This is a genomic window from Paraburkholderia sp. EB58 (genome assembly GCF_050436665.1).
Taxonomy (GTDB): Bacteria; Pseudomonadota; Gammaproteobacteria; order Burkholderiales; family Burkholderiaceae; genus Paraburkholderia.
On sequence record NZ_JBNDMQ010000006.1, the window covers coordinates 115,344 to 171,746 of the forward strand.

At 61.8% G+C, this 56,403-nt stretch carries 52 protein-coding genes, 1 tRNA gene, 1 pseudogene and 1 riboswitch (1 of these 55 cut by a window edge); of the genes and pseudogenes, 16 read left to right on the plus strand and 38 right to left on the minus strand.

The features are described 5' to 3' along the window. Nucleotides 1–755, minus strand: the 5' end (the start) of a protein-coding gene (gene glyS, locus P3T40_RS11085) for a glycine--tRNA ligase subunit beta (RefSeq protein ID WP_429267737.1). It extends 1,351 nt beyond the left edge of the window; 755 of the gene's 2,106 nt are visible here — the first part of the coding sequence; it begins with the start codon at nt 753–755; its stop codon lies beyond the left edge, outside the window. Nucleotides 756–770: 15 nt separating this feature from the next. Further along, nucleotides 771–1,778 (minus strand): glycine--tRNA ligase subunit alpha, encoded by a 1,008-nt coding sequence (gene glyQ, locus P3T40_RS11090; protein WP_429267927.1) that lies wholly within the window; start codon nt 1,776–1,778, stop codon nt 771–773. A gap of 281 nt (nt 1,779–2,059) precedes the next feature. Here glyQ and P3T40_RS11095 point away from each other — a divergent pair. Next, nucleotides 2,060–2,191: pseudogene (locus P3T40_RS11095) on the plus strand (IS5/IS1182 family transposase); the annotation flags it as partial. Nucleotides 2,192–2,651: 460 nt separating this feature from the next. Here the strand turns inward: P3T40_RS11095 and P3T40_RS11100 are convergent. The 10 genes from P3T40_RS11100 to P3T40_RS11145 all read right to left on the minus strand — a co-directional run bounded on the left by P3T40_RS11100 (nt 2,652) and on the right by P3T40_RS11145 (nt 15,146). After that, entirely contained in the window at nt 2,652–4,604 is a 1,953-nt protein-coding gene (locus P3T40_RS11100; protein ID WP_429267738.1) for a hypothetical protein, read from the minus strand. 827 nt (nt 4,605–5,431) lie between these two features. Continuing rightward, nucleotides 5,432–5,677 carry a SymE family type I addiction module toxin gene (locus tag P3T40_RS11105; protein WP_429267739.1) on the minus strand — a complete coding sequence of 82 codons (246 nt, stop codon included), beginning with the start codon at nt 5,675–5,677 and terminating at the stop codon, nt 5,432–5,434. Between the two features lie 195 nt (nt 5,678–5,872). Further along, on the minus strand, nt 5,873–6,973 hold the full coding sequence (locus P3T40_RS11110) for an asparaginase (protein ID WP_429267928.1): 1,101 nt from the start codon (nt 6,971–6,973) through the stop codon (nt 5,873–5,875). 605 nt (nt 6,974–7,578) lie between these two features. Further along, nucleotides 7,579–9,249, minus strand: coding sequence for an apolipoprotein N-acyltransferase (gene lnt, locus P3T40_RS11115; RefSeq protein ID WP_429267740.1), 1,671 nt, complete (start codon nt 9,247–9,249; stop codon nt 7,579–7,581). A 34-nt stretch (nt 9,250–9,283) separates the two neighbouring features. Further along, the gene (locus tag P3T40_RS11120) at nt 9,284–10,180 is read right to left on the minus strand and encodes an HlyC/CorC family transporter (protein ID WP_429267741.1); all 897 of its coding nucleotides are present in this window, start codon (nt 10,178–10,180) and stop codon (nt 9,284–9,286) included. Between the two features lie 205 nt (nt 10,181–10,385). Next, on the minus strand, nt 10,386–11,057 hold the full coding sequence (locus P3T40_RS11125; protein ID WP_429267742.1) for a gamma-glutamylcyclotransferase: 672 nt from the start codon (nt 11,055–11,057) through the stop codon (nt 10,386–10,388). 13 nt (nt 11,058–11,070) lie between these two features. Then, nucleotides 11,071–11,532 carry an rRNA maturation RNase YbeY gene (ybeY, locus tag P3T40_RS11130; protein WP_429267743.1) on the minus strand — a complete coding sequence of 154 codons (462 nt, stop codon included), beginning with the start codon at nt 11,530–11,532 and terminating at the stop codon, nt 11,071–11,073. Between the two features lie 28 nt (nt 11,533–11,560). After that, nucleotides 11,561–12,622 (minus strand): PhoH family protein, encoded by a 1,062-nt coding sequence (locus tag P3T40_RS11135; protein WP_429267744.1) that lies wholly within the window; start codon nt 12,620–12,622, stop codon nt 11,561–11,563. A 34-nt stretch (nt 12,623–12,656) separates the two neighbouring features. Next, entirely contained in the window at nt 12,657–14,030 is a 1,374-nt protein-coding gene (miaB, locus tag P3T40_RS11140; protein WP_429267745.1) for a tRNA (N6-isopentenyl adenosine(37)-C2)-methylthiotransferase MiaB, read from the minus strand. A 144-nt stretch (nt 14,031–14,174) separates the two neighbouring features. After that, nucleotides 14,175–15,146 (minus strand): LysR family transcriptional regulator, encoded by a 972-nt coding sequence (locus tag P3T40_RS11145; RefSeq protein WP_429267746.1) that lies wholly within the window; start codon nt 15,144–15,146, stop codon nt 14,175–14,177. A 125-nt stretch (nt 15,147–15,271) separates the two neighbouring features. On the opposite strand from P3T40_RS11145, the gene P3T40_RS11150 reads away from it, so the two are divergent. Together P3T40_RS11150 and P3T40_RS11155 are read left to right on the plus strand one after the other, a co-directional pair. Further along, the gene (locus P3T40_RS11150; RefSeq protein WP_429267747.1) at nt 15,272–15,658 is read left to right on the plus strand and encodes a VOC family protein; all 387 of its coding nucleotides are present in this window, start codon (nt 15,272–15,274) and stop codon (nt 15,656–15,658) included. A 16-nt stretch (nt 15,659–15,674) separates the two neighbouring features. Then, complete coding sequence (locus P3T40_RS11155; RefSeq protein WP_429267748.1) at nt 15,675–16,847, plus strand: MFS transporter; 1,173 nt, start codon at nt 15,675–15,677, stop codon at nt 16,845–16,847. A gap of 99 nt (nt 16,848–16,946) precedes the next feature. On the opposite strand, the gene P3T40_RS11160 is transcribed toward P3T40_RS11155, so the two are convergent. Further along, a complete protein-coding gene (locus tag P3T40_RS11160) occupies nt 16,947–18,668 on the minus strand; it encodes a PKD domain-containing protein (protein WP_429267749.1) in 1,722 nt (573 codons plus the stop codon). Nucleotides 18,669–19,184: 516 nt separating this feature from the next. Here P3T40_RS11160 and P3T40_RS11165 point away from each other — a divergent pair. Together P3T40_RS11165 and ribB are read left to right on the plus strand one after the other, a co-directional pair. Further along, nucleotides 19,185–19,868, plus strand: coding sequence for a helix-turn-helix domain-containing protein (locus P3T40_RS11165; protein ID WP_429267750.1), 684 nt, complete (start codon nt 19,185–19,187; stop codon nt 19,866–19,868). 105 nt (nt 19,869–19,973) lie between these two features. Then, a riboswitch (FMN riboswitch) is annotated at nt 19,974–20,153 on the plus strand. Between the two features lie 143 nt (nt 20,154–20,296). Then, nucleotides 20,297–21,016: a 3,4-dihydroxy-2-butanone-4-phosphate synthase gene (gene ribB, locus P3T40_RS11170; RefSeq protein WP_429267751.1), complete on the plus strand. Its 720-nt coding sequence runs from the start codon at nt 20,297–20,299 to the stop codon at nt 21,014–21,016. 141 nt (nt 21,017–21,157) lie between these two features. Here the strand turns inward: ribB and P3T40_RS11175 are convergent, their stop codons facing one another. The 4 genes from P3T40_RS11175 to glpD form a co-directional block, all read right to left on the minus strand. Then, nucleotides 21,158–21,844: an HAD family hydrolase gene (locus P3T40_RS11175; RefSeq protein WP_429267929.1), complete on the minus strand. Its 687-nt coding sequence runs from the start codon at nt 21,842–21,844 to the stop codon at nt 21,158–21,160. Nucleotides 21,845–21,962: 118 nt separating this feature from the next. Then, complete coding sequence (locus P3T40_RS11180) at nt 21,963–22,670, minus strand: MIP/aquaporin family protein (protein ID WP_429267752.1); 708 nt, start codon at nt 22,668–22,670, stop codon at nt 21,963–21,965. 124 nt (nt 22,671–22,794) lie between these two features. After that, on the minus strand, nt 22,795–24,294 hold the full coding sequence (glpK, locus tag P3T40_RS11185; RefSeq protein ID WP_429267753.1) for a glycerol kinase GlpK: 1,500 nt from the start codon (nt 24,292–24,294) through the stop codon (nt 22,795–22,797). Between the two features lie 246 nt (nt 24,295–24,540). Then, complete coding sequence (gene glpD, locus P3T40_RS11190; RefSeq protein WP_429267754.1) at nt 24,541–26,100, minus strand: glycerol-3-phosphate dehydrogenase; 1,560 nt, start codon at nt 26,098–26,100, stop codon at nt 24,541–24,543. A 178-nt stretch (nt 26,101–26,278) separates the two neighbouring features. On the opposite strand from glpD, the gene P3T40_RS11195 reads away from it, so the two are divergent. After that, nucleotides 26,279–26,653 carry a hypothetical protein gene (locus P3T40_RS11195; RefSeq protein WP_429267755.1) on the plus strand — a complete coding sequence of 125 codons (375 nt, stop codon included), beginning with the start codon at nt 26,279–26,281 and terminating at the stop codon, nt 26,651–26,653. A gap of 140 nt (nt 26,654–26,793) precedes the next feature. Here the strand turns inward: P3T40_RS11195 and P3T40_RS11200 are convergent, their stop codons facing one another. From P3T40_RS11200 to P3T40_RS11210, 3 genes are all read right to left on the minus strand, one after another. Next, the gene (locus tag P3T40_RS11200; RefSeq protein ID WP_429267756.1) at nt 26,794–27,444 is read right to left on the minus strand and encodes a TetR/AcrR family transcriptional regulator; all 651 of its coding nucleotides are present in this window, start codon (nt 27,442–27,444) and stop codon (nt 26,794–26,796) included. 196 nt (nt 27,445–27,640) lie between these two features. Continuing rightward, nucleotides 27,641–27,838 (minus strand): hypothetical protein, encoded by a 198-nt coding sequence (locus P3T40_RS11205; protein WP_429267757.1) that lies wholly within the window; start codon nt 27,836–27,838, stop codon nt 27,641–27,643. A 353-nt stretch (nt 27,839–28,191) separates the two neighbouring features. After that, complete coding sequence (locus P3T40_RS11210; RefSeq protein WP_429267758.1) at nt 28,192–28,971, minus strand: DeoR/GlpR family DNA-binding transcription regulator; 780 nt, start codon at nt 28,969–28,971, stop codon at nt 28,192–28,194. Nucleotides 28,972–29,282: 311 nt separating this feature from the next. Here P3T40_RS11210 and ggt point away from each other — a divergent pair, with 311 nt between their 5' ends. From ggt to P3T40_RS11230, 4 genes are all read left to right on the plus strand, one after another. Next, nucleotides 29,283–30,920 (plus strand): gamma-glutamyltransferase, encoded by a 1,638-nt coding sequence (gene ggt / locus P3T40_RS11215; RefSeq protein ID WP_429267759.1) that lies wholly within the window; start codon nt 29,283–29,285, stop codon nt 30,918–30,920. Between the two features lie 193 nt (nt 30,921–31,113). After that, nucleotides 31,114–32,526: an MFS transporter gene (locus tag P3T40_RS11220; protein WP_429267760.1), complete on the plus strand. Its 1,413-nt coding sequence runs from the start codon at nt 31,114–31,116 to the stop codon at nt 32,524–32,526. A 353-nt stretch (nt 32,527–32,879) separates the two neighbouring features. Further along, nucleotides 32,880–33,707 (plus strand): ferritin-like domain-containing protein, encoded by an 828-nt coding sequence (locus P3T40_RS11225; RefSeq protein ID WP_429267761.1) that lies wholly within the window; start codon nt 32,880–32,882, stop codon nt 33,705–33,707. A gap of 155 nt (nt 33,708–33,862) precedes the next feature. Then, nucleotides 33,863–34,387, plus strand: coding sequence for a hypothetical protein (locus P3T40_RS11230; protein WP_429267762.1), 525 nt, complete (start codon nt 33,863–33,865; stop codon nt 34,385–34,387). Between the two features lie 19 nt (nt 34,388–34,406). On the opposite strand, the gene P3T40_RS11235 is transcribed toward P3T40_RS11230, so the two are convergent. The 4 genes from P3T40_RS11235 to P3T40_RS11250 form a co-directional block, all read right to left on the minus strand. Continuing rightward, nucleotides 34,407–36,008 (minus strand): DEAD/DEAH box helicase, encoded by a 1,602-nt coding sequence (locus P3T40_RS11235; protein ID WP_429267763.1) that lies wholly within the window; start codon nt 36,006–36,008, stop codon nt 34,407–34,409. Between the two features lie 184 nt (nt 36,009–36,192). Further along, complete coding sequence (gene trhA, locus P3T40_RS11240) at nt 36,193–36,813, minus strand: PAQR family membrane homeostasis protein TrhA (RefSeq protein ID WP_429267764.1); 621 nt, start codon at nt 36,811–36,813, stop codon at nt 36,193–36,195. A gap of 116 nt (nt 36,814–36,929) precedes the next feature. Further along, nucleotides 36,930–38,228, minus strand: a complete 1,299-nt coding sequence (locus P3T40_RS11245) for a c-type cytochrome (RefSeq protein WP_429267765.1) — start codon at nt 38,226–38,228, stop codon at nt 36,930–36,932. 21 nt (nt 38,229–38,249) lie between these two features. Further along, nucleotides 38,250–38,981: a c-type cytochrome gene (locus P3T40_RS11250; RefSeq protein WP_429267766.1), complete on the minus strand. Its 732-nt coding sequence runs from the start codon at nt 38,979–38,981 to the stop codon at nt 38,250–38,252. Between the two features lie 444 nt (nt 38,982–39,425). Between P3T40_RS11250 and P3T40_RS11255 the strand changes: the two genes are divergently transcribed. Further along, on the plus strand, nt 39,426–40,355 hold the full coding sequence (locus P3T40_RS11255; RefSeq protein ID WP_429267767.1) for a CopD family protein: 930 nt from the start codon (nt 39,426–39,428) through the stop codon (nt 40,353–40,355). 189 nt (nt 40,356–40,544) lie between these two features. Here P3T40_RS11255 and P3T40_RS11260 read toward each other — a convergent pair whose 3' ends face one another. From P3T40_RS11260 to dgoD, 4 genes are all read right to left on the minus strand, one after another. Then, on the minus strand, nt 40,545–40,766 hold the full coding sequence (locus tag P3T40_RS11260) for a YodC family protein (RefSeq protein WP_429267768.1): 222 nt from the start codon (nt 40,764–40,766) through the stop codon (nt 40,545–40,547). Between the two features lie 101 nt (nt 40,767–40,867). Continuing rightward, entirely contained in the window at nt 40,868–41,170 is a 303-nt protein-coding gene (locus P3T40_RS11265; RefSeq protein ID WP_429267930.1) for a hypothetical protein, read from the minus strand. Nucleotides 41,171–41,402: 232 nt separating this feature from the next. Next, nucleotides 41,403–42,635, minus strand: coding sequence for an MFS transporter (locus P3T40_RS11270; RefSeq protein WP_429267931.1), 1,233 nt, complete (start codon nt 42,633–42,635; stop codon nt 41,403–41,405). A 147-nt stretch (nt 42,636–42,782) separates the two neighbouring features. Then, nucleotides 42,783–43,931 carry a galactonate dehydratase gene (gene dgoD / locus P3T40_RS11275; RefSeq protein ID WP_144157645.1) on the minus strand — a complete coding sequence of 383 codons (1,149 nt, stop codon included), beginning with the start codon at nt 43,929–43,931 and terminating at the stop codon, nt 42,783–42,785. 183 nt (nt 43,932–44,114) lie between these two features. Between dgoD and P3T40_RS11280 the strand changes: the two genes are divergently transcribed. Next, nucleotides 44,115–44,855 carry a FadR/GntR family transcriptional regulator gene (locus P3T40_RS11280; RefSeq protein WP_429267769.1) on the plus strand — a complete coding sequence of 247 codons (741 nt, stop codon included), beginning with the start codon at nt 44,115–44,117 and terminating at the stop codon, nt 44,853–44,855. A gap of 26 nt (nt 44,856–44,881) precedes the next feature. Here the strand turns inward: P3T40_RS11280 and P3T40_RS11285 are convergent, their stop codons facing one another. Then, nucleotides 44,882–46,369 (minus strand): DHA2 family efflux MFS transporter permease subunit, encoded by a 1,488-nt coding sequence (locus tag P3T40_RS11285; RefSeq protein WP_429267770.1) that lies wholly within the window; start codon nt 46,367–46,369, stop codon nt 44,882–44,884. 233 nt (nt 46,370–46,602) lie between these two features. Between P3T40_RS11285 and P3T40_RS11290 the strand changes: the two genes are divergently transcribed. Then, a complete protein-coding gene (locus P3T40_RS11290) occupies nt 46,603–47,046 on the plus strand; it encodes a MarR family winged helix-turn-helix transcriptional regulator (protein WP_429267771.1) in 444 nt (147 codons plus the stop codon). A 62-nt stretch (nt 47,047–47,108) separates the two neighbouring features. Here P3T40_RS11290 and P3T40_RS11295 read toward each other — a convergent pair whose 3' ends face one another. The 4 genes from P3T40_RS11295 to P3T40_RS11310 all read right to left on the minus strand — a co-directional run bounded on the left by P3T40_RS11295 (nt 47,109) and on the right by P3T40_RS11310 (nt 48,881). Further along, nucleotides 47,109–47,546, minus strand: a complete 438-nt coding sequence (locus P3T40_RS11295; protein ID WP_429267772.1) for a response regulator — start codon at nt 47,544–47,546, stop codon at nt 47,109–47,111. An 81-nt stretch (nt 47,547–47,627) separates the two neighbouring features. Then, nucleotides 47,628–47,996 carry a response regulator gene (locus P3T40_RS11300; protein ID WP_429267773.1) on the minus strand — a complete coding sequence of 123 codons (369 nt, stop codon included), beginning with the start codon at nt 47,994–47,996 and terminating at the stop codon, nt 47,628–47,630. 30 nt (nt 47,997–48,026) lie between these two features. After that, nucleotides 48,027–48,410, minus strand: a complete 384-nt coding sequence (locus tag P3T40_RS11305) for a response regulator (RefSeq protein WP_429267932.1) — start codon at nt 48,408–48,410, stop codon at nt 48,027–48,029. 120 nt (nt 48,411–48,530) lie between these two features. Further along, complete coding sequence (locus P3T40_RS11310) at nt 48,531–48,881, minus strand: response regulator (protein ID WP_429267774.1); 351 nt, start codon at nt 48,879–48,881, stop codon at nt 48,531–48,533. 296 nt (nt 48,882–49,177) lie between these two features. Here P3T40_RS11310 and P3T40_RS11315 point away from each other — a divergent pair, with 296 nt between their 5' ends. From P3T40_RS11315 to P3T40_RS11325, 3 genes are all read left to right on the plus strand, one after another. After that, nucleotides 49,178–50,395, plus strand: a complete 1,218-nt coding sequence (locus P3T40_RS11315) for a sensor histidine kinase (protein ID WP_429267775.1) — start codon at nt 49,178–49,180, stop codon at nt 50,393–50,395. A 355-nt stretch (nt 50,396–50,750) separates the two neighbouring features. Then, on the plus strand, nt 50,751–51,059 hold the full coding sequence (locus tag P3T40_RS11320) for a DUF2917 domain-containing protein (RefSeq protein WP_429267933.1): 309 nt from the start codon (nt 50,751–50,753) through the stop codon (nt 51,057–51,059). A gap of 57 nt (nt 51,060–51,116) precedes the next feature. Then, a complete protein-coding gene (locus tag P3T40_RS11325) occupies nt 51,117–51,401 on the plus strand; it encodes a hypothetical protein (RefSeq protein ID WP_429267776.1) in 285 nt (94 codons plus the stop codon). Nucleotides 51,402–51,460: 59 nt separating this feature from the next. Here P3T40_RS11325 and P3T40_RS11330 read toward each other — a convergent pair whose 3' ends face one another. The 5 genes from P3T40_RS11330 to P3T40_RS11350 form a co-directional block, all read right to left on the minus strand. Then, complete coding sequence (locus P3T40_RS11330; RefSeq protein WP_429267777.1) at nt 51,461–51,784, minus strand: hypothetical protein; 324 nt, start codon at nt 51,782–51,784, stop codon at nt 51,461–51,463. A 176-nt stretch (nt 51,785–51,960) separates the two neighbouring features. Further along, a tRNA-Met gene (locus P3T40_RS11335) sits at nt 51,961–52,037 on the minus strand. Between the two features lie 110 nt (nt 52,038–52,147). After that, nucleotides 52,148–53,806 (minus strand): MFS transporter, encoded by a 1,659-nt coding sequence (locus P3T40_RS11340; RefSeq protein ID WP_429267778.1) that lies wholly within the window; start codon nt 53,804–53,806, stop codon nt 52,148–52,150. A gap of 227 nt (nt 53,807–54,033) precedes the next feature. Further along, nucleotides 54,034–55,575 (minus strand): sensor histidine kinase N-terminal domain-containing protein, encoded by a 1,542-nt coding sequence (locus P3T40_RS11345; protein WP_429267779.1) that lies wholly within the window; start codon nt 55,573–55,575, stop codon nt 54,034–54,036. Between the two features lie 9 nt (nt 55,576–55,584). Further along, nucleotides 55,585–56,376: a response regulator gene (locus P3T40_RS11350; protein ID WP_429267780.1), complete on the minus strand. Its 792-nt coding sequence runs from the start codon at nt 56,374–56,376 to the stop codon at nt 55,585–55,587. Nucleotides 56,377–56,403 lie beyond the last annotated feature (27 nt).

The window sequence follows — 56,403 nt, forward strand, 5'->3', positions numbered from 1 at the left end:
ACCTGGTCGCCTTCGGCCTGCGCGAGCAGATGGGTGCGGATGGCTTCCTTGCGGTCAGCAAAGCTGGCGACCACGTGGCCTTTGTGACGCAGTGTTTCCGCGTATGCGTCGGCGTGCTGGATCTGCACGAAGCCTTCGGACAGGAAGCGATGGCCGAGCGTGGTGTCGTCCGCATCGATGCCGAGCGCGGTGACCGGAACCACTTGCTCGCCGTGCAATGCGGTGAGGCGCTGCGCTGGGCGCACGAACTGGATATTGGTGCCGTCCGGACGTTGATACGTCATGACCTTCGGAATAGGCAGCTTGGAAACGGTCAGCGTTTCGTCGAGCGCGGCTTGCAGGCCTTCGGCGAGCGTCGCGCCCGGTGCGGCGTAGCGCAGGAAGAAGGCGTCCGCCTTGCCGTCGGAGGCGCGCTCCAGGTCGTCCACCTTGAAGTCAGGGAACCCGAGGGCGGCGAGCTTCTTGGCAAGCGGCGCGGTGGGCTGGCCGTCTTTGTCGAGCGCGACCGAAACCGGCAGCACCTTTTCGCGCACGTGCCTTTCCGGCGCGACGTTGCGCACATTCTTGATCGTGACCGCGAGACGGCGCGGCGTGGCGTAGCGTTCGAACGACAGCTCGCCTTCGATCAGGTCGCGCGCCGCGAGGCGCTGGGCGATACCTTCGGCGAATGCATCGCCGAGGCGTGCGAGCGCCTTGGGCGGCAATTCCTCAGTCAGCAGTTCGACGAGGAGGGTGGCGTGTTGGGGATGAGTCATCTGTTCGTGTTCTCGTCAGTCCGGGTCGATCTTGCGTTCGACTTTGAGCGGCGGCGCCCAGGCGGGCATCGCGGCGTCCTGTGCGTCGGTCGTGAGGCCGGGCACACCGTGCACCGGATTGCCGAGCATCGGGAAGCCGAGCTTCTCGCGCGATTCGTAGTAAGCCTGCGCCACCTGGCGCGACAGATTCCGAATCCGGCCGATGTAGGCCGCACGCTCGGTCACGGAGATCGCGCCGCGTGCGTCGAGCAGGTTGAACGTGTGGCCGGCCTTCAGCACCAGTTCGTAGGCCGGCAGCGCGAGCGGCACTTCCATCATGCGCTTCGCTTCGGCTTCGTAGCTGTTGAACATCGAGAACAGCAGCTCGGTGTTCGCGTACTCGAAGTTATAGGTGGATTGCTCGACTTCGTTCTGGTGATACACGTCGCCGTACGACAGGCGGCGCAGTTCAGGACCGTTAGGGCCTTGCTCCTCCCACTCCGTCCAGACCAGGTCGTAGACGTTCTCGACCTTCTGCAGGTACATGGCGAGACGTTCGAGCCCGTAGGTGATTTCGCCGAGCACCGGCTTGCAGTCCAGACCGCCCACTTGCTGGAAGTAGGTGAACTGGGTCACTTCCATGCCGTTCAGCCAGACTTCCCAGCCGAGGCCCCAGGCGCCCAGCGTGGGGTTTTCCCAGTCGTCTTCCACGAAGCGGACGTCGTTCTGCTTCAGGTCGAAACCGAGCGCCTCGAGTGAGCCGAGGTACAGGTCGAGGATGTTTTCCGGCGCCGGCTTCAACACCACCTGGTACTGGTAGTAGTGCTGCAGGCGGTTCGGGTTCTCGCCGTAACGCCCGTCCTTCGGGCGGCGCGATGGCTGCACGTAGGCGGCGCGCCACGGCTCGGGGCCGACCGCGCGCAGGAACGTGTGGACGTGGGACGTGCCCGCGCCGACTTCCATATCGATCGGCTGGAGCAGCGCGCAACCCTGCTTGTCCCAGTAGGATTGCAGCGTCAGGATGATTTGCTGAAACGTGAGCATGAAGTGCCTTTCGGGCATGGAGGCCGCGCCGCAAGCGCCGGGGCGCGCGAGGTGGCCGTGGAGCAAAGTGCTAAACGGTAGATTTTAACGGAAAGGGGGCGGGGGGAGAATTTTTGGGGGCGGGGTTTCGGGGCGGCCCGGAGGAAAGGGGCGCCAGGTGCCCAACTTGAATACTTGCGGGTATAGATGCGGAAGCAGGGACGCGAGACGGGCGAGCCGAAAGGTGTGTGCCGCGTCGGGAACCGACGGGTATAGAACGGGGTGCTGATGACGCATTAGGTATCGACGACGCGAACGTGTTGCCTGAACTGCTCGGCCAGATTCCCGCCGATATGTCAGCTGGAATTGTTGGCGGCGACGGCGTGTGCGACACGAAGCAGGGCCACGCAATGATCGCGGCGCGCGGTGCCCAACCTCAAATTTTTCAACGTTGAATTTGAGGTGGTACCACGGCGCTCGTCGGAAGGTGCGGCTTTCGCGAGACTGGTGGCTTCGATGTCAATCTGCGCTTCCAAACTCTACACGAGGAAATCCCTAGGGCGCCAAGCAGAGCAAAAATAGCAATTTTGGGGTATTGCATTCCAACTATTCCTTTACCTTTTCGAGATCCACCACAATGCTGTCTTCTCTGGTGGGAGATTGCGCCGGTGTCCCCTGTCTACTGGTTCCGAGTAGCAGCGCTACTTGCTGCGCCTGCAGCCTTTGATGTCGGTGCGCGGATAAATTCGATACTCTTTAATACGTCCGTAAGCCTCGGGAGCAGATTGATCCGGGGATTGTCCAGCGCCATAACTTCCGCGTTTATACAAAGCACCTGCGGACCGTCGCTCTGAACCAAGCAGAAATTAAATGTCCTGAAGATTCTTTGTCGCGTTAACTCCTCGTCATAGGTGTAGCCACGTCCTGTCCAATTTTTTCCTGAGAGCGTGTACGTATTGAAATGTTGCTCGGGCCTAATCCACGGCCTTGCCAAGGTAAATAACGTTGTGGATTCTTCTTATTCTCGCCTTCTGCGAGCGATCCGAACCAAGTCGTTTCCTGCATGGTGTTGGCGTAAAACGCCGCCATGCGGAGCGATGTCACTATTCCATAGCGGCGTGCTGCATTGTTCAAGTCGGTCCGATACTTGTCGACGGTACCCGGAAGAATTGATACCCGTTCAGATACCCACTGATGATGCGCCGCCGCCCGCATGGCCGTCATCGGAAACATCTGGAACATCTCGTTGCAACTCATCCATCCACACTTCCTGAAATGCCGAATAAACGCGAGCGGATGGAAGAACCAGAACTTCTGGCCACCCCCAAGCGGCGTCTGATCCAAGAACTGGAATTTCTTCAGAAAACCCAGGAATTTGTTATACCCATCCGGGTCGGTGTCGGCGCGGCTACCGAAGAATCCATCCGGTTCGTTCAGCCCTTTGTAGCGTGGATCATTGTTAGCCGTATCCCATTCGCTCGGTGCGTGGCACACGAAGCCTTTGAGCCGGGCCCGAACTGCGTCGCTGCCCTGCACATAGTCCGGCAGGTTGTCGTCCAGCCTGAACTCCGGATCGATCTGGCTCGCAGAATACTGATCAGCCGTCGCGTCACCGACCAGCTTTCTAAGTTCATCGAAGCGCCAGAGACCGGCCTCATCGAGCGGCGTGTTGATATCTTCGATCTTCTGCCAGCCCATGAAAAACGGGAAATCCGCATCCGACAGTTTCTGGATGGCATCCTGGCTGATGTCAATATAGCCTTGGGTACCGTTCTCATCGAACGGTACTGCGACCCATGTACCGTGCGCTGAGGCAGGCAAGGTCGGCTGGTCCGTACCCAGGATGCGGCCAAAGCGCAGCAACTCATAACCGTCGCTCGGGCAGGCCGGATAAAGCGCTGTCGCCCGTTCGTACAGTTTGTATTCGTACTCGGCGTAGCGGTCCTTCACCGGCGACGCCGTCAGCGGCGTAATCTTGCCATCGCCCCGGTCGACCCACGAGCGTGTGTAGCGCGCGCCCTTGTGGAAATACACTTCAACGTACAGCGTACTGTGTGCATCCAGCGTACCGGCGGTCAATGCCGGAAAATACGCGGAGTTGTGCTGTCCCGGCGGTACGCTGACGAAAGATTGACCGCCGGGAATCACGAAGTAGCTGTGCCCCCAGTAGTCCTTCGAAGTGAGTGTGACCGGATGTTTCACACCAAGCTGGACCGTATGCCCGGCCTGGGCGAACCACGCCGTGAAATCCGCTGCGGTCATGAAGATTTCGAAATGCAGATGCGGCATGTCATGACAACGGCCCGGGTAACCCAGCATGTCCTTGCGCCAGACCTTCCTTCCGTTGCCGGATTGAACCGTTCCGTCCTTGCCGCCGGCCGTGTCGAGCAGCCACGCGGGCAGGCCGGTAGGTGAACTGCCCGTAGGAGGATCGCTCGGCTGGTGAGCGATGCTGTGCTGGTTGGTCATGTCCAGCAGATGCATGTACAGCGAATAGAAGGTGATGGTGCGCCCGTCGCCCGTATCGGTCAAATGTTTGAGCAGCACGAAGCCGGTATTCGAGTTCAGTGCGGGGCTGCGGGTATCCGGGTCGATATGGCCATCGGTGACCGCATTCTTGCTGACGCGGTACGCGATCACTTCCCCGTCGGCGATGGCCCGCACCGGTTCGGTCTGCTCAGACGGCGCGAGGTGCGAGCCGCAATGCCAGCGGCGGTCAAAGGCAATCGGATAGACCCCTTCATGGGGCAGTTCAAAACTTTCCACTGCGGCCATCATCGGATCGGTTTCCGACGGGACACTGGAGTTCAGGCCGGCAGCCGGCAGGAATGGTGGGCTAATAATCATGGGTTAGCGCGACGAGAGGTACTGGTCCGTCAGTTTCAATTTGCTTTTGGGCATCACAGGCAAAGGCGGATTCAGGCTAGCCGGCCCTTCGAATGTGAACGATGCCGCCTTGATCCGGAACTCGCCCGGACAATGGAACACCACGCTGCCGTTCTCGATCGTCAGCGCCGCGCTGTCGATTGTCTGATTGGCCGAGCTAAGGGTAATGTCCGCGCAGCGGGTTTCGTTTAACTCCTGATCTAGCCGGAACTCAAGAACGTCGAGCTGCGAGTTGACGATTCCGATCGATAAAGACAGGTGCTGCTTGAGTCCGGCACTCGGGTGCTGCAGAACGTCCTTGATCGTACTCGTGACAGCAGTGCTCTCCGTTTCCCGTTGATCGACAATTGCGCATCTTCGTGCAGACGTTTGCCATTGGGGTCATACGCTAACTCATCAGCTCAACGAATTTCTATGAGACAAGGCAAATAGTCACAATTTTTTGCAATGCTAATTTTTTGAGATAAAGATGAAGATGATTTGGAAGGTGAAACTCCTGTGAGCTTCATGGGTCTCCATTGCAGTTGGGCAATTCACTGCCGCATAGGACGAATACGACGCCTACGCAGGCAACGTCTGCGCACTCATTGAGGAAAGAAGAGCCGTCGAAGAAATGATCGAGTATTTGTTTTATGTAGAACTCGACCGGAGGAGGTTTGAAGCGAATACGGACCGAGACGCGAGCTCTGGCTGGGAAGCTTGCCCAACGTGGTTGATAATTACCCTCGGCTCGACAGTCTGACGCAGTATTTCAACCCTAAGGGCCGCATCTGCGGCCCTTCATTTTCCTAGCCGCAATCAGGCATGATGGTCAGCCTCGCGTATTCGTAATCGACCGAAATGCAAACCCTCTGACCTGCTTCAAAACCCGCGGCCTGGAGCCACAAATCCGCGACTTTCATCCACGGGATGAAGGGCTGTTCCTTCCGGTGTTCTTCTACGTTCTGCCAGTCAGGCGAATCCAATAAGGTCGTCTGAATGGCTACCGGATATTCCTTACGACGTGGTCGTGCTTTATGATTGGCGTTAGCCATGATCAACTCCTCCTATGAGTTGTTTGTGGTCAGCGGGGGTTGAGTGTTGGTAGCACTCAACCCCCGCGCTTTCTTTGCTGCTCCCGCTCGTACAACAAACGCAGTGAGGCAGTCATTAATATAGCATTGCTAATCAATAATGTGATTTATGGGATCCGATAATTTCCGCCATGGCAACCTCGGACCCCCTCTCCCTCACCACGTCGCAACAAACGCCTTCTGCACCTGCGCAGCGGACGTAATCCCATTCGCTATCAGCAACTGGAGCAGAATGCGCGACTTCTGTGGATTGAGATCGAGCGAAGCGACAAAGCCGTTCGTATCGTCGTTCACCTCAACGTTGCGATTGACGAAACCAGAACCGACACGCGTAGACCGTACGACAACGATGCCCTTTTGCGCGGCCTTGTGAAGCGCCGCGATCGCCTCCTTCGAAGTGTTTCCATCGCCCACGCCCGCCAGCACAATGCCTTTCGCCTTGTTGGCGATCGCGTTGTCAATCTGCACGGCGTCCATATTGCTGTGCGCGTAGATAATCTCGACGCGAGGAAGCTGATCCCCGGAAGGCAGTGCAAGCCTTGCCGGTTGTTGTGCTGGCGGCGGCGCCGTGAAACGAACGCTGGCTGGATCAACATAACCAATCGGTCCAGTGTTCGGTGAGTGGAACGTTTCGACGCTTGTGGTATTCGTCTTGGTGACCGTGCGTGCCGCTTCGATCTTGTCGTCCAGCACGACCAGCACACCGCGTCCGCGCGCCTGGCTATCTGCCGCCACTTCGACGGCTTCGTAAAGGTTGCTGGGACCGTCAGCGCTGATCGCCGTGGACGGACGCATCGAGCCCACCAGTACGACGGGCTTGTCCGTATGCAACACGTTATCCAGAAAGAAGGCGGTTTCCTCGAGAGTATCGGTGCCATGCGTGATTACGACCGCGTCCGCTTCGTTTTTGTCGAAGATTTCCTGAATGCGGTGCGCTAGTTGAAACCAGGCCTTGTCGTTCATATCCTGCGAGCCGATTGATGCGACCTGTTCGGAACTCAGGTGGGCTAATTTTTCAATGCCGGGTACGGCCTGAATCAATTGCTGAGCGCTGACGGCGCCGGCGTTGTACGCATTGGCGGCGCGTGGATCGGCTTGGCCGGCGATCGTCCCGCCGGTCGCAAGAACGATCACACGCGGCAAATTGGCTGTGGCCTCGCTGGATGAGTGCGCCGCTTCGGTTGTTGTCGCTGCAGGTTCGGCAGCAGTGGCACGTAATCCATACAGCGAGCCAGCCACCGCAAGACCGGCGCTCATCAGGAGGGTTGCTCCCCAGCGTTGCATGAGCGGGAATTGGGCAGCGCTGATATTTCGCATAATCGGATTCCTCGGCAAGTGACGCAAACGGTGAATCTGCAGTGAATCGCTATCGAATCTGATTCATATCACCTCGCCGTCGCTGCATTTTGCAATTGTTATGCCGGCAGATCTGGCATTGCGTCGATTTATGGAATGATATTGAGTCATGCTGTGCGTCGCAGTCGCTGTGTCTGCACGTTTAAATACTATGAATGATCTGGTGTAAATGCAATGGCGTTGCGCGGCTCAGGCGAGGAATGTTCGCAGGAAAGCCATTTGCATGTTGGCTTGTCGACCCATCATGCAATTCTGGTTATGCGGGTGGGATGAATTTGGATCGTATCGAAAATGAAAATGGTTGAATTGATAATTCCAGTATTTTGATTGTATTGGTTGTTCTTTTTAATTTTGTGAAAATGCGTTTTTGTAATTTACAAAAAATTGGCAACTCCAACGGTCGGGCCGCATTGTGCGATTCGCAATGTCGAACCGATCCGTTTGTTGAAATGAGGTGAGAAAGAAGACGCGAGGAAAGCCCCCGTGCGGCACGGGCGCGAACCTGATTAACCTTCGCCGTTCTTTCTTCGTATGCCCGGCCCAAACGCAAACCCAAACGCCAACAAGAACAACGACACCGCCAGCACAGTGTTATTCCCACTCGTCACATACGGCGTGTTCCCCGACGTCCCTTGCACCGTGACGTCAATCGAACCCACCGTATAAGGCGCAAGCCGTGCTAACACCTTCCCATGCGCATCAATAGCAGCCGTAGTGCCCGTATTAGTCGCCCGCAGCATCGGCCGTCCCGTCTCCAGCGAGCGCATCCGCGCAATCTGCAGATGCTGATCCAGCGCAATCGTGTCACCGAACCACGCCAGATTGGTGGAGTTGACCAACACCCCCGCCGGCGTATCACTCTCACGAATCGACCGCGCAATCTCCTCGCCGAAAATATCCTCATAGCAGATATCGACGGCAACCGGCTGGTTATGCACAAGGAACGGCTTCTGCACCGGAGCCCCCCGCGCGAAGTCGCCGAGCGGAATATTCATCATGGCCACAAACCAGCGGAAGCCCCACGGAATGAATTCACCGAACGGCACCAGATGGTGCTTGTCGTAGCGGTAGAGCTCACGCGAACCCGGAGTGATGCCGAACAGGCTATTCGTATAGTCGACCACCCGACCTTCCGGCGTGATGGTGCCGCCAATCGCGCCAAACAGGATCGACGATCCGGTCGTATCCGAGAACTGGCGCACGGCTTGGGCAAACGGTACCGGCAACTCTTGGATCAGCACGGGAATCGCCGTCTCGGGTGTCACAACCAGATCCGCCGGCTTCGCCGTAATCATCTGCTGATATTCGTTGATGGCGGCGACCATGCCGGCCTCTTCGAATTTCATCTCCTGCTTCACGTTACCCTGCAGCAGACGCACGTTAAGCGGCGCATTAGCCGGTATCGTCCACGTGACCAACGGCAGCAGCATTCCGGCCGCGATCAACGCCACCGCGACAACAGCCGCAGGCGCAACCCGAGCCACGCGCGAGGCGCCCTTACGCGCTTCTGCAGGCTCACGCACACGCACCACAGCCTGCACGATCAACGCCGCGACCAGCGCCAGCATCCAGCCCACGCCATACACACCGGCAACCGGCGCAAACCCGGCGAGCGGCCCATCTACTTGCGCATAACCGCTGGCGAGCCACGGAAACCCGGTAAACACATAACCCCGCAGCCATTCACTAACGGCCCACGCGCTGGCGAACGCAAACGCACCGTGCCACGTTGGCGAAAACGGCTTGTCGTCGAGCGCGCCGTTGCGTGCGTGTCCGGCGCAGAAAGACCACACCCCCGAAGCCAGCGCCGGATACACCGCGAGATACAACGTGAACAGCACCACTGCCGCACCCGCCAGCGGCGCCGCCATCCCCCCGTAGTAGTGCATGCTGACGTAAAGCCACCACACACCCGTGACGAAGTTGCCGAAGCCGAACGCGCCGCCCGTCAACGCGGCGCTTTTCCAGCCGGTCGTGCGCGTGAGCCACGCAAAGAAAAACGCGAAGATGACCAGTTCAAGCCAGCCGCCATGCGGCGTCGGCGCGAACGAGAGCGTATTCGCCGCGCCGGCGGCGAGTGCGACGAGGTAATGCCACCGCGGCAACGTCCGGCCCGACGCTTGCGCGACGGCGGACGTCACGCCACGGCGCAGACGGGAAGTGATCGGGTCGGCCATTATTGCGCGGTCGGTTTTAAAGAAAGGGGAGAGCTCAGGTCTGCACGTGCTGCGCTTCGCGCTCGCGCTGGCCCGCGAGCGGGTCGCGGCGCACCAGCAGCATGTGGATCTGCCGCGCGTCGCCGCGCAGGATCTCGAAGATCAGGTCGTCGATACGAACCTTCTCGCCGCGATGCGGCACGCGCCCGAAATGATGCGTGACGAGCCCGCCGATCGTGTCGACTCCCTCGTCCGAATAGTGCGTGCCGAATGCTTCGTTGAACTGCTCGATCTCGGTCAGCGCACGCACGCGGTAGCGGCCGTCCGGCGAGGCGATGATGTTGCCGCTTTCCTCGTCGAAATCGTATTCGTCTTCGATGTCGCCGACGATCTGCTCCAGCACGTCTTCAATCGTGATCAGACCGGCGACGCCGCCGTATTCGTCCACGACGATCGCAATGTGATTGTGGTTCACGCGGAAGTCATGCAGCAGCACGTTCAGGCGCTTGGACTCCGGAATGAACACGGCGGGGCGCAGCATGCCGCGCACGTCGAATTCCTCTTCTGCGTAGTAGCGCAGCAGGTCTTTGGCGAGCAGCACGCCAATGATGTTGTCGCGATTGCCTTCGTACACCGGATAGCGCGAGTGCGCTTTCTCCAGCACATAAGGAATGAACTCCGCGGGCGTTTCCGCGATGTTGATCGCGTCCATCTGGGCGCGCGGGATCATGATGTCGCGCGCGCAGAGTTCGGAGACCTGGAAAACCCCTTCGATCATCGACAGCGAATCCGCGTCGATCAGGTTGCGCTCGTGCGCGTCCTGCAGGATTTCCAGTAGTTCGCCGCGGGATTCGGGCTCGGGCGAGATGAAATCGGTCAGACGCTCAAGCAGGGAGCGTTTTTCCTGTGGTTTGTCGCTAGTTCGGTGTCGACTGGGATACGTGTCGTTCATGGTGGTGCGCCCGGCAAGACTGGGCGCGCTGTTGCAGAGCGTTAAGGATACACCACGCACATGGCAGGACCGTGTCCCGTCGGGGTTGCTGACGGGGCAGACGGCTGCACCGCGTGGTCGGGGGCTTGGGTCAATCCTAACGGATAAAGACGGCCGATGCGCGTTGGAGCAAAAATCGACGGCGGAAAGCGGTGCGTAAGGCTGTTCAACCGCCGTCACTGCCGGCTTCGCGACAACGCGCCAGCAGCGCTTCGAGCGCGCGGTCTGGCATGCCGCTTTCGCGCAGCGCCGCGACGGTGCGGCTTACGTAGTCGAGCGTCGTGCCATAGCGGCCGCAGGCACGGCCGAATACCGTTTGCACGATGTCGTCCGCTAGCTTGCCGGTGTAGCTCGGCACGTCACGGCGCATCACGAAGGCGAGGGCGTCGACGCGCCGGCCGTCGGCGAGATTGCACGGCAGCCAGGCCGGCCGGTACGAACCCATCGCCATCTCGCGGCGCCACAACGCTTCCAGATGCGGCATCGCGCCATCCGCCGCGAGCCGGAATGCAATGCCGGTGCACGAGCCGCCGCGGTCGAGCGCCAGCACGAGGCCGGGCTGCTCCGGTGTGCCGCGGTTCACGCGCGACCACAGGTACAGTCCACGGTGATAGCCATGCACCTTGGAGCGCGTGGCTTCGACCGTCGGCATGCCTGGGTTCCAGATCAGCGATCCATAGCCGAACAGCCACAGGTCGCTTTTTTGGTCCCAGTCGCGCAGCGTGCATGCCAACGAGGCGCGCAGTTCCTCATCCGTCAGCAACCGCGATTCGCCGAGCGCCGGCGGATAGCCGGGGCAGGGCGGGCGGTCGTCGGATTCGGGGTAAATGGCGCTCACGTTTGTTCAGACGTTATTGATAAGGATCGGGGAAGCCGAGTTTGGCGAGGATCTCGGTTTCGATGGCTTCCATTTCCTGCGCTTCTTCTTCGACCTCGTGATCGTAGCCTTGCGCGTGCAGCGTGCCGTGCACCAAAAGATGCGCGTAGTGCTCGACGAGCGGCTTGCCCTGCTCGGCCGCTTCCTTCTCAACCACCGGACAGCATAGGATCAGATCGCCCGTCACCGGATCGTCTTCCGATTCGGCGTAGGCAAACGTGAGCACGTTGGTCGAGTAGTCTTTGCCGCGATAGGTGCGGTTCAGCGTGCGTCCTTCGTCCGCGTCGACGAGGCGCACGGTCAGTTCCGCGTCGGCAAAGAGCGCCGCCTTGATCCAGCCGGCCACGGTGGCGCGCGGCAGGAGCGCCTTGTGTTCCGGCCAGGCCCTGGCGGCGGGGAATTGCAGGTTCAGCGTCAGTTTCGGGGTGCGGCTCATGCGTCCTGGTGTCGTAGTTCTTTGCGGTTCAACGCGCATCGCCCGGGTTGGCGTTCTTCTGCGAGTGCGCGTCGTAAGCCTCCACGATGCGAGCCACCAGCGGATGCCGCACCACGTCGGCGCTGGTAAAGCGCGTGAGCGCAATCCCACGCACATCCGACAGCACCTGCTGCGCTTCGATCAACCCGCTCTTGTGGCCGCGCGGCAAGTCGACCTGAGTCGTGTCGCCGGTGACCACGGCCTTGGAGCCGAAGCCGATCCGCGTCAGGAACATTTTCATCTGCTCGGGCGTGGTGTTCTGCGCCTCGTCCAGAATGATAAACGCGTGATTCAGCGTGCGTCCGCGCATGTAGGCGAGCGGCGCGATTTCGATCATCTGCCGTTCGAACATTTTCGCGGTCTTGTCGAAGCCGAGCAGGTCGTACAGCGCGTCGTACAACGGCCGCAGATACGGGTCGACCTTCTGCGCGAGATCGCCCGGCAGAAAGCCGAGCCGCTCGCCGGCTTCCACCGCCGGACGGGTCAGCACGATGCGCTTGACCTGATCGCGCTCCAGCGCATCCACCGCGCACGCCACCGCCAGATACGTCTTGCCCGTACCCGCCGGTCCGATGCCGAAGGTCACATCGTGCGCGATGATCTGCTTCAGATACTCACGCTGCGCCGGCGTGCGGCCGCGCAGATCGGCGCGGCGCGTGTACAGCTTGGGACCGAGTGCTTCGAGGTCTTCGTCGCCGCTATCGGCCGGTTCGTCGAACGGATGATCCGGGTCGTGGCGAAAGCGCGCGTCCGGGCTCTCCGAGCCGTTGGTGCGGCCGCGTGCCGGATGACGCGCTTCGACCAGCGCGAGCTGGATGTCGTCGACCGACAACGGATCGCGCGCGCTGTTATAGAAGTTTTCGAGGGCGGTGAGCGCCAGCTTGGCGCCCCGGCCGCGGATCGAGATGCGGTGACCACGTCGTTGCAGCGTGACATCGAGCGCCTGCTCGATCTGCCGCAAGTTTTCGTCGAGCGGTCCGCAGAGGTTGGCGAGCCGCGCGTTGTCTTCGCGCGGTGCGGTGAATTCCAGATGCTGCTGAGTGGTCTTCAAGGCGGTGGATCGATCCTGTCGGTAGTCAGTACGCTTAATGGGTCGTGGCGTTCGCGTCGTCGTGCACCAGCACGAGTTCGCCACGTAGCGAATGTGGGTACGCCTGCACGATTTTCACGTCCACCATTTGTCCGATCAATCGCGCGTGCGATGCCGCCGGCACCGGAAAATTCACCACGCGGTTGTTTTCGGTGCGGCCGGCGAGTTCGTTGGGGTCCTTGCGCGCCGGCCGTTCGACCAGAATACGCTCGACCTTGCCGACCATCGATTCGCTGATACGCGCGACGTTTTCTTCGATCGTAGCCTGCAGATGTTGCAGACGTTTGAGCTTCACTTCGCGCGGCGTGTCGTCGTGCAGATTCGCGGCCGGCGTGCCGGGACGCGGGCTGTAGATGAACGAGAAGCTGGTGTCGTACTTCATCTCGTGAATCAGCGCCATCATCTTGTCGAAGTCTTCCTCGGTCTCGCCAGGGAAGCCGACGATCATATCCGTGGACAGCGACAGGTCCGGGCGGATTGCGCGCAGCTTGCGGATGACCGACTTGTATTCGAGCACGGTGTAGCCGCGCTTCATGGCCATCAGGATGCGGTCGGAGCCGTGCTGCACCGGCAGGTGCAGGTGGCTCACGAGCTTCGGCACCTTGGCGTACGTATCGATCAGGCGCTGCGTAAATTCCTTCGGATGCGACGTGGTGTAGCGAATGCGTTCGATGCCGGGGATATCCGCGACGTATTCGATCAGCGTCGCAAAGTCGGCGATCTCGGACGAGCCGAGCGTGAGGCCGCCGCGATAAGCGTTCACGTTCTGGCCGAGCAGCGTGACTTCGCGCACACCCTGGTCGGCGAGGCCGGCGATTTCGGTCAGCACGTCGTCAAGCGGGCGCGACACTTCTTCGCCGCGCGTGTACGGCACGACGCAGTAGCTGCAGTACTTGCTGCAGCCTTCCATGATCGACACGAACGCGGTCGGGCCGTCGACACGCGCCGGCGGCAGGTGGTCGAACTTTTCGATTTCCGGGAACGAAATATCGACCTGGGCGCGGCCGCTTTCACGGCGCTTGTCGATCATCTGCGGCAGACGGTGGAGGGTCTGCGGGCCGAACACCACATCCACATACGGCGCACGGGCGATGATCGACGCGCCTTCCTGGCTCGCCACGCAGCCGCCCACGCCGATGATCAGGTTCGGATTCGCTTCTTTCAGCTCGCGCGCGCGGCCCAGTTCGGAGAAGACTTTTTCCTGCGCTTTTTCGCGCACCGAGCAGGTATTGAAGAGAATGATGTCCGCGTCTTCCGGGGTGTCGGTCTTGACGAGGCCTTCAGCCGCGCCGAGTACGTCGACCATTTTGTCGGAGTCGTACTCGTTCATCTGGCAGCCGTGGGTCTTTACATAAACTTTCTTGGTCATCGAATTTCGCCGGTCGCAGTGGTTTATCTGGGGGCGTCGTTAAAGAGTGAAGAGAGGCGAAAACGTCCGCGGGCCAGGGCGCGGCGCGAGGCCGGAGGCGGCTGTGGCACGGTATTAGCGGCACGTTTACAGCGTAGGCCAATATTATAGCCCTTCGCTGCGCGCGGATTTATTGAGCGGCCGCGTCGCCCGCAGGCCGAGCAGGCCCTCCAGTTCGTCGGACACCTGGGCGAAACGATCTGCGAGGAAGTCCAGCAGCGCCCGCACGCGCGGCGCCATGAAGCGGTTGCGGTGGTACAGCGCGTGCAGCGGCGCATCCGGATAACGCCAGTCGGGCAGCAGGACCTTCAGGCCGTCCGAGCGCAGATCCGCCTCCACGTCCCACATGGACTTCACTACGATCCCGTAGCCGCGCAGCGCCCATTCGCGGGCCACCGCGCCGTCGTTGGTCTCACGGGCCGTCTCGAGCGGCACTGTGTAGCGCTGGATTTCGTCGCCGCGTGTGAAGCGCCATTCGTTGACGGGGCCGGATGCGGTGCCGAGGACGATGCAGTCAAAACGGGCCAGATCGAGCGGATCCTCGGGCTCCCCGCGCCGCGCGATGTACTCCGGCGAGGCGCACAGCACGCGCCGGTTGGGCGCCAGCGGCCGGGCGATCAGCGAACTGTCCTGCGGCACGCCAAAGCGGATTGCCAGATCAATGTCCTCCTGCACCAGGTTCGACAGCGAATCCGAAAGCGTCAGCGCAAACGTCACCTCGGGGTACAGCAGGTTGAACTCGTCAAGCCAGTGCATCAGCAGGTTGCGCCCGAAGTCCGAGGTGGCCGAAATGCGCACCTTGCCGCGCACCACGTTCTGACCTGCCTGCAGCAAGGCCTCGGCGTCGTCGAGCGCCTGCAGCGCCTGGCGGCAGCAGTTCAGGTACAGGCGGCCTTCGTCGGTAAGGCGCAACTGGCGGGTAGTGCGCTCGAACAGGCGCGACTTCAGGCCAGCTTCGAGCTTCGTCAGACGGGCGCTGGCCGCGGCCGGCGTGAGACCCAGCTTGCGGCCGGCCGCCGACAGGCTACCCAACTGCGCCGCTTCGACGAAAAGGCGGATGTCGCCAAGGTTGTCCATCGATTATTCAAAACAATTTGAAAATGATTCAAATGCTACGCCAATTCTCAAATGGACGCGTAGCCGGGACAATGCGCGTACTGAAAATTCCCGGCCGGCCTCAAAGCCGGTTTGTTGGCTCCGCCATGAATCTCGATCACGCAACGATTGTCACCGCCGATCTCGACGCCGCCCACCGCTTTTTCGTGGACGTGGTGGGGCTGGTGGACGGCGACCGCCCGCCGTTCGGGATCCACGGTTACTGGCTGTATGCAGCGGGGCGGCCCGTGGTCCATCTGGTCGACGCGACCGTGCCGGCCTATGCCGGCCGCGCGGCGCCCCGCATCGACCACATCGCCTTCCGGCTCGAGAGCGCCGCCGAATGGCAGGCGCTTCTCCAGCGGCTGCGTGTGGCTGAGGTGGACTATCAGCTGGCCGAAGTGCCGCTGGCCGGGGAACTGCAACTGTTTGTCGCGCTTGCGCCGGGCGTGGTCGTCGAATTCGTGATGGCCCTGCGCCACGTCCATTATTGAAAACTGGAGTTTTGCGATGCCTATTCCACTTCTTGCGCTAGCGATTAGCGCCTTTGCCATCGGCACCACCGAGTTCGTGATCATGGGCTTGCTGCCTGAGGTCGCGCGTGACCTGGCGGTGTCGATTCCTTCGGCGGGTTTACTGGTGAGCGGCTATGCACTGGGCGTCGCGGTCGGCGCGCCGCTGCTCGCCGTAGTGACGAGCAAGATGCCGCGCAAACTGGCGCTGCAGTTGCTAATGGGCGTGTTTATCGTCGGCAACGTGCTGTGCGCGGTGGCGTCGGACTATTCGGTTCTGATGATTGCGCGGGTGGTGACGTCGTTTGCACACGGCTCGTTCTTCGGCATCGGCGCGGTGGTTGCTGCGTCGCTGGTGCCGCAGGAAAAGCGTGCTAGCGCGATTGCGCTGATGTTCACTGGGCTCACGCTCGCCAACGTGCTCGGTGTGCCGTTTGGGACCTTCATTGGCCAGGAATTCGGCTGGCGTACGGCGTTCTGGGTCGTCGCCGCGCTTGGCGTGCTCTCGCTGGCGGGCATCGCGGCGCTGGTGCCGAACAAACACGATACGGGACCCGCCGGACTCGGTCGCGAAGTGCGCGTGCTGAAAGATCCGCAGGTATGGATGGCGCTGGCTATGACCGTTGTGGGCTTCGGCGGTGTATTTGTCGTGTTCACCTACATCGCGCCGATTCTCGAACAGGTGAGCGGCTTCTCGCCGCGCGGTGTGACGCTGATTCTCGTGCTGTTCGGCGTGGGTCTGACGATCGGCAACACGGTGGGCGGCAAGCTCGCGGATCGCGCGCTGATGCCCTCGCTGATGGGGATTCTGCTGGCGCTCGCCGTGGTGATGGCAATCTTCACGCGCACCAGCCATTCGCAGGTGGCCGCGGCGGTGACGATTTTCGTCTGGGGAATCGCCGCCTTTGCGACGGTGCCGCCCTTACAGATGCGCGTGGTGGAAAAGGCGACGGCGGCGCCGAACCTGGCTTCGACGCTGAATATTGGCGCTTTCAACCTCGGTAATGCCGGTGGCGCCTGGCTCGGCGGGCTGGCGATCGGTCATGGGATGGGGCTCGACGCGCTGCCGTGGGTGGCCGCGGTGGTGTCCATCGCGGCGCTGCTGCTGACGTGGATGGCGGCGCGGATGGATGCGCCGGCCGGTAAGCGGGCTTCTAGCGTAGCAATATGAAGTATCCCGGACGCATCGACATCTACATACATAGTTCGGTGGAGTCTACGGAGCCGAGGTCCGCCGCCGGGCAGTTGCCCAGTGGCGGACTGCGCAAAGTTACGGCAGTGTTACCTTGAAGATGCCACCCTCGCTAAGTGCGGTAACCGCCCAAACGGTATTTTGCGGTCGCAACGCAAATGAAGTCAGGGCCGAGGCGCCTGGCGGACTGGACAACACGGGTTCCCAGTTCATCCCTCCGTCCGTTGTCTTGTAGAGAGGCCCTAACTCATCCAGAGCATATCCGGTGGACGCGTCCACGAACTGGAGCTCCTTTGTCTGGGATCCCTTTGGGATCTTGAGTAATGTCCACATAAGACCACCGTCAATTGTCTTGTAGACGGCATAGGTCGAGTCATACATTGTGTAGCCGGAGAGGTAGCCTGTGCGTTGGTCGACGAACCAGAGACTTCGTAACCCCCCGGGCGAAATACCTATCGGCGGGCTGGGTTGTGATAACTCCGAGCTCGGCACAGCAGGGACCGATGCGAACTGCCAGGTCATACCGCCGTCCGTGGTGCGCGCCACCGAGTCCGATGAGCCTGTATGGCTCGCGCCAACAATCCAGCCGTGCTGGCTGTCGACGAACTGCATCCGGCCTACGCGCATGCCCGATTCGGACAACCGGTTCCACGTATCGCCGCCGTCGTTGCTTCCGAAGACTGTTCCTGCATCATCCACAATCCAGCCCTTCTGGCCGACGAATTCAACCGCTAACAAACACGCCGGGTCACTGACGACGCCCGCGATGGGAATCGCATTCCAGGTCTTTCCGCCATCCGTCGTGTGCAAGGCTCTACCCCCGTTAAAGTAGAGATTCATGCCATTGGATGCGTCTTCAATGTACTTGTCCCCGCATCCGACGATCATGCCCTTGAGCTTGTTCGCGAATGCGACACCGTAGAACCCGCTTGTACTGTCAATTCCCTTCCTGGGCAGCGTTACTACCTGCCAGGTAGCCCCGTTGTCGGTCGTGTGTCGCGCTTCCGCCTTGCTGAATGAGACGGTCCATCCCGCTCCATCCTCGAAAAAGCGGATCTTCGATTGTGCTGGCGCGTCGTAAGCCTTTTGCCAGGTGGGACGGACGGGCGGCGTCGTAGGGTCTGGTAGTACGGCTACGTTAGTTGTGAGCGTGTCCGTGCCACCGCGGCCATCGCTTACCGTTACCCTGACAACGTGTGTACCACTCGTCGAAAACGAATAGGTCAGGTTGCCGTCGGTATTGTCCTCCGCGACCATAACGCCATCGACGCGCCATGTGTATGCCAGAGAATCGCCATCGGGATCGGTTGCCTGCACGAATAGCGCGACGGATTGTCCGGCTACTGGCGAGCTGTTTCCGTACGAAATGGAGGCAATCTTCGGAGGCTTGTTCGGCTCAATCGTGACGCGCTGCGTCAGCGAATTCGTGTGTCCGGTTTGATCAGTTGCAGTCAACCTGACGGAATAGGTGCCTGCAGTCGCGTAGACGTGCGCGGGTGTCAGATTGTTATCCGCCTTCGACCCGTCGCCAAAGTCCCAGACATACGTCGTCCCATTAGGAAATTTGCCGGCCGGCGTGAATTTCACAGCACCGCCCGGCCGTGGGCGAGCAGGGGTCGCCGCGATTCCTGTGAGTTCAACCCGATCAGTCACCGGAATGGTGCTGCCAGGTTGGCTGGAATTATTGTTGACTGCTCCGCTCGCTGCCTCGCTACTCGGATTGCCGCCTCCGCCGCAAGCAGCCAGTACAAGGGCACAACAGGTGGCGCCAAGCAGCCGTGGAAATCGCCAATCCACCATTCACAATCTCCCCTTTTTTGAGGGAGGCCACCCAATCGGCCTGTCGGCGGTATCAAAGAACGCTCATGGGCGCGTCTTGAGTACACCGAACGGACGATACCGTTTCCGCGAGAGTGTTCTTCCGATTGATCCGAAGTTCGGTTGTGGGCCGGTTCAATCGGTGACTCTCGCTTGGCGGGTGGCGCTCCCACTAATATTACTAAATGAAAGGTGGATGCAATAATCGTACGTCTGGATGGGTAGAAGAGGTAATCGCGACATCCGTGAGGGTTGCTGCAAAAAAGGGTTTTCTTACTGCGAGCAGCGCAGGATCTTACGCCGAGCAGATTCGCAAGACAGCCTGTTTTCCTGCGGGCGACACAAGATAGGCAAACTCCTCACACACTCCATCAGAACTTTCCTCCGCAATACTGATAACAGTGTGAAGATAACTTCGTTGGGCGTAACGAATCGCGGTGCTATCTTGCCTCCACTAACCCCTTGCCCCGCCATGTGGCGGCGCTACTGGAGGCACTCATGCATTCCCCGCTTGCGCTGGTTCGCGATCCCGCGATTGACGCTCTCGAAGGGCCGCGGGCCGCGGAACCCTTCGATGCATTGGAACATCTGGTCGGCGTCAATCTCGCCCGTTTGCGGGCTGAACGGCAACTTTCACTCGACGCGCTGGCTCGCGCCTCGGGCGTGTCACGCGCAATGCTGGCGCAGATCGAGTCGGCGCGCAGCGTGCCGTCGATCAAGGTGTTGTGTAAGGTCGCGGCGGCGCTGAAGGTATCGGTGTCCGCGTTCCTGCGCCGTCACGCCACCAACGGTTTTGAACATCTGCCCGCTGACCGGGCGACGCGCCTCGTCAGTTCGAACGGCCGCTATTCCGCGCGGCCGCTGTATCCCGATGCGGAGCCGGCAGTCGCCGAATTTCATGAACTACGCATCGCGCCGTTGCATACCGAGCCGGGTATCCGCCGCGCGCCTGGCACGACGGTCAATCTGGTGGTGAGCGAGGGCACGCTGGAGGTCAGCGTTCACGATCAGCGTCAGTTGCTGGCAACGGGTGACGCGATCGTCTTCGACGCCGACCAGCCGCATAGCCTGCGCAACCCCGGCGACACCGAGGCTCGCGCTTTTCGCGTCACGCTGAATGCGGAAACGCCCCCGCGCTGGGACGTGCCGCACGATGCAGCACGGCACGCCACCCCGCTTTGATGGCGCTAGCGCCTGTACGAGGGGCGTCTTTCTAATCCGTATCCGCTGCGCTGCAGACCTGGCGCGGCTGTTGTATGCTTCACCTGCCGGAAATTCCGGCAATCAGTGCGTCTTCAGGGCGGGGTGAAATTCCCCACCGGCGGTATGCCGGCAGCGCAATCGCGCTTGCCAGCGAGCCCGCGAGCGCCCGCGTCGTCAATGCCTTCGAAGGATTGGGACACGGGGTCAGCAGATCTGGTGCGATGCCAGAGCCGACGGTCATAGTCCGGATGGAAGAAGATGTGCAGATAGTCATGTCGGTCCCCGTTGCGCTGCCCGCATCACTGGGCAGGGCGTGGGCGTTCTGTTGGAGCGTCCACCGGGGCGAGTGCTGCCTGTTTGCAATGCCCTGAAACGTTTTTCGCCCAACTTTTGCGAGAGCGTTTCACATGTCCTTTGCTACTTTTCCTGCGCCTACGACGATCGCCGAAGATGCGTTCGCCGATCTCCCCCAACTCGCCAACGAACCGGTTCCGCCCCGGATCGCCGCTGCCTTGCAAGCCATGCGCGATGGCCGCGCGGTGGTGCTGCAAGATGACCACGACCGCGAGAACGAAGCCGATCTGATCGTCTCCGCCGAGCGTCTTACCAACGAGACGATGGCGCTGCTGATCCGCGAGTGCAGCGGCATCGTCTGCCTGTGCCTGCCCGACGACAAGATCCGCGCGCTCCAGTTGCCGCCGATGGCCGTCAACAACGAGAGCCGCCACGGCACGGCGTTCACGGTTTCGATCGAAGCGCGTGAAGGCGTGACGACCGGCGTCTCCGCGGCGGACCGCGTGACGACGATTCGTGCCGCGATTGCCGAGAAGGCCAAGCCCACGGATATCGTCAGTCCTGGCCACGTGTTCCCGCTGCGCGCGTCTCCCGGAGGCGTGCTGGCGCGGCGCGGCCACACGGAAGGCACGGTCGATCTGGCGATCCTCGCCGGCCTCAAACCCGCTGGCGTGCTATGCGAATTGATGAACGCAGACGGCACGATGACGCGCGGCGCGGATGTGGAGCGCTTCGCAGCGCAACACAATCTGCCCATGCTGACGATTGCCGAACTGGTGGAATTCCGCAAGGCGCTGGCGGCCGCGCGTGAGTACTGCGTAGACGAGGTGTGATGGTGGGCAGAACCCGCGCACTATCAGCGCGGGTTCTGCTTGCAAGTGAGGCCGTGATGCAGGCCAGGGTCCGGGCGCCGTCAGCGCAGGCCCGGTTTGCGACTTGGCGAGGCGTAAGGGCAGCGCGAGTCCAGCAATCCCTTAAGACTGCACTTCCCCGAACTCGCCGCGCACACCCGCTTCGACGAGCGCCGGCAGTTCATCCATATGCTCCATGATGCGTGTCATGCCCATCTTGCGCAGCGCATCCGCATAGCCGTCCGGAATATGACTCGCGCCAACGAACGCGATCGTCTTCATGCCGGCCGCACGCGCGGCGTTCAATCCAGCGACGCTGTCCTCAACCACCAGACATTTCGCCGGCTCCACGCCCAACTGCTGCGCAGCGAACAGATACACGTCAGGGTAGGGCTTGGGTCGGGCCACTTGCTCGGCGCTGAAGACGCGTTCGCCGAACACCTGCTGTAGCCCCGCGCGCCGCACCGAAGCCTGTACACGCTTCATACGGCTATTCGATACGACTGCAGCCGGCAGCGCCACCTGTTGCAATGCGTCGCGTACGCCACCCACCGCAGTGAGTTTGGAACCGAGCGCGAGTTCGACGTTGTGCTCGACCGTCTCGAGAAAATCCGCAGGAAGTTTGATGTCGAACGACGTCTCGATGCCTTCGAGAAAGCGTGAGGTCTGCTGACCGAACGCTGTTTTCACGGCGCCGGTGAAATCGAGGCCCGGGAAAGTTGCCGAAAGCGTTTCGAGGAGTACATGGTCAGCGATAACTTCGCTGTCGACGAGAACGCCGTCGCAGTCACAGATGAGATGATCGATCATGCCGGAACAGGGAGCGAGAGGCGCCTGGGCCGTCAGGCCCGCGCGCAAACTTGAAAGCATCATGATACGTGCTTTGTTGGAGTCTGCGCGGCCGTTTCGCTCCCGGCCGGCATCCGTCTCAATGCACGTGCAGGTAGATCCATGCGGCAGCCGCACCGCCGGCGAGCGGGCCCATCACCGGAACCCATGCATAGCGCCAGTCGCTGTCGCGCTTGCCGGGAATCGGCAGCAGCGCGTGCATTAGACGCGGCGACAGGTCGCGCGCCGGACTCATGGCATAGCCCGTCGGGCCGCCGAGCGAAATGCCGATGCCGAGTACCAGCAGGCCGACCGGCAGCGCATCCAGCGCACCGAGGCCGACTTGCGGCGAGGCCAGATAGAGCACGCCGAGAATCAGCACGAAGGTGCAGATCATTTCGGTCAGGAAGTTATGCGGGGCGCTGCGAATCGCGGGGGCCGTGCAGAACACGCCGAGTTTGACGTCGGCGTCCGTTTCCTTCTCGAAGTGCTGGCGGTAAGCCATCCACACGAGGCCCGCGCCCGCCATGCCGCCGAGCATCTGCGCCGCGATATAGCCGCCCACCTTGCTCCACGCGAACTTGCCGGCCAGCGCGAGGCTGATCGTCACGACCGGGTTCAGATGCGCACCGCTAAACGACGCCGTCATGAAGACCGCGATGAAGACCGCCATGGCCCAACCCATCACGATAACGATCAGGTCGGCGCCTTTGCCCTTGGTGCGGGCGAGTAATACGTTGGCGACGGCCCCGTTGCCCAACAGGACAAGCATCGCTGTGCCGATGAACTCGGCTATGTAAGGTGACATGATATGCACTCCAGAATATATTTATTAGGGAAGCCGCCTCGGACGCGGCTTCATGGCCTCAATGTTGCGTCAATGGATACACGCCGTTCGGCGTGTATCGGGGCTGTCCAGACTATCTGGGCTATCAGGGCGTATCGGCCCAGGCCTTGGCCGCACGGATCGCGCGTTGCCAGCCGGCCAGATTGGTCTTGACCTCGCCCGGCTCCATATCCGGCGTGAAGCGTCGATCGAGCGCCCACTGGCTCTGCAACTCGTTCACGTCCTTCCAGTAGCCCACTGCGAGACCGGCTAGATAGGCGGCACCCAGCGCGGTCGTTTCGCTGACCTTCGGACGGACCGCGTCGACGCCGAGAATGTCGGCCTGGAACTGCATCAACAGATTGTTCGCGCAGGCGCCGCCGTCGACGCGCAACTCGCCGATGCGGATACCCGAGTCGGCTTCCATCGCCTTCAGTACGTCGAGCGACTGGTAAGCGATCGAATCGAGCGCGGCACGGGCGATATGCGCCGAGGTCGTGCCGCGCGTGACGCCGAACAGCGTGCCGCGTGCGCGCGCATTCCAGTGCGGCGCGCCGAGGCCTGCAAAAGCCGGCACGAGGTACACACCGTCACCGTGCGGCACGGTGCGTGCGAGTGCTTCGATGTCCGAAGCGCTCTTGATGATGCCCAGTCCATCGCGCAGCCACTGCACTACGGCGCCGGCGATAAATATGCTGCCTTCGAGCGCATAGTTGATCTGATCGCCGATCTGCCAGGCGATCGTCGTGACCAGGTTGTTCTTCGATTCGATCGGCTTGTCGCCGGTGTTCATCACAAGGAAGCAACCCGTGCCGTAGGTGTTCTTCACCATGCCCGATTGCGTGCACATCTGGCCGAACAGTGCGGCGTGCTGGTCGCCTGCGATGCCGGCAAGCGGGATCTTCGAGGCGAACACCGTGGTCTTGGTCGGACCGTAGACTTCCGACGATGGGCGCACTTCGGGCAGCATGCTGCGCGGAATATCGAGCGCCTGAAGCAGTTCGTCGTCCCACTGCAGCGTGTGGATGTTGAAGAGCATCGTGCGCGACGCATTGGTGACGTCGGTCACATGCAGGCCGTGCTTGGTGAAGTTCCACACCAGCCAGCTATCGACGGTGCCGAACGCGAGACGCCCTTGCTTGGCTTTTTCGCGCGCGCCTTCGACGTTGTCAAGAATCCAGCGGATTTTGGTGGCCGAGAAATACGAGTCGATCGGCAGGCCGGTCTTGGCACGGACTTTTTCTTCGAGGCCCTGCGCTGTGAGTTCGTCGCAGAAGTCGGCCGTGCGGCGGTCCTGCCAGACGATCGCGTTATAGATGGGGTGGCCAGTTTCGCGGTCCCAAACAATCGTCGTTTCGCGCTGGTTCGTGATGCCGATGGCGGCGATCGACGTGCCGTTCATCCCTGCACGCGTGACGGCCTCGGCTGCGACGCCCGCCTGGGTCGACCAGATTTCCTGCGGGTCATGCTCAACCCAGCCCGGACGCGGATAGATTTGCTGGAATTCTTTCTGAGCCGTCGAGATAACGTTGCCCTGACGGTCGAAAAGCATCGCGCGTGAACTGGTGGTACCTTGGTCGAGCGCGAGGATGTACTGATCCTGCATTGTCTCTTCTCCATGTTTTATGAGTTGCCGGATCGACGATCCGGCAACGGAAACGGCTTGTTGTTTTTGGATACTGCAACTGCCGTGGCTTCATGCATTCCAGATTGCTGAACTGCGTGTCGGAATACGGTGTGTTCTGTGCTTTGTGCTGATCACGTCTGCGTTGGACGTGATGCGCTTCTGGGTGCCTGGTTGTGCTTACTGCTGATGATGCGTACTCGTGTGCATAACCGTGCTCAAACTCGCTTATGCGTGCTGACTCGCCGTAGCTCGCCTGAACGGCTGGCGCTCGACTGGCGAGCGGGTGAACCAGTTGTCGATGTCTTGCGTGACGTTCTCCAGTGTGCCGGGCTCGACGTGCAGTCCGAGCTTTGAGCGGCGCCACAACACATCTTGCGCGCTGCGGGCCCATTCGGTGTCGCGCAGATAACACAGTTCGGCTTCGTAAAGTCCTGGCGCGAAAATGCGGCCGAGTTCGGCGAGCGAGCTTGCCTGACCGATCACGTGTTTCGCACGTGTGCCGTACGCGCGCGCATAGCGGTGCGCGAGATCGGCGGGCAGCCAGGGGTATTGCTGCTTGAACTGCGTAAGAAAGCGTTCGAAGTTCGCTTTCGGAATATCGCCACCAGGCAGCGGTGCACCGGCAGTCCAGGCCGGAGCCGGGTTGGCCAAGGCGCGACCGAGTTCGTCGACGGCTTCTTCGGCGAGCTTGCGAAATGTCGTGATCTTGCCGCCGAATACCGACAGCAGCGGCGCTTCGCCCTCAGGCGCATCGAGTTCGAGTCGATAGTCACGCGTGACGGCCGAAGGGTTATCCGCACCTTCTTCCTCGAGCAGCGGGCGCACACCCGAATAGGTCCAGCGGACGTCGGACGGCGTGATCTGCTGCTTGAAATAGCGGTTGATCGAGTCGCACAGATACTGCGTCTCGTCAGCGGTGATTGCGACCTGCGCGGGGTCGCCGCGATATTCGATGTCCGTCGTGCCGATCAGCGTGTAGTCGTGCTCGTACGGGATCGCGAAGATGATCCGCTTGTCCGGATTCTGGAAGATGTAGGCGTGATCGTGTTCGAACAGCCGCCGCGTGACGATGTGGCTACCCTTGACGAGGCGCACGCTATGGTTCGCGTCGCGACCCAGCGCGCCGTGCAGCAATTCGCCCACCCATGGGCCGGCTGCGTTCGCAATCGAACCGGCGCGTACGTCGAGTTGCGTGCCGTCCGCGCGGCGCAACTGCGCGTGCCATTCACCACCGGCGCGCACTGCGCTGACGAGCTTGGTACGCGTGAGCACGGTCGCGCCACGTTCCTCGGCGTCGAGTGCATTCAACACGACGAGCCGGGCGTCGTTGACCCAGCCGTCGGAATAGACAAAGCCGCGCTTGATCGATTCGATGAGCGGTGCGCCTGCCGGATGGCGGCGCATGTCGATACCGCGTGACGCCGGCAGCAATTCGCGGCGTGCGAGGTGATCGTAGAGGAACAGACCGGCGCGGATCATCCAGGCGGGCCGCAGGTTCGGCATGTGGGGCATCACGAAGCGCAGCGGCCACATGATGTGCGGCGCCGCGCGCAGCAGCGTTTCGCGCTCCTGCAGCGCCTTGCGCACGAGCCCGAACTCGCGGTACTCGAGGTAGCGCAAGCCGCCATGAATCAGCTTCGTGCTGGCCGACGAGGTATATGCGGCCAGATCGTCCTGTTCGCAGAGCAACACGGACAGGCCGCGCCCCGCCGCGTCGCGTGCGATGCCGGCGCCGTTGATCCCGCCGCCCACAACGAGCAAATCGTATCTAGAGCCTTGCGTCACCTGCTGTGTCCCCTACGTCGCGTAAAGAAAATCTATCGAACCGATAGTGTTCGTTTTCGAACTTTAATGAACAAAATCGAAAAAGTAAAGTTCGACTTGTATGAACATATGTCTCAAGGTGTAGCGCGACGGGCCGCCACCGACGATACTCATGACAATAGCCATATCGAGGTGAATCATGCGGGGACTCTGGGTAATCGGCGCCACGGCACTGCTGGCGGGATGCGTGAGCACGCCGAGTCTGAGCGGCAGTCTGGGCGCGCCGTCGTTCGCAGCATTGCAACAGATGTGCAGCGCGGCGCCGGTGGATTACGGCAATGACGCGCAGTCCGTCTACACGACGTTCTACGATGCGTATATCGCCAACCGGCGCGGCAAGGTGTCGACGGCGGATTACTGCGCGTTCCAGACGTCGATCGCGCAGCATTACTCGACGCTCGGCACCAGCAGTGATCCGCAGGCCCGCAATCAGTGGGCGGCGTATTTTCTTGACCAGCGGGCGAGAGCGCTGAGCTGGCGAGCGGCGGTTGATCCGACCTTGCGCAGTGGTTAAGCGCCCAGTGCATGGCTGGACGAAGACCGCACGGTACGGCTGCACTGCTTGAACGCGTGAGCGGCGAAGCGCCTGAAGTCCATGGGTGTGTCAGTGCAGCGATGCCGCTGCGGCGAGGCGAACGCTGAGCCGGTGAGTGGTTACTTCGGCGCCGTCTGCGCCAGCGCGCCGCGCCATAGCATCAAACGAAGCTGTGCGAGTACGGCCTCGCGGGTCGGCGCCGGATTCGCACCTTCTTGCGTGGCGGACCGTTGTCCCTCAGGCAGCGGCAATTGGTTAGCGAGCGCCAACATCGCAAAGCCATGCAGGCTGGCCCAGTAAGCATAGGCAATCAACCGCGGATCCCCCTCGAGACGCCCAGCCGCCACAAGCGGCTCGAAGTGCGCCCCCAGCAAGCGCCAGGCGCGTTGCGAGGCGGCGGCGAGTTCCGGGTGCGCGGCGTCATCCGCTTGTGCCACGTCGAACATCAAACGGTACGCGTGCGGTTCATCGAGGGCGAACGAGACGTAGGCGTCGCTCAGCGCGGTTCCCCTGCTGGCGGGATCAGCCGCGAGCGCGGCTGCTTCCAGACGCTGCGCAAACCGGTTGAACGCCGTGGCCCGGACCATCGCCAGGATCTCGTCCTTGTCGCGGAAATACCGGTAAGGCGTCATCGCGCTGCAGCCCAACTCTTTAGCCAGCTCGCGCATCGTGACGCCTTGCGCGCCGCGCGTGGCGAACGCGTGCTCGGCGACGCCTCGCATGGCTTCGCGGAACTGGTGAACGTCTTCGTCAGAGAGTGTCTTTGGCATGCCGGATGGCGCATCGGTCCATCGCGTCAATTTACTGCGTAAATCAAGCGGGCACAATAAACCAGGAGTGGATTCGCACCGCAGGATGGTTTGATCGCTACGGCGCGCACCGGCCGAAGGCGCGCGCTCAGTCCACGCAGACGAGCGCGCCGCTCTTCACTTTGCTGGTGTCATGCGCCGGGCGTACGCCGACACATCATGAGAAACGCTTGATCGCCCGGATTGCCGAATCGCCAATTTCCGTGAGGCGCCATTGCTTGAGGCCCGAGGCGAGTTTCTCGAGTTGAACGAGCTGTCGTTCAAACAGCGCATCCAGCTCCTCTCGATCCATGTCGACCTGATTGGGAGCATCCTTTACGAGCAACAACGTGGCGAATTCATGCGGACTCAGCATCGTTCTCTCCATGTCAAGCTTAGCGCGGATGGCCCTATGGGCGACTGGCCAGCGGGGCGGCGGGCGCAGTACGATCCGCGATTGGATCAGGCGGGAGTAACAGCTATTCGGACCAACGCGCATTGAAAATGGCGTCGGGGAACTGGAGTGTAGTCAACCGCACACTGAACGCCAAATGATCCCCGGAAAATTTTCCCTTTGACAATTGCACCCTGCAGAGGCGGTCTGGATCGGCGGGCAAATCCTTGATTTCACGCGAGGTTTGGCGTGCACTGCAGCAAAGCTCTGGCGCGCCGCTGTGGCGCGCTTTGGCGCGCTTTGGCGTTTTCCGGCTGGCGAATTCGGTCAGCGGTTCACTCCGCGATATACACCTGAGTACCGGCCGTCGCCAGCGTTTCGGTCATGTCAGTGGGCGGCGCGGCGTCGGTGAAGAGCGCGTCGATCTGGTCCAGATGGCCCTGGCGGACCAGCGCCGGGCGGCCGAACTTAGAATGATCCGCGGCGAGGAACACCGTGCGCGCGTGCTCGATGATCGCCTCGGCGACCCGCACCTCACGCGTGTCGAAATCGCGCAGCGTGCCGTCGGTTTCGATGCTCGAGGTGCCGATGATGGCGAAATCCACCTTGAACTGGCGGATGAAATCGATCGCGAGTTCGCCGACGATGCCCTTGTCCCACGGCCGCACGATGCCGCCTGTCACCAGCACCTCGCAGTCCGGGTAACCACTCATCATGCTGGCGACATTCAGGTTGTTGGTGATCACGCGCAATCCGCGATGGCGGTTCAGCGCGCGCGCTACTTCTTCGGTGGTGGTGCCCAGGTTGATGAAGAGCGACGCCTGATCTGGGATATGCGTGGCCACGAGCGTCGCGATGCGCCGCTTCTCGTCATGGAACATGCGTTGCCGCGCGGTGTATGAGACGTTCTCGGAGCTGGTCGGCAGGCTGGCGCCGCCGTGGTAGCGGCGCAGGAGGTTCATGTCGGCCAGCCAGTTGACGTCGCGCCGGATCGTTTGCGGCGTGACGTCGAAGTGAGCAGCCAGGTCGTCCACGGTCACGAAGCCGTCGCGTTGCACCCACTCGAGCAGTTCCTGTTGACGTGCGTTGAGGGTCAGGCGGGGGTCTCGGGTCATGTGTCTCGGGTCAAGTGATTGCGTCGGCGCCGGGTGCGGCAGCCAGCGCCAGGAACGAGCGATGTTTTCGGTGAGCTATTGTAAGACCAACTGGCGGGTTGTCCGCCAACGTACGCGACATGCATAAGATCACGTCCGACCTGCAACGAACCCAGTCTAGCTATTCAGGTCTTTTCTGCATTTATTCATTTGATAAATGAATTTGTTTTTTCGGACGGTTCGCGCTGCAATCGACGGTTCGTTCCGTGATGGTTTTCTAATGGTTCCGGCGGATGCATCGTGCCGGGCCGCGCTTTCCGAGAGTCCCCGACATGACCCGCTTCAATTGGCAAAACCCTTATCCGACACCGCGCCTGCCGGTCTTCGCACGCAACATCGTTTCGACTTCGCACCCGCTCGCGGCCCAGGCCGGCTTGCGCATGCTGTGGAAGGGCGGCAATGCGGTCGATGCGGCGATCGCGGCGGCAGCGGCCATCACCGTGGTCGAGCCGGTCTCGTGCGGCCTCGGCGGCGACGCGTTTGCGCTAGTGTGGGATGGCGCCAAGCTGCACGGCCTGAATGCATCGGGCGTGTCGCCGGCGGCCTGGAACGTGGACTACTTCAAGCGCAAGTACGGTGAAGAGAACGGTCTCGCGAAGCAGCCCAAGCGGGGCTGGGATGCCGTGACCGTGCCGGGCGTGATCGCGGGCTGGGAGGCGTTGCATCAGAAATTCGGTTCGCTGCCGTTTGCCGACCTGATGGAACCGGCTATCGAAATCGCCGAGCGCGGCCATGCGGTGGCGAGCATTGTCGCCTACAAGTGGGCGGCGGCCGTGCCCGAGTTGAAGGACCTGCCGGGCTTCGCCCAGACCTTCATGCCGCGCGGCCGGGCGCCGGAAGTGAGCGAGCTGGTACGCTTCCCCGGCCATGCCAAGACGCTGCGCAAGCTGGCGGAGCAAGGGCCGCGGGCGTACTACGAAGGCGAGATCGCCGAGCAGATCGCGGCGTTCTCGCGCGAGTGCGGCGGCGCGATGACGGCGCAAGACCTGCGCAACTACCGCGCGGATTGGGTCGAGCCGATCGGCAAGGATTATCGCGGCTACACGGTCCACGAGATTCCGCCGAACGGCCAGGGCATTGCCGCGCTGATCGCGCTCGGTATCCTCGAAAAGTTCGATGTGAGCTCGCTCGCGGTCGACAACGTCGAATCGCAGCACCTGCAGATCGAAGCGATGAAGCTCGCCTTTGCCGATGTCTACCGTTACGTGGCGGACCCGCGTTCGATGGATGTGACGCCCGAGCAGATGCTCGACGACGCCTATCTGACCTCGCGGGCCAAACTGATCGATCCGAAGCGCGCGACGCAGTTCGACTTCGGCATGCCGAAGACCGGTGGCACGATCTACATGTCGGTGGCCGACGAACGCGGCATGATGGTGAGCTTTATCCAGTCGAATTACATGGGCTTCGGCTCGGGCATCGTCGTGCCGGACAGCGGCATTTCGATGCAGAACCGCGGCTGCGGCTTCTCGATGGACCCGAAGTCGCCGAATGTCGTGGAAGGCGGCAAACGCCCGTTCCATACGATCATTCCGGCTTTCCTCACGCAACAGGTCGACGGCAAGCAGGAAGCGGTGATGAGCTTCGGCGTGATGGGCGGCGACATGCAGCCGCAGGGCCACCTGCAATCCATCGTACGGATGCTCGACTACGGCCAGCAGCCGCAGGCGGCGTGCGATGCGCCGCGCTGGAAGGTGAACCACGACTTCACGATCGACATCGAAGCGACGCTCGACGCGAACACGGCGCGCGCGCTCGAAAACCTCGGCCACACGATCAAGTCGGTCGACGATCCGTATATGGACTTCGGCTCGGGTCAGTACATCTGGAAGCTCGATCGTAATGATCCGGAACGTGGTTACGTGGCGGCGAGCGATAGCCGCCGCGATGGTCTTGCCGCGGGTTTTTGAGCGTCCCTGAACCTGGCGCTTCACGCCAGGCCTCCTGAGGGAGCCGCTCGCCCAAGCGGACTTCCTGCCGGGCGGAAAAGTTGGGACGGCCCGGCGTTTTCGAGGAAACCGTTTCTAGCCTGTCGTTTCGCGCGAGGCTGTCCCGGGTGACTATCCAGCCTGGGGCGGCCCCGCGTTTCCCATAGAGCCGACCATGACCGACCTCGCAACGCCCGCCGCCGCGGCGGCTTCTTCTTCCCCCGCCGCCGCGCCGCCATCGAAAGCGATGGTCCGGCGCATCATTTTCTCGTCGTCGGTCGGCAATGCGCTGGAATGGTTCGACTTTTCTGTCTACGGCTACTTCGCCAGCATCATCGCCAGACAGTTCTTCCCGATGCACGACGAGTGGCTCTCGACGCTGCTTGCCATCGCCACCTTCGGCATCTCGTTCCTGATGCGGCCGATCGGCGCAGTGGTGCTCGGGATCTACGGCGACCGCAAAGGCCGCAAGGCGGCGCTGACGCTCGCCATTGCGCTGATGATGGTCGGCACCTTGACGATGGCCGTGATGCCACCGTACGCATCGATCGGCCTGGCTGCGCCCGTTTTGATCCTGGTGGCGCGGCTCGTGCAAGGTTTTGCGGTGGGTGGCGAGTTCGGCAGCGCGACGGCGTTCATGGTCGAACACAGCCCCACACGGCGTGGCTATTTCGCGAGCTGGCAATTCGCCAGTCAAGGGCTCGCCGCGATCCTCGCGGCCGCGTTCGGGTCAGTGCTCACCGCATGGATGTCGCCGGAGCACCTCAGTACTTGGGGCTGGCGCATCCCATTCCTGTTCGGTGTGCTAATTGGGCCGATCGGCTATTACATCCGCTCGCATCTCGACGAGACGCCCGAGTTTCTGGCGATGCGCCGCGAACGCGACGGCGTGGGCCCCGAGGGCGGGCACGGCGATCTGCGGGCGCGCGGCAAGGAAATCAGTAAGACAAAGACAAGCGACCCGGCCGCTTCGTTCAGCAGTCATTGGGTGAACCTGCTTCTTGCAATCGGCATCGTCGCGCAATCGACGGTGGGCGTGTATGTGCTGCAGCTATACATGCCGTTGTATGCCGTGAAACAATTGCACATGCCAGCCGCCGTGTCGTTCGGCGCGGTGGTGCTCAACGGCGGACTGCAGCTCCTGCTCTCACCGGTGATGGGCGCATGGTCCGACCGCATTGGCCGCATCCGCATCATGCTGGGCACATCGTTGCTGATGGGGGTGCTGATCTATCCGATGTTTGCACTGCTACAGAGTCATCCGACGGTCGGCTGGTTGTTGCTGCTGCAGGGTACAGCTGGCATCCTCAAGGCTGCCTATTCAGGACCTATGCCCGCCCTGATGTCGGAGATCTTTCCGACCCACGTGCGTTCGACGGGCCTTTCTATCGCTTACAGCATCGGCGTAACGGTCTTCGGCGGCTTTGCTCCGACGATTGTGGAGACCTTCATCCATTTGATCGGCGACAAGCTTGCGCCAAGTTATTACGTGCTGACTGCTGCGCTGTTGTCGGGCCTGTCACTCGCCATCGTCGCGTGGCGCAGACGGCATTTGCGGCGCGGCCTATCCCTTTCGCACTCAATCTGAGGCCGTAATGCGCGGCGGCGTTCTGGCCGCTGAGCCTTACTCCGCCTCACTTCACGCCCTGTGTGTTGCCTGTACGTGCGAGAAAGAGCAGCCCCTCGAGGGCTGCCTTTTTTGTGCACTGCGTCCGCTTTGTGTTGATCTGGAATATTCCGACTATCTTGCCGCCGGAACTGCGGCGCTTGGGTATGGTCTGTGCTGAGTTATCTGCAGAGTTGCGGAACACCAGCTAAGATGCAAGATACAAGGGGTTAACTCTAATTCAAGGCGCTGTATCGACGCGAACGCAGCCGTGCGAAAGCACGTGGTTCTGGGCACGCTCCAGGAGTCGGTATAGCTTTCGGAGCAAGGAACAAATGCACACTGAGCGTAACCATGTGATGCCTTGGCGGATTGAGGACATCGACCTCAGCCGGGTTGACCGGCAACGGGCCGTGGCCAATGAAGATCTGCTGCTTCTGCTGTGCGCCGCTTCGTTCATTGAAAGCGGTACGGATCTCTACACCAGCAACCTGAGTACCTTCTTCAACGGCGACCCGGAAGTCTCCGCCTGGCTCAACAACGAGTGGGAACCGGAAGAGATGCAGCACGGCCGGGCGCTGAAGACCTATATCGCCCATGTATGGCCAGAGTTCGACTGGGACACGGCCTTCCGCAATTTCTTCGAGGAGTACTCGAAGACCTGTTCCGTTGAAGATTTCGAAAAGACGCGTGCGCTTGAGATGGTTGCACGCTGTGTAGTGGAAACGGGTACGGCGACGTTGTATCGAGCGATCGGCGAGTGCTCGAACGAACCGGTGCTCAAAGAGATCACCGACAACATTCGCACCGACGAAGTCCGCCACTACAAGCACTTTTTCAAGTACTTCAAGAAGTACAACAAGATCGAGGGCAACGGTCGCCTCGCGGTGCTGGGCGCGTTGATGCGCCGTGTGATGGAAATCAAGAACGAAGACTCGGAGATCGCGTTGCGGCATGTATTCGCGATCCGCTATCCGGAGCGCGTGCACGATTCGGCATACAATCGCGACCGTGCGGCGCGCATCAACACGCTGGTGCGTCGCAATCTTTCGGCTGACATGTGCGTGAAGATGTTGCTGAAGCCGCTGGATCTGCCGGCACGGATTCAACCTGGTGTGCATTACCCGCTCGCCAAGATCACGCAGCATGTATTCTTCCGTTGAAGATCGAGGCTGGGGTTTGCGGCGCGCTTATCGAGGGTTCCTGAGCTTCCTGAACCCGCTGGCTTAGCGAACGGTTTGATCGAATGGCCCGCCCGTGCGGGCCATTTATCATTTCGCAGTTCGATTCAAGACGATGGATGAACCGGAGTCAGGCGATGACCGATTCTGTATCCCGACGCCCGCTCGAACGGCTCGAGTTCGACGAATGGCCGGCTGCGCCGCGCGCGTTGCTGGATGGCACCGCGCTCGCGAGCAAGGCGGGTTTTACGGCGTCGTTTCTGACCACCGACGCGAGCAATGGCCACGTGCGGACTTCGCTACTGGGAGCAGGCGAGCTGTACGCGCCCGACTCGCGCACATTGTGCGTCGCGTTATGGCCGCAATCGCGGGCGGCCGCCGTGCTCGCGCGCAGCGGCCGTGCGGCGCTGACGTTCGTCTGCGAGGAGGCGTTCTATCAGGTGCAGTTGCAGTTCGAGCCACTGGCTCCGACGCCAGGTGGCAACAGCGGGCTCGCCCACTTCATTGGCGCGATCGATACCGGTGAAGCGCAACGGGTCCCCTATGCGCGCCTGACGGGCGGCATCACGTTCGAACTGGAGGAGGGGGGAGCGGCGGTGCTCGATCGGTGGGAACAGCAGATCGAGCACCTGAAGCAGGCCGCTGCGGCGGCCCGGAGATGAGGCGGCTGATCAGCTAACCTCACCGCCCGCGTTGCCCACCGTTGCGCGGCGGTTGCGAGCTACGCGGAGCATCGCCGCGCGGCTTGGCGCCGCTCAGCAAGGCGCCTGGGTTGCCGCCTTGCGGCTTGCCCTGACCCTGAGGTTTGCGCGGCGCATGTGTCGCACCGGCGCCGTCGTGCGTAGCGGGTCCAGCCTTGCCGTGATGACGCGTAGTCTCGTGGCGCGGATTGTCCTTGCGCACTTGCGGTTGCGTGGGCGAACCAGCTGGCTTAGCACCTTGCGGATTCGCGCTTTGCGGCTTCGCCTGCTGAGCGCCTGCCGGACGCTGTCCCGAGCGCTGCCCCGGCTTGGCGGAGCCGCCGTCGCGCCGACCGCCATCACCCTTGGGTGCGCCTTGCCCTTGACGCGGCTGACGTCCGCCGCCACCACCACCACCACCCTGGCCGCGGCGCAGGATCGGCTCCGGCTTCGCGTTCGGATCCGGTTCAAACCCGGCGATCACTTCCTGCGGCACGGCGCGCTTGATCAGCTTCTCGATGTCCTTCAACAACTGCAGCTCATCGACGCACACCAGCGACACCGCTTCGCCCGTCGCTCCCGCGCGGCCCGTACGGCCGATGCGGTGCACATAGTCTTCCGGCACGTTGGGCAGGTCGTAGTTGACGACGTGCGGCAACTGGTCGATATCGATGCCACGCGCGGCAATATCCGTCGCCACCAGCACCTGCAGCGTGTTGGTCTTGAACTCGGCCAGCGCGCGCGTACGGGCCGACTGGCTCTTGTTACCGTGGATGGCGAGTGCGCTAATGCCGTCCTTGGTGAGCTGTTCGGCGAGGCGGTTCGCGCCGTGCTTGGTGCGCGTGAACACCAGCACCTGGAACCAGTTGTGTTCCTTGATCAGGTGCGTGAGCAGTTCGCGCTTCTTGTCGCGGTCCACCGGGTGAATCTTCTGCGCCACCAGTTCAGCCGTCGTGTTGCGGCGAGCCACTTCGATCAGCGCCGGCGAATCGAGCAGATTGTCGGCGAGCGTCTTGATCTCGTCGGAGAACGTGGCGGAGAACAGGAGGTTCTGGCGCTTCGGCGGCAGCTTGGCGAGCACACGCTTGATGTCGTGGATGAAGCCCATGTCGAGCATGCGATCGGCTTCGTCGAGCACGAGGATCTCGAGATGCGACAAGTCGATGGTCTTCTGCTGCATGTGATCGAGCAGGCGGCCAGGCGTGGCCACCACAATATCGATCCCACGACGCAGCGCATCGATCTGCGGATTGATGCCGACACCGCCGAACATCACCGTCGACTTCAGCTTCAGATACTTGCCGTAGGCACGCACGCTTTCCTCGACCTGCGCAGCAAGTTCGCGCGTGGGTGTGAGGATCAGCGCACGGACCACGCGCTTGCCTCCGGCCGTGGTGACCGGCGGCATGGTGTTCAGGCGTTGCAGGATCGGCAGCGTGAAGCCGGCCGTCTTGCCGGTGCCGGTCTGCGCGCCGGCGAGCAGGTCGCCGCCGTTCAGCACGGCCGGGATCGCCTGCAACTGGATGGGAGTAGGGGAGGTGTAGCCGAGTTCGTGTACAGCGCGGACCAGCGGTTCGGACAAGCCGAGGGAATCAAAAGACATAAAAGCTCTTTGCAATGCAGTATCGCGAACGGCGAATGCGCAGCCCAAAGGCGCGCATTCGAGGCCAAAGCCCCAGGTCCGGTCGCAGGGAAATCGGCGGCACACGCCAGCGTGTGCCGAATGCTTCAACGCGCTATCAAGACACGTTGACTGGCTTTAAGTTGCACTTCGCCGTCGTGGGGTGTCACGCGACGTAGCGCGCAACACTGACGAATTGACACAGACTGCCCGCCAGTACGAACAGGTGCCAGATACCATGTCCGTGCCGGATGCGCTCGTCGTTGATGAAGAAGTAGATGCCGACGCTGTAGATGATCCCGCCGGCCACGAGCCATGCGGTGCCCGCGGCCGGTAAAGCTTCGACCAGCGGGCGGACGGCAACGAGCGCGAGCCATCCCATCAAGACATACAGCACCATCGATACGCTACGGGTGCGGCGCCCGAGCGTCAGTTCCTGCACGATGCCGAGGACCGCAAGCCCCCAGCTTACCCCGAACAGGGACCAGCCCCACGGTCCGCGCAAGGTGACGAGCGTGAATGGCGTGTAGCTGCCGGCGATCAGCAGGTAGATCGCCGAATGATCGCATTTCTGCAGGACCGCCTTCACGCGCGCGTTGCGCACGCTGTGGTAAAGGGTGGAGATAGCATACAGCACGAGCAGCATCGCGCCGTAAACGGCGAAACTGACAACCTTGTACGCATCGCCTTGCAGCGCGCCCATCGTTACGAGCGTAGCCAGCCCCGCCACCGACAGCACCGCGCCGACGAGGTGGGTAATGCTGTTAAAACGCTCACCGATATGCACGACATCTTCTCCCGCCCGGTCCAATATGCCATTGTACCGGTCCCGCGCTGGTCCTGAAAAACGAAGGGCGCGGCCGCGATTTCCCGCAGCCGCGCCCTCCTTACCGTTCGCGTCGCTCAGTCGAGCGGCGCAGACCGCAGATCGGCCACCTGTTGCGGCGACACGGACGTGCCGTGGTTACCCCACGACATACGGATGTAGGTTACCACTGCAGCCACTTCCTGATTCGACAGCGATTGAGCGAACGGCGGCATGCCATACGGCTTCGGATTGCCATCCGTGCTCGGCGGGAAGCCGCCGTTCAACACCATGCGAATCGGGTTCACTGCCGACGGCATCTGGATAGACTGGTTGTTGGCCAGCGGTGGGAAGTTCGGCGGTTGGCCGAGACCGTTCGCCTCGTGGCACTTCGCGCAGTTGTCCGTATAAATCTTCTGACCTTGCTGCAGCAGCTCCGTGCCGAACTGCGCCGAGGTTTCCAGCTGCAGGTTTTCCGGCGCTTCGCTCTTCTGCGGGATGGTCTTCAGATACGTGGCCATTGCCTGGATGTCGTCGTCCGACATGTACTGCAGGCTGTTGTGAACCACTTCAGCCATCGGACCGAACACCGCGCCGCGCTGCGACACGCCGTTTTTGAGCAGATCCTGGATGTCCTTGATGTCCCAGTCGCCCAGACCCGCTTCCTTGTTCGACGTGAGCGACGGAGCGTACCAGTTCTGCAGCGGAATCAGGCCGCCCGCGAAGGCCGCCGAGTTCACCGGGCCGCCCATGGCGTTGATCGAGGTGTGGCACATGCCGCAGTGGCCGAGGCCTTCGATCAGGTACGCGCCGCGGTTCCATTCGACCGACTTGGTCGGATCCGCCTTGTACTCGCCTTCACGGAAGAACAGCGTGCGCCAGCCGATCAGCAGGTTGCGGTTGTTGAACGGGAATTTCAGCTCGTGCGGACGGCTCGGCACATTGACCGGGGGGACCGAGCGCAGGTACGCATAGATCGCATCCGAATCGGCGCGCGTGACCTTCGTGTAGCTCGTGAAGGGGAAACCCGGGTACAGCAGGCTGCCATCCTTCGAGCGGCCCGTGTGCAAGGCGCGGTAGAAGTCGTCCTGAGTCCACTTGCCGATGCCGTACTGGTCGTCAGGCGTGATGTTCGGCGTGAACATCGTGCCGAACGGCGTGAGCATGGGCAGGCCACCGGCGAATTCCTTGCCGCCGCGCACCGTGTGGCAGGCAATACAGTCACCGGCGCGGGCGAGGTACTCGCCCCGTTGGATCAGGGCAGCCTGGTCAGCGGGCGTGGCCGCCATGGCGCTGCCGTTATGCAGGTGGTCGCCGCCCGACCACAGGACGGGAACGAGGGCAGCGGCCGCAGCTACGACGACTGCCGAAAGGGCGAACAAAGACTTGCGTTTCATTTGGTCATCTCTCCCGGTGCCTTATTGCGGTTCGCTGCCGCAGGCAAGCGGAGTCTTCATCGAACGGGCCGGAGCCGGCACCGGATTCTGCGGAGCCGTCTGGGTGGACAACCATGAAGCGACGGCATTCACGTCGTCATCGGTCAAGCGGGTGGCGATGGTGTGCATGCAGTCAGGCGCAATGGCGTGACGCGAGCCCGAACGCCAGGCGCCGAGCTGCGCGCTGATGTAATCAGCATGCAGGCCGACCAGACCCGGGATAGCCGGTTCCATGCCGGTCAGCGCCTTGCCGTGGCAGGCGGCGCAAGCCGGGATCTGCTTCGATGCGTCGCCATGCAGCACGATGTCCTGGCCGCGCGCCAGCGTAGCCTGCGACACCGTTGGCGTGGCCGGTGACGGGTACGGCGGGCGCTGCTGCGAGAAGTACGTCGCGATCTGATGAAGGTAGTCGTCCGAGAGGTACGTGACGAGGTAGTTCATGGGCGGATACTTGCGGCGCCCTTCGCGGAAGTTCTTGAGCTGGTTGTACAGATAGTCAGCCGGCTTGCCCGCGAGGCGTGGGAAGTAGTCGTTGTCCGTCCCCTGACCGTGCGTGCCATGGCAGGCCGCACAGGCCTGCACGCGCGCTTCCATCGTGTCCGGAGTCTTGGGTTGAGTCTGCGCTTTCGCAGCGCTAAAGACGCCTGCGGCCGAGATCAGCAGCAGGGCGAGCAGCGGGCGGAAAATGCGTCTAGAAGACACGCGTAACTCCATCAGATTCGGGGACCCGACCGAGCTTCGAGCGGCTCGGCTTGAGGGCAACTGGGGCTGCGGCGACGCAGCATTCTATCATCGCTAGCTGATGGTGACTATTTGCCGCAGGCCGCATAGTTCCCCTCGTAAACTCCGATGTGACAGTTTGGCACAGTGTGTATCGGCGATGTCCCACATGCTATTTGGATCGGTCTTGAATGGCGCGAACATGCAACTAAGTTGAACCGACACGCACACGGACCATCGAAGCGTACACTCCCGGGGCGCCGCTGTCTTTGCTGCGCTGCGTGCAACCCTCCTCCCTGTATTTTCGACAAGCAACCCGCCTTTCATGAAGCTATCCGATTTCTCCCGTTCAGCGCCGCAGCGACTCGCTGCCGGACGCCACACCATCAAGTGGACCGCGGTCCATCGTATTGAAGGCACTCGCGCGCTCACTGTCAAATGAGAGTCGACGGATTGTGGATCGGGCAGGTCGCCATGGCCGCGCTCATGAATGTCGCGTTTGCGTTTGCCGTCGGTTCGGCGTTGCTCGGCGCGTGGCTCGCGAAAGATGCCCAGGCCAAGGTCGCGCCAGCGCGTCCCGCATGGTTGCGTGCGCAACGCTCGATGCTGACGGCAACCGTCGTGCTGGTCGCAGCCGACCTCGGCTGGCTGCTGTATCAGGCCGCGGCGATGAGCGGCAGCACGTTGCCGCAGGCGTTCGGCGTCATCCCTACCGTGCTCGCGCAGACGCATGTCGGCTATGCGTGGAGCGTTGCCTTTGTCGGTGCGCTGGTGCTGCTGCTGACCGCGATGTCCTCGCACGCCAGCACCTTGCGCAATGCGCTGCTGTGGCTGGCGGTGATCGCGATTGGCGCCGGCAAGGCGTCGCTCGGGCATGCGGCAGATGGCGGACCGGCGTCAGCGGCTATCGGTGTGCACACCTTGCATGTGCTGGCCACCAGCGTGTGGGGCGGACTTGTCGTGACAGCCGGGTTGACGGTGCTGCCGGCGCTCGGCACGTCGACCGCGCGCGGCATCCTGATCCGTACGGCCATGCAGATCTCGAACGTGTCGCTGGTCGCAGTGGTGTTCGTGCTGCTGACGGGGATCTTCAATGCGGTGCGGGGATCGGGCGGGTCGTTTGAGTCCATCGAGATCAGCACGTGGGGACATGTGCTGATCCTGAAGCTTGCGCTGGTGGCGCTGGCGCTGGTGCTCGGCGGCCTGAACCGTTTCCTGGCGCTGCCGCGCCTGCGCCGCACGGCGTCGACGATGGACGCCCATACCTTCACCAACGTGCTGTACCTCGAAGCGCTGGCGATGATCGGCGTGTTCATTGCGGCGGCCGCGCTGGCGCACAGCGTGCCGGCGTACGTCGCGCTCGGCTGAGCGAGCGGCGGGCGTTCAGGCGGAGCGTGGCCGGCGGATCGATGCCCTGCAGTCGTGGTCCAGCCGAGCGCGGCCCGGCCGAGCGCGGCCCGTCCAAGCATGGCCGACAAAAAAGCGCCGCACAAGCGAGTCTGTGCGGCGCGAACACACGCGGTCGCCCGGCAGGAGCCGGATGCCCGGTACTGCCCGTTAAGCGGCGAGTGCTTTGGGCACTCGCTCCAGCATCGTTTCAGGGAACATCTCCTGGCGCAGTTCGCCGTCGTCGTTGAACCATTGGCAGATCAGCCAGGTACCAGGCGCGAACACCACCGGGCCTACCCATGTGGCCGTCATCGGACGGCCACCCGATTTAAGCGTCAGCACATCGCCGCCGCGGTATGTCGTTCGTTTTGACAGAAACATCGTTTTCATTCGTTCGGTCGTCCACTCAGTTTTTTTGCCTGGCTCGCCTGACCGGTCCGGGCGTCTGGGTTGTCCGCTCAATCCGGTTCAGCCCGCCTGATCCATGCGGCCTATTCGAAGCCCAGTTTGTGACCGAGGATCGGCGCGCAGAACAACGCGATCGCACAACCGCTCACCTTGCCTTCGAGTTCGGCGCTGGCAGCGTGCGAGCCGTAGAGCTGGGTCAGCAGATCGAACAGTTGAGGTGCGCAATAGATCACGGCGGCGGCGAGGAAACACTTCTCCACCGTCGAAATGCGCCAGCCGCGTTGAAACGCCATTACCGCACCGATCACACGCAGCACGCCGAACACCACCAGCGCGCCGACGGCCGCCTGTTCGCGGATCAAATAGTCAGGAAGAAATTCGCCCATGATTGCCTCTCGCATCGTCTTTCGTATGCATTGGAGCAAACAGTGGGCCAGAGGCATGGCGGGCGCCGGGGTGGCGACCGGAAAGCCTTGTGCGGTAAGGCTTTCAGAGGTAGCGAGGGAGGCGGTGAAAAGTGCCCGGACGGCGTTTTCAGACCTATTCCGTCCGGGATGTTACGTAACTGAGACGCCGCGGCCTCGAGGGCACGTAACGTCCCCGGACAGATCTGCCCGCTCAGCGGATCCGTTCGATCCGGCCGACCACAAACAGATACGACAAGGCGCCCACCAGGCCGACCGCGCTCATGAACACGAGGGCCGGCGCGAAGTCGTCACCCTTGACGAGCAGGCCGATCACGATCGGCACGCAGATCGACGACAGGTTGCCCATCAGGTTGAACATGCCGCCGGTGAGTCCGAGCAGTTCTTTTTTCGCCATTGATGAAACAAGCACCCAGGTGATCGACGAGAAGCCGCTGCCGAAGAACGCGATCGCCATGAACAGGATCACCAGCGACGGGCTGTCCACAAAGTTCGCGCCGACGATGGCCGTGGACAGCAGCAGCCCCGTTACGATTGGCACCTTGCGTGCGACCGTGGCCGAGACGCCGCGCCGGATCATCGCGTCGGAGATCAAGCCGGAGGCGAGAATGCCGACGAAGGCCGCGAGGAACGGCACGGCGGCCATGAAGCCCGCCTTCAGAAAATCCATGTGGCGGTATTTGACGAGGTAGGTGGGAAACCACGTCAGGAAGAACCACAGCGTCGAGGTCACGGCGATCTGGCCGATATAGATGCCCCAGAGTTTGCGGTTGCCGAGCACGGCGCGCCAGTCGGCGGCACTGTATCGTGCGTGAGACACGCGCGCACTGCTGAGTTCCACGAGGCCGCCGCCACGACGGATCGTGTCGAGTTCAGCCCGGTTGATCCCCGCCGCTTCGGACGGTTCGCGATACAGCGCATACCAGACCAGCGCCCACACCACGCCGATCAGTCCGGTGAGGATAAACACGCCGTGCCAGCCGAAGTGTTGCTGGGTGAGAACCAGCGCCGGCGTCAGGAATGCGAGGCCGACGTACTGGCCCGAGGTGTAGACCGCAATGGCGCGGGCGCGCTCGCTGTCGGGAAACCAGGTGGTGACGATACGGTTGAGCGTCGGATAGGCCGGCGCTTCGAGCACGCCAAGCAGCACGCGCAAGGACAGCAGCAGCACGAAAGCGCTGGCAAAACCCTGCAGGATGGTAGCGAGCGACCACAGTCCGATGATCAGCGCCATCATCAGCCGGGGCCGTGCGCGGTCCACCAGCATGCCGCCGGGAATCTGCAGCAATGCGTACGACCAGCCGAAGGCCGAGAACACCAGCCCCATGTGGGCCGGATCGAGTTGCAGATCCTGCGCGATGGCGGTCGCCGCGATCGACAGGTTGCTGCGGTCCAGATAGGTGATGACGACGGTGATGAACAGCATCACCAGCAGGCGGTGGCGCTTGCCGGTTGCTGCCTGCGTGTCCACAGTGGTTGTCTCCACTCACAACTCCTTCTTTTGATTGCTTTCGCGCCTTTAGGCCTCGCCAGACGCAAAAACGCCGCCCGCAGGCGGCGTTTCTTTACAGGCTTACCACTCGGCGACGCTGCCGTCCGTATGGCGCCACACCGGATTGCGCCAGCGATGGCCGACCTTGGCCATTTCGCGGACTTTCTCCTCGTTGACCTCGATGCCGAGCCCCGGACCTTGCGGAATCGACACGAAGCCGTCTTCGTATTTGAAGACCTCGGGGTTCTTGATGTAGTCGAGCAGGTCGTTGCCCTGGTTGTAGTGGATGCCGAGGCTCTGTTCCTGGATGAACGCGTTGTAGCTGACCGCGTCGATCTGCAGGCAGGTTGCCAAAGCGATCGGCCCAAGCGGGCAGTGCAATGCCAGCGCCACATCATAGGCTTCGGCCATTGATGCAATCTTGCGACACTCGGTAATGCCGCCCGCATGCGAGGCGTCCGGCTGGATGATGTCGACGTAGCCGCCCGCGAGGATGTGCTTGAAGTCCCAGCGCGAGTAGAGTCGCTCGCCGAGTGCGATCGGCGTGTTGGTCTGATTGACGATGTCGCGCAGCGCCTCGGCATTCTCCGACAGCACCGGCTCTTCGATGAAGAGCAGCTTGTACGGGTCGAGTTCCTTGGCGAGCACCTTCGCCATCGGCTTGTGCACACGGCCATGAAAGTCCACGCCGATGCCGATGTTCGGCCCGACCGCTTCACGCACGGCCGCCACGTTGTTGATGACGCCCTGCACCTTATCGAACGTATCGATGATCTGCAGCTCTTCTGAGCCGTTCATCTTCACCGCCTTGAAGCCGCGTTCGACCACGGCGCGCGCGTTGTTGGCGACGTCGCTCGGACGGTCGCCGCCGATCCAGGAGTACACCTTGATCCTGTCGCGCACCTGGCCGCCGAGCAGCGCATGGATCGGCACGCCGTGATGCTTGCCCTTGATGTCCCACAACGCCTGATCGACGCCGGCGATCGCGCTCATCGTGATCGGACCGCCGCGGTAGAAGCCGGCGCGGTACATCACCTGCCAGTGGTCTTCGATCAGCAGCGGGTCCTTGCCGATCAGATAGTCCGACAGTTCTTCGACCGCCGCCGCGACCGTATGCGCGCGGCCTTCGACGACCGGCTCGCCCCAGCCGACGATACCTTCGTCCGTTTCGATCTTAAGGAAGCACCAGCGCGGCGGAACGATGAAGGTTTCGAGCTTGGTGATTTTCATGGTGCGTGTCTCCTTGAGCCTGCGAGGCTAATCCTTGAGTGGCGGATGCCGGTGGGTGTGGATGCGTCCACCGGCGCGATATCTGAGGAGTCACATGCTACAACAAAATCGCCTTTTAATACTATTAATAGTACTATTTGACGATGCGCCCAATGGCCGCTCGCAATAGGAGTTGCGGCCGGGATGCCGGATAATCGCGGTCGTTTCGACAATGAAGAGCGCCGGAAGACGGCGGGGAGAGCACTTATTCAGCACGATCTGCACGGGCGCGTCGCCCATCTGCTGGCCACAGCCATCCTGCGCGGCGACTACGCGCCGGAGACCATCCTGCCGCGCGAAGCCGAGCTGATGGAGACCTTCGGCGTGAGCCGTACGGTGCTTAGGGAGGCGCTGCGCACCCTGACATCGAAAGGGCTGATCGAGTCGCGTCCGCGGGTCGGCACGCGCGTGCGGCCGCGCGAGGCGTGGAACCTGCTCGATGTGGACGTGCTCGACTGGTACTCGCGCGTGGCCGAACCGATGGCTTTCGCGCTCAAGCTGCAGGAAATGCGCGAGATGATCGAACCGTACGCGGCGGGACTGGCGGCGGCTTCCCACGCCCCGCAGACGTTCGCTGCGCTCGATGCAGCGCATGCGGCGATGGTGGCCGCGCGCAATGTCGACGAGTGGGTGCGGGCCGATCTGCGTTTTCATCTGAGCGTACTGACGGCCTGCAGCAACGAACTGCTGATCCCACTCGGCACGCTGATCGAACGCACGCTCGAGGCCCAGTTGCGCCTGAACGCGAAGCGCGCGGAGGTCTACAACGCGTCGCTCGCCGAGCATACGGCGGTGTTCGAAGCGATTCGCGCACGCGACGCGGAAGGTGCGCAGCAGGCGATGGCGGGCTTGCTCGGGGTGACGCGGCGGCGGATTGAGGGCTGAATGCGCAGCGCGGCGGTGCGCGTCCGCTAGTCCATCGCCGCGTGTGCGACCGACGCGTCCGGCGCTTTGTGCGCCGGACGAATCAACAGCAGCAGTGGCACTACCAGCAAAGTGGCGACGAACATCAGCTTGAAATCGTTCAAGTACGCGATCATCGCAGCCTGTTGCGTGATCGAAGCATTCATCACAGCGATGTCGTAGCGCGACCCGCTCTCCAGCATGGGTTGCATAAGCGGATTGAAGATATTGACGTTCGCGGCCAGATCCGCGTGCGCGACCTGGGTGCCGCGTGTCATCAGCGTCTGCACGATCGAAATACCAATACTGCTGCCGATATTGCGCATCAGGCTGTACGTTGCGGTACCGTCGGCGCGAAGCTGCGGCGTGAGGGTGGAAAACGTCAACGCGCTGAGCGGCACGAATACCAGTCCGAGTCCGAAACCCTGAATCACGCCGGGCCACACGATATCCGAAGCAGACAGCACGATCGTGTAGTTCATCATCTGCCACAGCGCGAATGCGGAGATCAGGAACCCTGCGAGCAACAGCAGGCGTGCGTCGATCCGTTTGAGCAAGCGGCCGGCGCATAGCATGGCGATCATCGTGCCCGCGCCACTGGGCGCCGTGACCAACCCGGTGGTGGCGACCGGATAGTTCATCAGGGTCTGCAACATGGGCGGCAGCAGTGCGCGCGTCGCGTACATTACTGCGCCGATCACGAAAATGAAGAACGTCCCGGTGGCGAAATTGGGGTCCTTCAGCAACTCGTATTTGAAGAACGAGATCTTGCCGACCGTCGCCGTGTGCACAAGAAAGAACGCAAAGCTGATGGACGCCAGCAGCGCCTCGATGACGATTTCATTCGAGCCGAACCAGTCGAGTTGCTCGCCGCGGTCGAGCATGGCCTGCAACGCGCCGATTGCGAGCGCCAGCGTTGCAAAACCGAAGGCGTCGAACTTCACGTCATGACGCGGGGCCTTGCTCGGCAAAAACGTCAGTACGCCGAAGAGCGCGAACGCGCCAATCGGCAGGTTGATGAAAAACACCCAGCGCCAGTTATAGCTATCCGTGAGCCAGCCGCCCAACGTCGGCCCGAGAATCGGCCCCACCATCACGCCCATGCCCCACACGGCCATGGCCTGGCCTTGCTTCTCGCGCGGATTGATGTCGAGCAGGATGGACTGCGACAACGGCACCAGCGACGCCCCAAATATCCCCTGCAGCAAACGCGACGCGACGATCTCGGTCAGCGTCTCAGACAGGCCGCACAGCGCCGAGGCGATCGTGAAGCCCGCAATCGAAAACGCCAGCAGCCGTTTCACGCTCAGCCGGTCGGACAGCCACCCGGTCAGCGGCGTGGCGATGGCGGCGGCGACAATGTACGAGGTCAGCACCCATGTGATTTCGTCCTGCGACGCGGACAACGTGCCCTGCATATGCGGCAGCGCCACGTTGGCGATGGTGCTGTCGAGCGTCTGCATCAAGGTGGCGAGCATGATCGAAACGGTGATCATGGGCCGGTTCAGCGCAGCAGCGGTACTCCCAGATATTGAGTCGGACGACATTTGCGGGCGAGGTGGGAGGCGGGTGGCGACTCAGATTGGAATAGATAGTAAGCATGCTTAGTATATAGACGACGACGCCACGCGAATACCAGGAACTGTACGAGTGTGATGCTCCGCGGCAACGCCCGGTCCGCGGCCGCTGTTCGGCGCCCGCTTACCCAGGGCTTTCGTATAATCGCGCGATGAAAACCCAATTCGAAGAGCGCTTTGGCTTCCTGATTTCGGACGTTGGCCGCCTGACCGGCAAGCGTTTCGACGATCTCGCCAAGTCAACCGTCGATCTGACTCGTGCGCAATGCCGCGCGTTGGCTTATCTCGCGCACTACGGGGACGTCAACCAGGCACGTCTGGCTGACCTGCTCGAAGTCGCGCCGATTTCGGCCGGGCGTTTGCTGGACCGCATGGAAGAGGGCGGCTGGATCGAGCGCTGGAACAATCCTGAGGACCGCCGCGAACGGCAGGTGCGGATGACGCCGAAAGCGGAGCGCGCGCTCGGCAAAGCGCGCAAGGTCGGCGACGAGGTGGCCGCGGAGGGCTTGAGCGGCTTCAGCGACGAAGAGGCGAAGCAATTGATCGCCTTGCTGCAGCGGGTGCGGGGCAATCTTAGCCGGATTGTGGATCGCTGAGAGCGGGCGCGCCGGGGCGGGTGCTTAGTGGGTCCTTTCCTGTCGTGAACGGAAGATGCCTGCTAAGCCCAGAGTTTCCGCGGGATCGGCAGCCACCGCGAAGCCGGCGGTGCTGGGACGTGCGTTTCGGGTCGGGGGCCCGCGAGGCGCCTCATCAGTAACGAATCGATTACCGACTCGAGCGTATCGAGCTCGACCGGCTTGCTAATAAACACATTCCATAGCGCCGATTTCTCCGCGGGCGGTGTCTGGCCCGACGACATCACCACGGGAATCTGGGCAAGCGCCGGATAACATTTCAGGCGCTGGCACAACTCCACCCCATCGGTTCCCGGCATGTTCCAGTCGGTGACGATCAAATCGGGGAGACATCGGCTCGCTTTCGCCAATGCCGTGTTGCCGTCTTCCGCGACGATCACATGGTAGCCGCGTTCCTCCAGCACAAGCTTGAATAGCCAGAGTGAATCGACCTCATCATCGACGAGCAGGATGGTAGACATGGTTGCGACCTCAGGTGCCTGCCTGCTTTTCCGCAACAACCATGCCGCCAGGCGGGCCAGTGCTTCGCAGCCCGTCGGCAGTCAGTTCGTCTGCGCGATGAGGGTTGCCAACTGATCCGCTGAAACCGGTTTGGTCACGTGCGCGTCGAAGCCGGCCTCTGTGGCCGCCTGTCTGTCCGCCTGGCCAGCGAAGCCGGTTAGCGCGACCAGCCTTGTGGCCGCGAGAGCCGGGTTGCTGCGCAGTAGCTGCGCGAGTTGCATGCCGCTCATATCGGGCATGGAGACATCGATCAAGGCCAGGTCGGGGACAAAATTATCAACTATAGCCAACGCATCCGCGCCGCTGTACGCGGTGCGCACCGCATGCCCATCCATTTCCAGCAACATGGCGAGGGCATCGATGGCGTCGGCCTGGTCGTCGACGAGAAGGATCTTTTTTGTTTGCGTCATTCCGTAGGCTAATGGGTCAAGTAGGTGCGGCTAGCGCCACAGTTTTTGCATCAACGCGAGCAATGCGACCGGCGGCGTGCCTTTGCGGCAGTAACCGTCGAAGTTGTGCCGCGCAGTCCCTGTTTCGCGGACATGGTCGTCGTCGAGTGACGTAAAGGCCACGATTCCAAGGTTCGTCGTGGGTAAATAAGTGCGCAATGCCTGTGCGGTTTCAAAGCCGTCGCGCTCCGGCATCATGATGTCGAGCACGACCACATCCGGAACCCAGTCCCGGACACAGCGCAGCGCTTCGCCGCAGCCAATGGCGGTGCGAGTTTCAACGCCTTCGTAAGAAAGATAGGTGGCAAGCGCTTCGGCAGCTTCAGCGTTGTCGTCGACCACCAGCACTCGCGGGTGTGCATTCAGTACGCGAATCTTGCGAGCGCTCCAGGTTTGACAGAGGGATGGGATTTGGGGCAATTTCTCGAACGCCTTTCAATACGGGTTCTCAAACGGGCAGCAAGGCCCATGCCACGGCGGCGCCTCCAGAGCGATTCAGATTGGCGGTCGGTCACCTTTGCAGAGTTGTTCGATCGTAGTCAGAAAAATTTTCATTGGCGCGGGTTTTCGCAAACAGGCATTCCACGTCTGCACCTCTTCGGCACAGGGCGGTGCGGCTGAGTGGATGACGATGGGCACATGGGCGAGGTCCGGATGAGCCTTTAATTGACGGCATAATTCGGCGCCGCCCATCAAGGGCATCATCCAGTCGGTGATCACGAGATCCGGCATGCTTTCCCTAAGACGCTCGAGCGCTTCGAAACCGTTGCGTGCACAACATACCGTGTAGCCTTCGTCGAGCAGAATGGTCTGCCAGGCGGCGAGGATTTCCGGGTCGTCATCCACAAGCAAAATCGAGTGCATTTGCAATGGCCAGTTCGTGAGGCGTCGCTGTAGCCGTTAGAAGTACGCAAAAGCCGTTCCAATGCGTGTGGTTGGGGTCATAATGACTTCGCTTTCATTGGCCGCGAAGCTTGCGGGTGCCGTCCGGGCCCAGCGGCAAGGGGTTGCGCGAGGGCGGCGGTGGACCGGATTGCCGGACGAACGCTGAGCGGACGAGTGGCGTCGGCACAGCGCGCGCCGCGTTCGATACGGTAGATGTCGACTCCTGTTGTAGAAACGTTACTCACCGAGTGGCTGTTATGACCGACACACCCAAAGGGCCCCTGCGCGGCTTCGCTGATTTTCTCCGCAGCGAGCGGGTTCGCCTGACCAAGGAATGGATGAAACAGGTCTTCGGTGACGAAGACCTGATCGAGGCCGACAAACTCACGTACGAGCAACTCGCCGATCATCTCCCGGAGATTCTCGACGGGCTGTGCGCGGCGCTCGACGCGGAGGATCTCGAGAAGGCAGAGCCGGCAATCGAGCGAAACGCTCGCATGCATGGCCTCGTGCGCTGGCGCCAGGGATACCGGATCGAGGAGCTGGTGCGCGAGCTCGATCTGTTCCATCAGACGCTGGCTGATGCCCTCGAGGCGTTCGCCGATAACGAAAGCCGCTTCACGCGCCGTCATGAGAAACGGGCCCGGCGTCTGATTGCGGAAGCGCTGAGCTTCGTCACCTTGACGTCGATACGCGAGGTGGTCAGCGAACGCGACCGGAAAATCGATGAATACACGGGCAAGCTCGAGCGCGCGAATCACGAATTGAAGCTCAATCAGCGCCTCGTCAGCGATCTTCACGAGTCGCGCATGCAGATTACCCGCAGCGTGGTGCATGATCTGCGCAACTTCCTGAATGCGTTCTCGGTGGCCCTGGCGCTGATCGCGCGTGCACCGGCAAAGGCAGAGACTGCGTTGACGCTGGCCAATCGCCAGGCGGCGGATATGAAGCAACTGGTCGATCAGATGGTGGAGTATTCGGTCGTGCTCGGCGATAACAATCCGCTGGCAGCGGAGCCGTTTGACCCGAGAGCGTTGTTCGATGAACTGGTCACTTCGTGCAGACCGGCCATCGAAGCGAAGGGCCTATGTCTGAAAACGGCTTTTGACGCCGGCCTCGTGTCAGTGAATTCGAATCGTCTCAAGGTGAAGCAGGTTGCGCTGAACCTGTTGTCGAATGCGACCAAGTACACGGCCACCGGCGAAATCGAACTGGCCATCGGCGGGGCGGGAGAGGGCTACTGGTCTATTCGCGTCTCCGATACGGGCATTGGGATTGCGCCCTCAGATGCCGACCGGGTGTTCGATGAGTTCGAACGCGCTGCCGGTGACGATATACCGGGGACCGGACTTGGCCTCGCGATCGTCAAGGAGCTTTGCCGGGTACTGCATGGGCAAATCCAGTTTGAGTCGCGGGAAGGGAGTGGGACGACGTTTGAGATCCGCTTTCCGCTCGAGCTTGGGGCGGTGGGGTAGGAATGTTTCGTCGATGCATGTCGCATCTTCTGCCACGGGACGCGACTTTTTTATTGACAAGCCATAGCGTGCAATAGAAACTTCATGACATGAAAACGCCTGCCCTTATCGCCATCGCGATTAATCACCGAATGATCGTACGTTGGGACGAATCATCGGGGGCGTGTGTGCGTTAGAAATTTGCAGTAGCGCAAGTCACAAGGCCTCGCCGGAAACGGATGGGGCCTTTTTCTTTTGGTGGCTTCTCCGTCAGACGGCTTAATCGACGGAGATGACCATGCACGACGCTAGTCAGAAGTCCGGTTGTTCGTTCCTACCTCATGACCATTCGGTTGGCGAGAAGCATTCGCCGAGGATGGTAATTCACCTAAGCCTCGTGTCGCGACAGACCGTGTCGTGGCGAGTGACTGTCGACTGCGAGATCCGCGCGCACGGTGAGCGTGTCTGGTTGACGCGCATGTTTTCGCCGTACGACTACTGGCTGCAGGCGGGTGATGTGATCCGGGTCGCGCGCGGCGAGCGCATCTGGTTATCTGCTGACGGCGAGCGTCCTGCGGAAGTGACTTTATCGAGCGACCACGTCGGGCGACGACGGATGTTTGATCGATGGCGTTTGCGCTGGCTGGAGCGCGCTTTCGAAATTTTGTCGCCGGTGGCTCGGTAGGGATCGAGAGACGCTTGCTGGGTGGACTGGTTACAACCTCGTGTATAGGAGTCCGAAATGGATACGGATATGCAGAAGCAGGTAGTGAATGGGGATGCCTCTGGGTGGAAAGGGTTTGTTTCGGGAGCGGCGCTGCAATGGGCAGTTGGCATCGCCAACATGCTATTGATACTCGCGTTGTTCGTATTGGCCGTCGCCAAGGCGCCGTCGAGCGTGAGGTCGAACAATATGCGTTGCCTTCAGCAAGTCGCGAACGAGGAGCATGTGAGCCTGGAGGCATTCTTTCAGAACCCGGCAGAGCAGGATGCGCTGGTTCAGGCTATGAATGTTTGTTCTCGGTGAGTTTCTCTATGCAAGCGTGATTGTTGTTCCGGGTTCTTCACCGCGGCAAGGCGGTGAGTTTACTGTTGGGCTGGTACAGTCGAGTCGTACGGCTGAACCAGTTCCGAGCACGTGAACTCGCCGGTTGCCGGACCCGTTTTGGCGTCCGGGACGCGGCGGGCCTCATTGCACGCGAACACGCTCGCCTCCTTTTGCAGATAGTAGACGGTCATCAGCTGACTGGCGCTGCCTGTCGAAGGGGCATGATCCACCGCAACGAGCCTGTATCCGCTTTGGATCAACGTCGCGAATGTGGTCGACGCATCTTTCCATTGCAGGTCCGGCGCTGCGTGGGCGGACAGGGCGGCGAGGGAGAGAAGGGCAGAGGCGGCGATTTTCTTCATTTGTGGGCTTTACTCGGAATCTGTATCTATTCTCGACACATGGGGCGAGTCAAAGGTTCACTTTGTCTGGGTGGCGCCGACCCGTTGATTCGCTCATGAGTTGGCCCACCAGCTGTCTCCGCGGGCACAAGAAAAAAGCCGCTGACCCTTTCGGATCAGCGGCTTTTTCTTGAAACTGGTGGCGAATCAGGGATTCGAACCCCGGACCTGCGGATTATGATTCCGTCGCTCTAACCGGCTGAGCTAATTCGCCTAAAGAAGAAGCGAGATTATGAAGATGGCGGCGGGAGCTGTCAACCCCCGTCGCCGAACATTTTCACCTCCCCGTCTGGGCCCGGGTGAGCCCAAGGGCAAAGGCAAGCATCAATCCTTCGCGTAAATATCCGAATCCTTGGTCTCCTTGACGAACAGGACGCCGATCACGAAGCAGATGAGGGCGATCACAATCGGATACCACAGCCCCGAGTAGATATTCCCCTTCGCCGCCACGATCGCGAACGCGGTAGCCGGCAAGAACCCGCCGAACCAGCCATTCCCGATGTGATACGGCAGCGACATCGACGTATAGCGAATCCGCGTCGGGAACATCTCCACCAGCATCGCCGCAATCGGCCCGTACACCATCGTCACGTAGATCATCATGATGGTCAGGATCACCACGCTCATCGGCCAGTTGATCTGCGATGGATCCGCCTTGGCCGGGTAGCCGGCGGTCTTGAGCGTCGAGCCGAGCGTCTCGTCGAACGCCTTGCCCTGCGCCTTCGCGTCCGCCGCCTTGCCGTCAAACGTGTTGACCACCGTATCGCCCACCTTGATCTGCGCGAGGGTGCCCGCCGGCGCGGCGACGTTGTCGTAGTTCAAGCCCGCCTTCGACAGCGCGCTTTTCGCAATGTCGCACGACGAGGTGAACTTCGACGTACCGACCGGATTGAACTGGAACGAACATTCATCCGGGTTGGCGATCACCACGATCGGCGATCTTTGCGTTGCTGCTTCGAGCGCCGGGTTGGTGAAGTGCGTGAGAGCCTTGAATAGCGGGAAGTACGTCAGCGCCGCGATCAGCAAGCCAGCCATGATGATCGGCTTGCGGCCAATCCGGTCCGACAGCGAGCCGAAGAACAGGAAGAACGGCGTGCCGATCAGAAGCGCCAGCGCAATCAGGATGTTGGCGCTCGAACCTGCAACCTTGAGCGTCTGCGTCAGGAAGAACAGGGTGTAGAACTGCCCCGTGTACCAGACAACAGCCTGGCCGGCTGTCAGCCCGATGAGCGCGAGAATCACGATCTTCAGGTTCTTCCATTGGCCGAAAGCCTCGGTCAGCGGCGCCTTGGAGGTCTTGCCCTCGGACTTGATGCGCTCGAATGCCGGCGATTCATGCAGTTTCAAGCGGATCCACACCGAGACGGCCAGCAGGATGATCGACGCGATAAACGGGACGCGCCATCCCCACGTGCCGAACGCATCTTCGCCGATCGAGGTGCGCACGCCAAGAATCACGAGCAACGACAGGAACAGACCGAGCGTGGCCGTCGTCTGGATCCAGGCGGTGTAGAAGCCGCGCCGTCCAGCCGGTGCGTGTTCGGCGACATAGGTGGCCGCACCGCCGTACTCGCCGCCGAGCGCGAGGCCCTGCAGCAGCCGCATCGCGATGAAGATCACCGGCGAGGCCATGCCGATCGCTGCGTATCCGGGTAGGAAGCCGACCAGGAAGGTCGACACACCCATGATGACGATGGTGATCAGGAACGTGTATTTGCGCCCGACCATGTCGCCGAGCCGCCCGAACACAATCGCGCCGAACGGCCGCACGGCGAAGCCTGCCGCGAAGCTGAGCAGCGTAAAGATGAAGGCTGCGGTGGGATTGACGCCGGAGAAAAAGCTCTTGCTAATGTAGATCGCGAGAGAGCCGGCCAGGTAGAAGTCGTACCACTCGAAAACCGTGCCTAGCGATGATGCGAAGATCACCCGCTTCTCTTCGTGCGTCATCGGCACGTGGGAGATTTGCCCGCCAACGGTTGCCATATGTCGTCTCCAATATTGATATATACGCGGCCCGTCCGGAAGACGGGCCCGTGAATCGGATTATTGGAGCGGAAACTTACGGCCTACTGACGCGGCATCTCAAAATGGGTGGGGTGGGGAGGTGGGGTTGGATGGCGCCTTTGTCTGTGAAATTGCATTCAAATACCGGCGATCATCGAATAAATTGGCATCATCTCGGGCCACAGGTTTTGCTGGATCCCGTCCTGTTAGGGTAAGTCCCGGGCCGTTTCGCGCGCTCGTAAGCTGACACGCACGAGCGTGCCCGCCAGCCGCGGTGCGGATTGATAGACGTTGTCTTCGATCGTCAGCGTGCCGCCGTGCATGGTGGCGATCTCGCGGACGATGGCGAGCCCAAGTCCACTGCCGTCGCCTTCACGGCCGAGGATCCGGTAGAAGCGTTCGACCACCCGTGCCCGTTCCGCGGCCGGAATGCCGAGGCCGGTGTCCTCCACCTCCAGATGCACCAGCGCCGTGGTCGCATCCGGCCGCACCCGCACGGTGATGCGGCCGCCGGCCGGGGTGTAGCGGATCGCGTTGTCGATCAGGTTGGACAGCATTTCGCGCAACATCAGCAAACTGCCATCTATTTCCACCGCTTCGTCCGGTCCTTCATAGCCGAGGTCCATCTGCTTGGCGAGCGCCGCCTGCACCCAGTCGCGCACTGCATTGCGCGCAACTTCGGTGATCTCGACCGGCGTAAAGATCTGCCCCGACAGCCGGTTTTCCGCGCGCGCCAGCGCCAGCAACTGCGTGACGAGCCGCGCCGCGTGCTCGGAGCTCGTGGCGATCTGCTCAAGCGAACGGTGCACTTCCTCCGACACATCCTGACGGAGTGCCAGTTCGGCCTGGGTGCGTAGGCCGGCGAGCGGCGTTTTCATCTGATGGGCCGCATCGGCGATGAAGCGTTTTTGCAGCTCCATATTCTGTTCGAGGCGCGTTAGCAGGTCGTTGAACGACGTTACCAGCGGTTCGATCTCCGGCGGCGCGCGGCGGGCCTCGAGCGGCGACAGGTCGTCCGGACGCCGCGCCCGGATATGGGCCTGCAGCGCGTGCAGCGGCGCGAGCCCGCGCGAGAGTCCGAACCACACCAGTACGATCGCAAGCGGCAGGATCACGAACTGCGGCAGGATCACGCCTTTGATGATGTCGTTGGCAAGCTGGCTGCGCTTGTCGAGCGTCTCGCCGACCTGCACCAGCACCGGCAGTGCACCCGGCGTCTGCGGAAACTCGACGGTCGTGTAAGCGACGCGGATGTCGTTGCCGCGCAGCACGTCGTCGCGGAACTCGACGAGGCCCGGCGGCGGGCGGTCTTCTTCGTGCGGCAGCGGCATGTCACGGTCGCCGCCCACCAGTTCGCCCCGCGTGCCTAGGACCTGGTAAAACACTTTGTCGATGTTGTCCGCACTCAGGAAGTCGCGTGTCGCATCGGGCAGCGACAGCTCGGCGACCCCGTTCACCGGATGGATCTGGCGAGCCAGCACGTAGGCATCGGTTTCGAGCGCCCGGTCGAACGGCCCGTTGGCGATCGACTTGGCGACCAGATACGTGACCGCAATGCTCATCGGCCACAGCAGCAGCAGCGGCGCCAGCATCCAGTCGAGAATTTCACCGAACAGCGAGCGCGGCCGGCCCTCGGCGGCGGCTTCGGTTTCGTCGGGCGGCGCGAACGGGTTCGCGTAGCGGGCGTCGCGGGCCTCGTCGTCAAGGTCCGCAGCTTGCGCTGTGGCGCGCTCTACGCGTGCGGACATGGGTGGTCTCTATTTGAAATGGTGGCTCGCGGGCATCGCGGCGGAGGCGGGCGAGGCGGGTGCAGACGGTTCGGGCGTCGAGGGCGCTGCGGACGGCGCGTGCGTGTCGGATGCCGCCACGCCAGGGGTGGTCGTGGTCGCCTTTTCCAGGCAGTAGCCGAGGCCGCGCACGGTGATAATGCGCACGCCGCTCGGCTCGATTTTCTTGCGCAGCCGGTGCACGTAGACTTCGATCGCGTTGTTGCTGACCTCTTCGCCCCATTCGCAAAGATGATCGACCAGTTGTTCCTTCGACACCAGCCGGCCGATCCGCTGCAACAGCACTTCGAGCAGACCAAGTTCGCGCGCCGACAAATCGATCACCTGCTCGTTGACATAGGCAATCCGGCCAACCTGATCGAACGACAGCGAGCCATGCCGCACCACCGTCGGACCGCCGCCCGCGCCGCGGCGAGTAAGCGCACGCACGCGGGCTTCGAGTTCGTTGAGGGCGAACGGCTTGGCCATATAGTCGTCGGCGCCGAGGTCCAGGCCTTTGACGCGTTCGTCGACGCTGTCCGCTGCGGTCAGGATCAGCACCGGCAGGGTCGAATTGCGCGCCCGCAGACGGCGCAGCACCTCGAGCCCGGACATGCGCGGCAGGCCGAGATCGAGTATCAACAGATCGAAAGTTTGCATCGACAGCGCGGTATCGGCTTCGACGCCGCTCTTCACATGATCAACGGCGTATGCCGATTGGCGGAGTGATCGAACGAGACCGTCCGCGAGTATGCTGTCATCTTCGGCAATGAGAATTCGCATGATGCGCCAGCCTGGCCTTGCCGGCAC

Excerpts from the sequence above, each read along its gene's own strand:
- glyQ (WP_429267927.1), bottom strand. The coding sequence starts at position 1,778 with ATGCTCACGTTTCAGCAAATCATCCTGACGCTGCAATCCTACTGGGAC.
- P3T40_RS11100 (WP_429267738.1), bottom strand. The coding sequence starts at position 4,604 with ATGATTATTAGCCCACCATTCCTGCCGGCTGCCGGCCTGAACTCCAGT.
- P3T40_RS11105 (WP_429267739.1), bottom strand. The coding sequence starts at position 5,677 with ATGGCTAACGCCAATCATAAAGCACGACCACGTCGTAAGGAATATCCG.
- P3T40_RS11110 (WP_429267928.1), bottom strand. The coding sequence starts at position 6,973 with ATGAGCGCCGGTCTTGCGGTGGCTGGCTCGCTGTATGGATTACGTGCC.
- lnt (WP_429267740.1), bottom strand. The coding sequence starts at position 9,249 with ATGGCCGACCCGATCACTTCCCGTCTGCGCCGTGGCGTGACGTCCGCC.
- P3T40_RS11120 (WP_429267741.1), bottom strand. The coding sequence starts at position 10,180 with ATGAACGACACGTATCCCAGTCGACACCGAACTAGCGACAAACCACAG.
- ybeY (WP_429267743.1), bottom strand. The coding sequence starts at position 11,532 with ATGAGCCGCACCCCGAAACTGACGCTGAACCTGCAATTCCCCGCCGCC.
- miaB (WP_429267745.1), bottom strand. The coding sequence starts at position 14,030 with ATGACCAAGAAAGTTTATGTAAAGACCCACGGCTGCCAGATGAACGAG.
- P3T40_RS11145 (WP_429267746.1), bottom strand. The coding sequence starts at position 15,146 with ATGGACAACCTTGGCGACATCCGCCTTTTCGTCGAAGCGGCGCAGTTG.
- P3T40_RS11150 (WP_429267747.1), top strand. The coding sequence starts at position 15,272 with ATGAATCTCGATCACGCAACGATTGTCACCGCCGATCTCGACGCCGCC.
- P3T40_RS11155 (WP_429267748.1), top strand. The coding sequence starts at position 15,675 with ATGCCTATTCCACTTCTTGCGCTAGCGATTAGCGCCTTTGCCATCGGC.
- P3T40_RS11160 (WP_429267749.1), bottom strand. The coding sequence starts at position 18,668 with ATGGTGGATTGGCGATTTCCACGGCTGCTTGGCGCCACCTGTTGTGCC.
- P3T40_RS11165 (WP_429267750.1), top strand. The coding sequence starts at position 19,185 with ATGCATTCCCCGCTTGCGCTGGTTCGCGATCCCGCGATTGACGCTCTC.
- ribB (WP_429267751.1), top strand. The coding sequence starts at position 20,297 with ATGTCCTTTGCTACTTTTCCTGCGCCTACGACGATCGCCGAAGATGCG.
- P3T40_RS11175 (WP_429267929.1), bottom strand. The coding sequence starts at position 21,844 with ATGATCGATCATCTCATCTGTGACTGCGACGGCGTTCTCGTCGACAGC.
- P3T40_RS11180 (WP_429267752.1), bottom strand. The coding sequence starts at position 22,670 with ATGTCACCTTACATAGCCGAGTTCATCGGCACAGCGATGCTTGTCCTG.
- glpK (WP_429267753.1), bottom strand. The coding sequence starts at position 24,294 with ATGCAGGATCAGTACATCCTCGCGCTCGACCAAGGTACCACCAGTTCA.
- P3T40_RS11195 (WP_429267755.1), top strand. The coding sequence starts at position 26,279 with ATGCGGGGACTCTGGGTAATCGGCGCCACGGCACTGCTGGCGGGATGC.
- P3T40_RS11200 (WP_429267756.1), bottom strand. The coding sequence starts at position 27,444 with ATGCCAAAGACACTCTCTGACGAAGACGTTCACCAGTTCCGCGAAGCC.
- P3T40_RS11205 (WP_429267757.1), bottom strand. The coding sequence starts at position 27,838 with ATGCTGAGTCCGCATGAATTCGCCACGTTGTTGCTCGTAAAGGATGCT.
- P3T40_RS11210 (WP_429267758.1), bottom strand. The coding sequence starts at position 28,971 with ATGACCCGAGACCCCCGCCTGACCCTCAACGCACGTCAACAGGAACTG.
- ggt (WP_429267759.1), top strand. The coding sequence starts at position 29,283 with ATGACCCGCTTCAATTGGCAAAACCCTTATCCGACACCGCGCCTGCCG.
- P3T40_RS11220 (WP_429267760.1), top strand. The coding sequence starts at position 31,114 with ATGACCGACCTCGCAACGCCCGCCGCCGCGGCGGCTTCTTCTTCCCCC.
- P3T40_RS11225 (WP_429267761.1), top strand. The coding sequence starts at position 32,880 with ATGCACACTGAGCGTAACCATGTGATGCCTTGGCGGATTGAGGACATC.
- P3T40_RS11230 (WP_429267762.1), top strand. The coding sequence starts at position 33,863 with ATGACCGATTCTGTATCCCGACGCCCGCTCGAACGGCTCGAGTTCGAC.
- P3T40_RS11235 (WP_429267763.1), bottom strand. The coding sequence starts at position 36,008 with ATGTCTTTTGATTCCCTCGGCTTGTCCGAACCGCTGGTCCGCGCTGTA.
- P3T40_RS11245 (WP_429267765.1), bottom strand. The coding sequence starts at position 38,228 with ATGAAACGCAAGTCTTTGTTCGCCCTTTCGGCAGTCGTCGTAGCTGCG.
- P3T40_RS11250 (WP_429267766.1), bottom strand. The coding sequence starts at position 38,981 with ATGGAGTTACGCGTGTCTTCTAGACGCATTTTCCGCCCGCTGCTCGCC.
- P3T40_RS11255 (WP_429267767.1), top strand. The coding sequence starts at position 39,426 with ATGAGAGTCGACGGATTGTGGATCGGGCAGGTCGCCATGGCCGCGCTC.
- P3T40_RS11260 (WP_429267768.1), bottom strand. The coding sequence starts at position 40,766 with ATGAAAACGATGTTTCTGTCAAAACGAACGACATACCGCGGCGGCGAT.
- P3T40_RS11265 (WP_429267930.1), bottom strand. The coding sequence starts at position 41,170 with ATGGGCGAATTTCTTCCTGACTATTTGATCCGCGAACAGGCGGCCGTC.
- P3T40_RS11270 (WP_429267931.1), bottom strand. The coding sequence starts at position 42,635 with ATGCTGTTCATCACCGTCGTCATCACCTATCTGGACCGCAGCAACCTG.
- dgoD (WP_144157645.1), bottom strand. The coding sequence starts at position 43,931 with ATGAAAATCACCAAGCTCGAAACCTTCATCGTTCCGCCGCGCTGGTGC.
- P3T40_RS11280 (WP_429267769.1), top strand. The coding sequence starts at position 44,115 with ATGCCGGATAATCGCGGTCGTTTCGACAATGAAGAGCGCCGGAAGACG.
- P3T40_RS11285 (WP_429267770.1), bottom strand. The coding sequence starts at position 46,369 with ATGATCACCGTTTCGATCATGCTCGCCACCTTGATGCAGACGCTCGAC.
- P3T40_RS11290 (WP_429267771.1), top strand. The coding sequence starts at position 46,603 with ATGAAAACCCAATTCGAAGAGCGCTTTGGCTTCCTGATTTCGGACGTT.
- P3T40_RS11295 (WP_429267772.1), bottom strand. The coding sequence starts at position 47,546 with ATGTCTACCATCCTGCTCGTCGATGATGAGGTCGATTCACTCTGGCTA.
- P3T40_RS11300 (WP_429267773.1), bottom strand. The coding sequence starts at position 47,996 with ATGACGCAAACAAAAAAGATCCTTCTCGTCGACGACCAGGCCGACGCC.
- P3T40_RS11315 (WP_429267775.1), top strand. The coding sequence starts at position 49,178 with ATGACCGACACACCCAAAGGGCCCCTGCGCGGCTTCGCTGATTTTCTC.
- P3T40_RS11320 (WP_429267933.1), top strand. The coding sequence starts at position 50,751 with ATGGTAATTCACCTAAGCCTCGTGTCGCGACAGACCGTGTCGTGGCGA.
- P3T40_RS11325 (WP_429267776.1), top strand. The coding sequence starts at position 51,117 with ATGGATACGGATATGCAGAAGCAGGTAGTGAATGGGGATGCCTCTGGG.
- P3T40_RS11330 (WP_429267777.1), bottom strand. The coding sequence starts at position 51,784 with ATGAAGAAAATCGCCGCCTCTGCCCTTCTCTCCCTCGCCGCCCTGTCC.
- P3T40_RS11340 (WP_429267778.1), bottom strand. The coding sequence starts at position 53,806 with ATGGCAACCGTTGGCGGGCAAATCTCCCACGTGCCGATGACGCACGAA.
- P3T40_RS11345 (WP_429267779.1), bottom strand. The coding sequence starts at position 55,575 with ATGTCCGCACGCGTAGAGCGCGCCACAGCGCAAGCTGCGGACCTTGAC.
- P3T40_RS11350 (WP_429267780.1), bottom strand. The coding sequence starts at position 56,376 with ATGCGAATTCTCATTGCCGAAGATGACAGCATACTCGCGGACGGTCTC.